The organism is Streptomyces sp. NPDC107521, from assembly GCF_055598485.1.
On the sequence record NZ_JBVKAT010000001.1, the window covers coordinates 672914 to 728827 of the forward strand.

Here is a 55914-nt window from a genome sequence, read left to right on the forward strand (position 1 = left end):
GAGGCGGGGTCGCAGGCGAAGCGGCAGCCGGGCACGACCGCGAGGCGCGGCATCAGCGCGGCCAGCGCCCGTACGGCGGTCGACTTGGCGGTCCCCTTCTCCCCGCGCACCAGGACCCCGCCGACCCGCGGGGAGACCGCGTTCAGCAGCAGGGCCAGCCGCAGGTCGTCCTGGCCGACGACGGCGGTGAACGGATAGGGCGTGCTCACGCGGCGGTCACTCCTTCGAAGGGGGTACGGCGACGGGGCCCGGCACCGTGCGGCGCGGGCCCGGGGGCGGGGCTCACCCGGGTGCCCCGGGCGGAACGAAGGGGAGTCCGGGAGGGGCGCCGGACTCGATGAGGCGCCAGAGCGCGTCGGTGTCCGCGTGCTCCTCGATCAGATCGCCCAGCAGGTCCAGCTGCCGCTCGCGCAGCGCGGCGAACGAGGTGTCCGGGGCGGGGACGAAGCGGCGTCCGGCGGCGGCGGCGACCTCGCGCAGGAACGCCCGCCGGAAGCCGTCCGACTCCAGCGAGCCGTGCCAGTGGGTGCCCCAGGTCTGCCCGGACCGGCAGCCGTCGAGGAAGGGCTCGCCGCCCGTCACCCGCGCGACGCCGTGGTGGATCTCGTACCCCTCGACGCGTTCCCCGAGGGCCTCGCCCACCGGCCGGGCGAGGGTCTTGGCGGGGGCGAAGCGGACCCGCACGGGCAGGACGCCGAGCCCCTGGACCCGGCCCCGGCGGCTCTCCACGTCGTCCTCGATCTCCTCGCCGAGGACCTGGAAGCCCCCGCACACCCCGAGCACCGGGCGGCCCTCGGCGGCCCGGCGGACGAGGGCGCGGGCCAGTCCCCGCTCCCGCAGCCACTCCAGGGCGCGGACGGTGCCCCGGGTGCCGGGCACGACGACGAGGTCGGCGTCCGCCAGCTCCTCCGGACGGTCCACGAACCGCACCACCACGCCGGGTTCGGCGGCCAGCGCGTCCACGTCGGTGAAGTTGGACATCAGCGGCACCGCGCACACCGCGACCCGCAGCACCTCCTCGCCCACCGGCGGGGCGACGGCCGACTCCCGCACGGTGCCGCGCAGGGAGACCCGCAGGCCGTCCTCCTCGTCGATGCCGAGCCCGTGCCGGAAGGGCAGCACGCCGTAGGTCCGGCGGCCGGTCAGGCCGCGCAGCATGCCGAGGCCGGGTTCCAGCAGGCTCACGTCGCCGCGGAACTTGTTGACCAGGAACCCGGCGACGAGCGCCTGGTCCTCGGGGGAGAGCAGGGCCACCGTGCCGAAGAAGGAGGCGAAGACGCCACCGCGGTCGATGTCCCCGACGACCAGGACGGGCAGTCCGGCGCCCCGGGCCACCCCCATGTTGACGATGTCGTTGCGGCGCAGGTTGATCTCCGCGGGGCTGCCGGCGCCCTCGCAGACCACCGCGTCGTGGGTGGCCCGCAGCTCGGCCAGGCAGTCGAGGACGGTGCCGAGCAACTGCCGCTGGCGTCCGCCGTGGTAGCCGCGGGCGCTCATCTCCCCGACCGCCCGGCCGAGCAGGACCACCTGGCTGCTGCGGTCGCCGCCCGGCTTGAGCAGCACCGGGTTCATCAGCGCGGTCGGCTCCAGCCGGCAGGCCTGCGCCTGCATCGCCTGGGCCCGGCCGATCTCGGCCCCCTCGCGGGTCACGAAGGAGTTCAGCGACATGTTCTGCGCCTTGAAGGGGGCCACCTTCACGCCCTGCCGCACCAGCCAGCGGCAGATCCCGGCGGTGACGACGCTCTTGCCCGCGTCGGAGGTGGTGCCGGCGACCAGGAGACCACCGCTCATGACCGGCCCCCCGTCCGGGGCCCGGCGGCGCGGCGGCCCGGAGCGGCCACCCGGTGCGCGAGCAGCCGCGCGCCCGCGCACACGCCCAGTGCCAGCCAGCCCACACGCCGGGAGAGCCGTACGGCCCGGTCGATGTCGCCGGTCCGGACGGGGCGCCCGGCGGCGCCGTTGAGCACGGGCCGGTGCTCCACCCGGCCGGCGTAGGAGAGGGTGCCGCCGAGCCGTACGCCGAGGGCACCGGCGAACGAGGCCTCCACCGGGCCCGCGTTGGGGCTGGGGTGGCGTCCGGCGTCGGCCCGCCAGGCGCGGAGGGCGCCGCGCGGATCGCCGCCGGAGGCGGTCGCGAGGACGGCGGTCAGCCGGGCGCCGGGCCATCCGGCGAGGTCGTCGAGGCGGGCGGAGGCCCAGCCGTACCGCAGATGGCGGGGCGAGCGGTGACCGACCATGGCGTCCAGGGTGTTGGCGGCGCGGAAGCCGAGCAGCCCCGGCACCCCGGCCGCGGCCCCCCACACCAGGGCGCCGACCACCGCGTCCGAGGTGTTCTCGGCGACGGACTCGACGACGGCGCGGGCGATCCCGTCGGCGTCCAGGGCCTCGGGGTCCCGCCCGCACAGGTGCGGCAGCCGGGCCCGGGCGGCGCCGAGGTCCCCGGCCTCCAGGGCGCGGCCGACGGCGCGCGCCTCCCGGGCCAGCGAGGTGCCGCCGACGACGGCCCAGGTGGCGGCGGCGGTCAGGGCGACGGAGGCGGCGGGGGAGCGGCGTACGGCGCGGGCGGCGGCGGTGCCCAGCGCGGCGACGCCCCCGGCGCACACGGCGGTGTGCAGGGCGCCCCAGCCGCGGTGGTCGTGCCACAGCCGGCGTTCCACGGCACCGGCGGCACGGCCGAACAGGGCGACGGGGTGCCCGCGGCGGGGATCGCCGAGGAGCAGGTCACCGAGGAGGCCGGCGGCGGCACCGTACGCGAAGACGCGTTCGGCGCGCACGGCTCAGCCGGTCGCGGGGCGGGGGAGCGGGGTGCCGGGGTACCTGGGGCGTCGGGCGCGCATGGCGGTATGTCCTCACTCAGGGTGTCCACGCCCTGGTTCGACGGAACCGGCGGTGGGAGTTCCTGGCTCCCGGGACCGCGCGCACCGCGTGGCGCGTGCCGTCCCGGTGACAGTGGCGGGACCGCGCCGGAATCGCACCGGCTTCCTCTCCAGCCGCCGTAATGGCACCGGGAAGTCCACCACGGTCCGCGAAGGCCCGTCAACTCGCCGTTGACCTGCGCGGGGTGAGTGTGGGAAGCCCCACACGGCGCGCGGGCCCCGGACGCGGCGCGCACGGCGCGGGACGGGCGGGCCGGGGCGCCGCGGACGCACGGGAGCGGCGCGGGGCGTACGGGGCCGGCGGACGGGCGTGGGGCGCGCGGGGACGGCGGCGCGGGGGAACGGCGGCGCCGGGCGCGCGGGAAGGGCGAAGAGGCGCGGGGGCGTACGACGGTGTCCCGCCGTACGCCCCCGCGCCCCTTCGCCGACGCCGGGTCAGGCGACGATCAGGTAGATCCCGTAGGTCACCGCCGCGGCGCAGGCCGCGAAGCAGGCGTAGGCGGCGGTGACGGCGAGCGTCGCCGGCTCGCCCTGGGCGGCGGCCCGCTCCCGGTGGGAGAGGCCGACGATGCCGAGGGTGAACAGGGCCACGAGGGCCACGGTGACCACGAGGCTGACCCCGAAGACGGAGCCGAGGGCTGCCCAGTCGATCTGCATGGTGGTTCTCTTCCTTCGCTCCCGGGCGGACCCGGACGCGGGCTCAGACGGCGGTGGGTGCCGAGGCGGAGGGGGTCTTGGCCTCGGCGGCGGCCGGGACGGCGGGGGAGGGGGCCGGGATCTCCGCGGCCAGCGCGTCGGCGGCGAGGGCGTCCGCGGCGAGCGCGTCGGCGGTCAGGCACTCGACGGCCGCGTCGGTGGGCGGCGGGGTGACGGCGGCGATGGCCTGGGTGACGACCCCGTTCGGCTCCGGCTCCGGGTGGTGGTGGCCGTGGCCGTGCCCGTCGACGACGTTGGTGTGGTCGATGACCTCGCGCCGGGAGATCCGCCAGATCGCGAAGCTCGCGGCGATCAGGAAGACCGCGACCGCGGCCGTGCCCCAGTCGCCGAGGCGGCAGACCCACTCGGCGATCGCGGCGACCAGGGCCGCGGCCGGGAGGGTGAGCCCCCAGGCGACGAACATGCGGGTGGCCGTGGACCAGCGGACCACGCCGCCCTTGCGGCCGAGGCCGGCGCCCATCACCGCACCGGAGACCGAGTGCGTGGTGGAGAGCGAGAAGCCGAGGTGGGAGGAGGCCAGGATGACCGTCGCGGCGCTGGTCTGGGCGGCGAAGCCCTGCTGCGGCTGGAGGTCGGTCAGGCCCTTGCCCATGGTGCGGATGATGCGCCAGCCGCCGAGGTAGGTGCCGAGCGCGATGGCGAGGCCCGCGGACAGGATGACCCAGACCGGCGGGTCGGAGGCGGGGGCGAGGGCGCCGCCCGCGATCAGCGCGAGGGTGATGATGCCCATGGTCTTCTGGGCGTCGTTGGTGCCGTGGGCCAGCGAGACCAGGCCGGCGGAGGCGATCTGCCCGGCGCGGTAGCCCTTCTCGGCGGCCCGGCCGTCGGCGCGGCGGCCGAGCCGGTAGGTCATCCGGGTGGCGAGCATCGCCGCGACGCCGGCGACGATCGGGGCGGCGACGGCGGGCAGCAGCACCTTGGTGACGAGCACGCCGCCGTGGACCGCGCCGAGGCCGGCCGAGGCGACGGCGGCGCCGATCAGACCGCCCATCAGGGCGTGCGAGGAACTGGACGGCAGGCCGACCAGCCAGGTCAGCAGGTTCCAGAGGATCGCGCCGACCAGGGCGGCGAAGATGACCTCGGGACGGATGCCGGTCTCGTCGACGAGACCTTTGGAGATCGTGTTGGCGACCTCCACCGAGAGGAAGGCGCCGACAAGGTTGAGGACGGCGGACATGGCCACCGCAACCTTGGGCTTGAGCGCACCGGTCGAAATGGTGGTTGCCATCGCGTTCGCGGTGTCGTGGAAACCGTTCGTGAAATCGAACGCGAGTGCGGTTACCACCACAATCGCGAGGATCAGCGAGAAGCTTTCCATTTACCCAGGCAATCGTTCGAGGTCATTGGCGCGACGAACCTAGGTAACCATGGTGAACGGAAGATGAACTGGATAGGGCGTCGTGGTGTCCGAAAACGGGGCCGGGACCTCCGCGGCCGGACGCGCCGCGTGCGCGAGCCGGTGCTCTCCGGAGACGCCGCTGGCAGGATCGCCGCGGGACCGCCCGCCGGGGCGGGCGACGGGGTGCCCGGCGGCACCCGGGAGGAGGCGCGATCGTGACCGAACCGCAGCGTGCGGGAGCGGAACCGGAACCCGGCGCGGGGCCGGAACCGGAACCGGGGGCGGCGGGGGACGCCGAACGGGCGGAGGCGTGGCGGGCCCTGGTCGCCGCCGCCCGCCGCACGGTGGCCGACGGACTGGTGGTCGGCACCTCCGGGAACGTCTCGGTACGGGTCGGGGACACCGTGCTCGTCACGCCGTCGGGGGTGCCCTACGACCGGCTGACGGCCGGGGACGCGACCGGCGTCGACCTGGACGGGCGGCAGGTGCTCGGCACCCTGGTCCCGACCAGCGAACTGCCCATGCACCTCGCCGTGTACCGCGCCACCGACGCCCGCGCCGTCGTCCACACCCACGCCGTCCACGCGACGGCCGTCTCCACCCTCGTCACCGAGCTGCCGCTGGTCCACTACATGGCCGCCGCGCTGGGCGGCGCGGTCCGCGTCGCCCCCTACGCCGCCTTCGGCAGCGAGGAACTCGCCGCGCACACGCTGGACGCCCTGGCGGACCGCACCGGTTGCCTGCTCCGGAACCACGGCACGCTCACCCACGGCGCCACCCTGGACCAGGCGTACGACCGCACCGCGCAGCTGGAGTGGATGTGCCGCCTCTGGCTGACCGCCTCCTCCGTCCCCGGCCGCGCCCCCACCCTGCTCACGGAGGCCGACCTCGCGGAGGTCTCCCGGCGCCTGGCCGCCTACGGGCAACGCCCCTGACGGACCGTCGGGGGGAAGGGAGGGGAGGTAGGGGGAGGGGCTCGCGGCGCCGTGCCGGGGGCGGTTCACCGACGGTCGGGGCGCCGTGGCGGCGGGGTTCCCCGACGGCGGGGTGCCCGGGCGGGGAGGCGGCCACCCGGGCGGCTCGGGTGGTCCGGGTGGTCCGACGGGACGGCGGCCCGGTGCGGAGGTCGGCCGGGTGGTCCGGCGGAGCGACGGCCCCGTGCGGCGGCCGCACGGCTTGCCCGAAGCCGGGGCGGCCGGAGGCAGAAGAGGCAGAAGAGGCCGAGGAGGCCGAGGCCGGAGGGGGCTGCGGAGACCGGAGCCGGGCCGTGGAGGCCCGAGGGACGGAGGTCCAAAGTGCCGCGGAGGCCGGAGGGGTGGAGGCCGGAGAGGCCGGAGGGGCTGGAGGGGACGGGGAAGCCGCCCCGCACCCCGGTCGCGCTCCCGGACCCCCTGCTCCCCACCCGTCACCCCCCTCACCCCGCACCTCCCGTCCCGGGCGTGGAGCGTCGCCCCGGGGGTACCGGAGGGGTGGCCGCCGTCACCCCCCGCCGGGTGTTCCGCTGGCCGGTCGCGGAGTCCACCGGGAGACTGACGCCATGCGCACTGCCACAGCAACGGCCGCCGCCGTCACCGCGGCCCTGGCGGCGGTCGGCGCGGCCGGCGTCGCCGCCGGACGGGTCGCCAGCGACGCCGCGCTCAAGGTGTCCCCCGGCCGCCCCCTGCCGACCGAGCCCCGGCTCACCGTGCACGGCACCGCCCCCGGACGGATCACCCTCACCCGGGACCTGGCCGCCCTGCGCCCGGGCCGCTACGGCCTCGCGGGCGACGGCTCGCACGCGGTCGTCGGCCCGGTGCTGGAGGGGGCCCGGGAGGGCGTCGACACCGTGGTCCGCCGACTGGAACGGGTCACGCACGGCTCCTTCGCGGCGGGCGACCGCGCCTGGCTCACCCCCAACCTCCACGTCGGCACCCCCCGCACCGCCCTCGGCATCGACCACACCGACCTGGAGATCCCGGGCGACCTCGGGCCCCTCCCGGCCTGGTTCCTGCCCGGCGCCCGCCCCACCTGGCTGATCGCGGTGCACGGCCTGGGCACCACCCGCGAGCAGGCCATGAACCTGATGACCCCGCTGTACGAGCGGCGCATGCCGGTGCTCGCGCCCACCCTGCGCGGCGACGTCGGCGCCCCGCCCCCGCCGGACGGGCTCCAGCACTTCGGGGAGACCGAGTGGCACGACGTGGACGCCGCCGTCCGCCACGCCGTCGAGAACGGCGCCCGGCAGGTGGTGCTGCTCGGCTGGTCCACCGGCGCCGCCATGGCCCTGCGCGCGGCGGCCCGGTCCGGTGTCCGCGACCGCATCGCGGGCCTCGTCCTGGACTCCCCGGTGCTGAGCTGGGAGACCACCCTGCGCGCCCTGGCCACCGCCCGGCACGTGCCCGCGCCGCTGCTGCCGCTCGCCGTCCGCGCCGCCCAGGGCAGGGCGGGGCTCCCCGCCGACGACGGCACCGACCCGGACGGCGTCCTCCGCCCGGCCGTGCCGACGCTGGTCTTCCACGGCCCGGACGACGAGGTCGCCCCCTGGTCCCTCTCGCGCCGCCTCGCCGCCGCCTCGCCCCGCACGGTCACCCTGCACCCCGTCACCGGCGCGCCCCACGCGGCCATGTGGAACGCCGACCCCGCGGACTACGAGGAGACCCTGCGCCGCTTCCTGGTCCCCCTGGTCTGACCGGCCGGAGGGCCCGCCGGTCCGATCCGGCCGCGAGGGGGCCGCCCGGGCGGCCCGCCCGTCCCGCCCGGTCACCGGCAGGGGCGGCTTCCGGGACCCCGCCGCCGGACCCGCCGGGGACACCCGCCGCCGGGCCGGAGGGACCGGAGGGGGACACCTCGGCGGGCGGGCGGACGGCCCCTCGGCCGACCCGCCGACGGGTTCCGGACGGCACCCCGCCACTGGCCGGTTCCGGTGCCCGGAGCGCGACGGGAAGCCCCCCGTCCACCGCCCGTGAAGCCCACCGCGGCCTCCCGTTTGGGATTTCGGACCGTCAACCGCAAGACTGCACCCGTGACGTCCCGTATCCCGCGCGACTCCAGGCTTCGAATCGTCCGCCCCCGACCCCTGGCCGCCGCCCCCACAGCGATCAACCAGCAGCGTACGCGCCGCCCCGCGCCACGCCCTCCGGAAGGCACACCGGCCCGCTCGGAGCTGGCCGGAATGGCTCGCTCCGGCCTGTCCGGCGCGGCCCGTGTGGCCCGCTGGGCCGACACCGCCCTGGGTCCGGGCCGCGGCGGCGCGACCGCCGACGGAATGGCCACCCTCTCCGACGCCACCGCCGAGCAGGCGGCCCTCGACCTGGGCCTGACGGCCGTCCGGGTGCGCGCCGACTGGGACACCGCCCGCCTGGCCGGACTCATCGAGGTGCACGGCGGGACCGCCCGCCCCGGCTGGCGCCTGCGCGCCTGGAACCGGGACGACAGCGCCGTACTGCGCGGCTGGGTCGCCCTGTTCGACGCCTGGTCACTGGCCCACCCCGAGCCCGACGGGCACGAGCCCGCCGCCGTCGCCGAGGTCGTCTCCGCGATGCCGCAGGTGCTCTCCTTCCTCCAGCTCTCCGCCGGACCCGTGCCGGTCGTCCAGCTCCTCGACCTGCTGGAGCAGCGGGTCACCGAACTGCGCACCGAGCGCTGCGAGATCACCTACGACCCCCGGCTGGAACCGGGCGCCGCCCAGCAGGCCCCCGACACCGCCGTCGACGCGCCGCTCGCCCCGCTCCTCGACTGGGCCCTGCACGCCCTCGCCGCCGTCGGCGCCCTCACCTGCGGCGACGGCCAGGCCACCCTCACCCCGCTGGGAAGCTGGGCGGTCTGGGTCAAGCTGGAGCAGATCTGCGTCGCCGCGCAGAGCCCCGCCGGGAACATCGAGCAGACCGCCGAGGACATGCTCCGCGGCTGCGGACGGCTGCGCCCCAACGCGGCCCGCGCCGAGTACCGCGCCTGGCTCGCCGCCCGGCCCGTCGGCGCCGCCGTCACCGAACTCGTCGGCGCCGCCCGCGGCGAGGACGCCCTGCTGCGCGGCCTCGCCTTCGAGGCGCTGCGGGTGGTCGGCGCCCCCGCCGAACCGGACGTGCGCGCCGTCCTCGACGAGCCCACGCTGCGGCCGTACGCCCTGCTGTGGCTGGCCGAGCACGACGGTGCCGACCCCGAGGACGCCCACGAGGTGCTCACCCGCGAGGAGGCCACCTGGCTCTGGGTGGACACGGCCGCCGCCGTCGCCGACCACGGGGAGGCCCCGCTGCTGGTGCGGCACCTGGAGTCCGCGGTGCAGCCCACCGTCCCCGCGCTGCTCGACGAGGTCCGGGCGGTCGGGCACCCGCGCACCGTGCAGGTCCTGGTGGCCCTCGCCGCCGCCCACCCCGACCCGGCCCTGGCCAAGGCCGTGCGCCGGGCCGCCTTCCAGGTCCACACGGGCGCGGGCTGATCCCCGCCGGGCCCCGGGCCCGGCCCGCTCCTGCCCGTCCGGCTCGTCCGGGCGGGCGGGCCCCCGATCCGGGCCCCCGATCCGGGCCCCCGACCCGGGTCCCCGGACCGGCCGCTCCCCGGCGGGACCGCCGCGAGGACCCCGCAGAGTGCCCGCACCGGAGACGCCCCGCGGGGCCCGGTCCCCGCCGCCCCCGGAATGTCCGGATCCGCGCCCCTCCGAGGCCCCCCGATGCCCCGCCGGGCCCGCTCGCCCGCCGTGCGCGGCGGCCTGCGGCGCCCGAGGCGGGAAAACAGGTTGCACGTGCCCGTTAGACTGGCCCCCATGGCCATTCTCCTCGCGCATTAGACGGCGGTACTCCGCCCGTCGCCCGCCACCACGCTCGTCATGGTGCGCCGCGCGCGGCAGCGTCCCCGCCGCCCGTCCCGCCAACCACCCGCACAGGAGTCTGTCCGTGATCTCCGCCTCCGGCATCGAGCTGCGCGCCGGTGCCCGCGTCCTCATCGAGAGCGCCACCTTCCGCATCACCAAGGGCGACCGCATCGGACTGGTCGGCCGCAACGGCGCCGGCAAGACCACCCTCACCAAGGTCCTCGCCGGCGAGGGCATCCCCGCCGCGGGCACCGTCGCCCGCTCCGGCGAGGTCGGCTACCTCCCGCAGGACCCGCGCACCGGCGACCTCGACATGCTCGCCCGCGACCGCGTCCTGTCCGCCCGCGGCCTCGACGTCCTGATGCGCAAGATGCGCGAGAACGAGCAGCGCATCGCCAACGGCCAGGGCGCCACCCGGGAGAAGGCGCTGCGGCAGTACGAGCGCCAGGAGACCGAGTTCCTCACCAAGGGCGGATACGCCGCCGAGGCCGAGGCCGCCACCATCGCCGCCGCGCTCAACCTGCCGGACCGGGTGCTCGGCCAGCCCCTGCACACTCTGTCCGGCGGCCAGCGGCGCCGCATCGAGCTGGCCCGCATCCTGTTCTCGGACGCCGACACCCTGCTGCTCGACGAGCCGACCAACCACCTGGACGCCGACTCGATCGTCTGGCTGCGCGACTACCTGAAGACCTACCGCGGCGGCTTCATCGTGATCTCCCACGACGTCGACCTGGTCGAGACGGTCGTCAACAAGGTGTTCTACCTGGACGCCAACCGCTCCCAGATCGACGTCTACAACATGGGCTGGAAGCTCTACCAGCAGCAGCGCGAGGCCGACGAGAAGCGCCGCAAGCGCGAGCGGGCCAACGCCGAGAAGAAGGCCGCCGCCCTCAACGCCCAGGCCGACAAGATGCGCGCCAAGGCCACCAAGACCGTCGCCGCGCAGAACATGGCCCGCCGGGCCGACAAGCTGCTCAGCGGACTGGAGGCGGTCCGCCAGTCCGACAAGGTCGCCAAGCTCCGCTTCCCCGAGCCCGCCGCCTGCGGCCGGACCCCGCTCACCGCCGAGGGCCTGTCCAAGTCGTACGGCTCGCTGGAGATCTTCACCGACGTCGACCTGGCCATCGACAAGGGCTCCCGCGTCGTCATCCTCGGTCTCAACGGCGCCGGCAAGACCACCCTGCTGCGCCTGCTCGGCGGGGTGGAGCAGCCGGACACCGGCGAGGTCCGCGAGGGCCACGGCCTCAAGCTCGGCTACTACGCCCAGGAGCACGAGACGCTCGACCCGGAGCGCACCGTCCTGGAGAACATGCGCTCGGCCGCCCCCGACATGGACCTCGTCGAGGTCCGCAAGGTGCTCGGCTCGTTCCTGTTCTCCGGCGACGACGTGGACAAGCCCGCCCGGGTCCTCTCCGGCGGCGAGAAGACCCGGCTGGCCCTGGCCACCCTCGTGGTCTCCTCGGCCAACGTGCTGCTGCTCGACGAGCCGACCAACAACCTCGACCCGGCCAGCCGCGAGGAGATCCTCGGCGCGCTGCGCACCTACAAGGGCGCCGTCGTCCTGGTCACCCACGACGAGGGCGCCGTCGAGGCGCTCCAGCCGGAGCGGATTATCCTGCTGCCGGACGGGGTCGAGGACCTCTGGGGCTCCGACTACGCGGACCTCGTCGCCCTGGCTTGATCGAATGAATGATCCACTGGGTATGGATCATTCGGCCGAGCCGTGATCCACCATCTGTGTGAGATCTCCTCATCACGAGGTGTGTCCTCTCCGCGCCGCACGGCCGGACCCCCCTTCCCGGGGGTCCGGCCGTCCCGCGTTTCTGACCTGCGACTTCGCCCGGCAACCCGTTCGGACGTACGGACGCGAAGCTCCGGAATTCCATGTTCCGTATGTGGAGACGCGCTCCTGTCGTCACAACCTTGTCTCATCGACCTTGCCGAATGGGTGGCCATGGCGGCCCGGAGGGGTGATCATGAGGAGACCAGAGCGCACTTCCCACGAGGAGGCACGGGTGGCCGAGACTCTGAAGAAGGGCAGCCGGGTGACCGGCGCCGCGCGCGACAAGCTCGCGGCAGACCTGAAGAAGAAGTACGACGCCGGTGCGAGCATCCGGGCGTTGGCCGAGGAGACCGGCCGCTCGTATGGCTTCGTGCACCGCATGCTCAGTGAGTCGGGCGTCACGCTCCGAGGGCGTGGCGGGGCGACCCGGGGCAAGAAGGCCGCTTCGGCCTGACGTCCCGGGCGGCCCCTCGGCTCCGGCGGAAGGTGGTCACCCGGCCGGTCCTCCGGCCGACCGGGTGGTTACTGTGCAGTCACTCAGCCCCGCCGTGCTCCGGTTCGACCACCGGTGTACGGCGCGGACGACGACCGCACCCCCGGAGGCGCCCCATGGCTTCGCCCGCCCACGACCCCGGTCCCGCACTCGACCAGGACGGTGTGCGGCTCACCGTCGACGACGCCGTCGCCACGGTGACGCTGACCGGCCCGGCCCGGCGCAACGCGCAGAGCCCCGCTCTGTGGCGGGCGCTGACCCTGGCCGGGCGGCTGCTGCCGGGCACCGTCCGGGTCGTCGTGCTGCGCGCCGAGGGCAAGTCCTTCTCGGCCGGGCTCGACCGGCAGGGGTTCACCCCGGAGGGCTTCGACGGCGAGCCGTCGTTCCCCGACCTCGCCCGCATGGGCGACGCCGAGCTGGACGCGGTCCTCGCGGGGTACCAGGAGGCGTTCACCTGGTGGCGGCGGCGGGACATCGTCTCGATCGCCGCCGTCCAGGGGCACGCCGTCGGGGCCGGGTTCCAGCTCGCCCTCGCCTGCGACCTCCGGGTCGTCGCGCAGGACGCGCAGTTCGCCATGCGCGAGACCGGCCTCGGGCTGGTGCCCGACCTCACGGGCACCCACCCCCTCGTCTCGCTGGTCGGCTACGCCCGCGCGCTGGAGATCTGCGCCACCGGGCGGTTCGTCATGGCCGAGGAGGCCGTCGCCTGCGGGCTGGCCAACCTCGCCGTCCCCGGCGACCAGCTCGACGGGGCCGCGCGCGATCTGGCGGCGGCGCTCCTCGCGGCGCCCCGTGACGCGCTCATCGAGACCAAGGCGCTGCTCCAGGGAGCGGCGGGCCGGGGCCTCGACTCCCAGCGCGCCGCCGAGCGCGCCGCCCAGGCCCGCAGGCTGCGCGACCTCGCCGGGCTCGGGGAGTAGGGGGCCGGGGCGCCGGCGGGGCCCGTCACGCCCGTGCCGTCCTCCGGCGTCACCCGCACCGCCCTCGCGCCGTCCGCGCTGAGTTCCGTGCCGTCCCCGCGCCACCCGCCCCGTCCCCGGCGGCCCCGCCGAGGGGCTCCGCGACGGGGCCCGGGGCCGGTCCTCAACGGCGCCCAGCCGCGCGGGCACCGCGGGGGCCCGGGCGGTGCCGCCTCGCCGAAGGGCGTGGCGGCGGTGTCCTGGTGGAGGGGGTCGTACACGGTGCTCGGCCGGTGCCTTCCGTACGGCACCCCGCCGACACACCCGGCCGCGCCCCGGGCGTGGCCGCGGGACGGCCCCGGGCGGAGGCCCCGAGGAGAGCCTTCGGGCCGGCCCCGTACCGGTGCTCAGTCGACCGCCGTCACCAGTACCGCCACCGTCGGATGGTCCGGCAGCGCGTCCGCCACCGCGCCGCGCACCCGGCGGGCCACCTCCGCCGCGCAGCGGCCCCCGCGCACCGCCAGCTCCACCCGTACATGGGGGCGCGGCAGGGAGGCGACGGCGCCCGTCGGGTGATGCTCCGCCACCTGTGCGGGCCGCCCCAGCACGGAGGTCAGCCTGCTCACCCCGGGCACCGCCAGCGCGGCGGCCCCGGCCCGGTCCGCCAGGGAATCCGCCGGGTCCCCCACGGGTGCGGGCCGGTGCGTCTCCGGCGCTCCCGTCGCGGGGGCGGGTGTACCGGCGGGGGCCGGTCGCGCCGCCCCGGGGGCGCGGGGTGGGGCGAGAGCGACGGGACCGCCGGATTCACCGGTTCCACCGGTTTCACCGGGACCGGCAGGACCGCCGGACCCGGCGGGAGTCCCGGGGCCGCCCTGTTCACCCCGCTCACCGGATCCGTGGGCCGCGCCGGAGCCCGGCGCCGGGTGGACCTCCAGCAGTCCTACCGCCCGCAGGTCCACCTCCGTCACCTCCAGCCCCAGCCCGTGCGCCGCCCCGGCCAGCGCCGCGCGCAGCCGGTCGGCCGTCGCGGGCAGCGGCCCGTCGGACGCCGCCGCGAAGTCCGCCGTCACCCGCAGCGGGCCCGGCGGCAGGGCGCTCGGCGGCGGCGGGACCGCCGGCCGCAGCTCACCGCCGGAGCCGTCCGGGCCGATGCGCAGCCCCTCCACCCGCGTTCCGGGCACCGCGCGGACCGCCCCGAGCAGCACCTTCCGTGCGGCCCGCTCCGTGATCCACGCGCCGTCCCCCACGCCGCCCAGCGGGAGGAGCCTGCCGAGCCCCACCCGCTCCCGCACCGCCCGGGCCCACCCGTCCGCCGTCGTCATTCCTCCACCCTGCCCCATTCGCGGCGCACGATCGAGCAACCCCGCCTAACGTGGTCCGCAGGACACGGCGAAAGGGACATATCCCCATGAGCGAGATGACGGAACGCCATCAGACGGGGCAGGACGCGGGCGAGGGGTCCGGCGCGGGCCGGGGCACCCGGCGCGGCGGCGGCGCCCCCTCCACCCGGGGCCGGACCACCATCGCCGACGGAGTGGTCGAGAAGATCACCGGCATGGCCGCGCGCGACGTGGTCGGCGTGCACGCCATGGGCAGCGGGTTCTCCCGCACCTTCGGCGCCGTGCGCGACCGGGTGCCCGGCGGCACGAAGTCGGTGACGCGCGGGGTGAAGGCCGAGGTGGGGGAGAAGCAGACGGCGCTCGATCTGGAGATCGTCGTCGAGTACGGCGTGTCGATCTCCGACGTGGCCCGCGAGGTGCGGGAGAACGTGGTGGCGGCGGTGGAGCGGATGACCGGCCTGGAGGTCGTCGAGGTGAACATCGCGGTGAGCGACGTCAAGCTCCCCGACGAGGAGGACGAGGAGCCGGAACCGCGGATCCAGTGATCCCGACCGGCACCGCACGCGGACGCACCGAGGAGAGCGCACCATGAGCATGGCCCTGGCCGGCATGATCGCCGGCATGGCACTGGGCTTCGCCGGGTACTTCGGCGGATTCGGTGCCTTTCTGCTGGTGGCGGCGCTGGGCGCCGTCGGGTTCGTCGCCGGCCGGTTCCTGGCGGGCGATCTGGAACCCGGGGACTTCTTCCGCTCGCGCGACGACCGCCGCCGGTGACCGCGGTGAGCGGCGCGCTCCGTGAGCCGCGCGACTCCCCGGCCGCCGTACCGCCGGGCGAGCGCGGCGCCACCAGGATCGCCGACCGGGTCGTCGCCAAGATCGCCGCCCAGGCGGCGCGCGAGGCGGCCGGGCCCCTGCCGCCGGACGCCGCACGGCCGTACGCCTCGGTCGCCGTGCACCAGGACACCGCCCGGGTCCGCGTCCACGTGGAACTCGGCTACCCGGCCGACATCGGCGCCCGCTGCGGGCGGGTGCGCCACCGGATCGTCCAGCGGGTGCGGACCCTGGCGGGCATGGCCGTGCCGGAGGTCGTCGTCCAGGTGGAACGGCTGCACCCGCCGGCCGAGTACGGCGCGGCCGGGAGGAGGACACGGTGAGCGACCCCCGCCGCGGCGAGGACGGCACCGAGGGGCCCCACCCGGGCACCGCGGAGGGCAGCACCCGGGGCCCCGACCCGGAGAACGGCGGCACGGCCCCCCGGACGTCCGAACCCCCGATGGCCGAGCCCCGGACGCCCGAGCCCCCGGCGGCCGGGGACGGCGGCCGGGCCCGCCGCTTCTGGTCGGCCCGCCGCGTCCCCGCCGTCGTCGTCGCCGTGCCGCTGCTGGTCGTCTCCGGCGCCTTCCTCTACGACGTCGCGGCCGTCCGCGCCGGGCGGGACGCCCTCGGCTGGCGCCGCGAGCTCGCCCGGCAGCTCGACCAGCGCCCGCTCGACGACATCTGGGTGCGGGTGGGGGCGGCCGTCGCGGCCGCGCTGGGGCTGTGGCTGCTGCTGACCGCGCTCACCCCCGGGCTGCGGCGGCTGCTGCCGATGCGCCGCGGCCACGCCGACGTCCGCGCCGGACTCGACCGGGACGCCGCCGCCCTGGTGCTGCGCGACCGGGCCATGGAGATCGCCGGGGTGCAGTCGGCGCGGGTGCGGGTGCGCCGCCGCACGGCCCGGGTCCGCGCGCGGTCGCACTTCCGGGAGCTGGACGAGGTCCGCGCCGATCTGGGCGAGGTGCTCGACGACGCGGTGCGCGGGCTGGGACTGGCCCGGCCGCCCGCCGTGTCCCTGCGGGTCAAGCGGCCCGGACGGAAGGGGTGAGGACGGTGCGCGGAGGCGTCAACCGTGTCCTGCTGGGGCTGGTGGGACTGGTCCTGCTCGCCGTCGGCGGCTCGGTGCTGGCCGTCGGACTGGGCGCCGCCCCGCCCTCCTGGTGGGTCCACCAGGGCCCGCACGACGTGCTGCTGAGCACGGCCGAGCGGACCCGGTGGCGGAACGAGGGATGGTGGTGGCCGGTGGTCCTCGCGGCGCTGGCGCTCCTGCTGCTGGGCTCCCTCTGGTGGCTGGTCGCGGCGGTGCGCCGGCGCCGGCTGGCCGAGGTCCTGGTGGACACCGGTGACGGGGAGGGCGCCGTGCTGCGCGGCCGGGCGCTGGAGGAGGCACTCGCCCGGGAGGCGGGCCGGGCCGACGGCGTCGAGGGGGTCAGGGTCCGGCTGAACGGGCGGCGCACCGCCCCGCGCACCCGGGTCCGCCTGACCCTGGCCCCGCAGGTGGACCCCGGGACGGCGCTGGCCGGTCTCACCACCGGGGCCCTCGGACACGCCCGTGCCTCGGCGGGGCTCGACGCGCTCCCGGCGGAGGTCCGCCTCCGGGGCGTCAAGCACCGGGCCGAGCGGGTGACCTGAGCCGGCCGGGCCGAGGTCCGCCCCCCAGGGCCGAGCGGGGAACCACGTCGCCCGGCCGCGTCGCCCGGACGGCGGACGGCGACCCCGGCCCATCCCGACCCGTCCCCGCCCGGCCGGTCCCTCCCAGGGCCTGCCGTCCCCTCCCGGCCCGCCCGGCGCGGCCGTCCGGCACCGGCCGTGCCCGGCACCGGCCGTGCCCGGCACCGGCCGCGTGCCGCCGCCCTGAGCCTTGCGGCCCTCGCGCCGTGCCGCCCTCGCGCCGTGCCGCCCCCGAGCCGTGCGGACCCCGAGCCGTCCGGGCCGCCGTCAGAAGCCGTGCCGGAGGCCGCCGTCGACGGGGAGCATGACGCCGGTGACGTAGGAGGCGGCCGGGGAGAGCAGGAAGGCCGCCGCCCGGCCGAACTCCTGCGGGGTGCCGTAGCGGCGCAGCGGGACACGGGACTCCGAGGCGGCCCGGGTCGCCGCCGGGTCGGCGGACATCTCGTCGAGTTCGCGCACCCGGTCGGTGTCGATGCGGCCGGGCAGCACGCCCACGACGCGGATGCCGCGCGGGCCCAGCTCGTCCGCGAGGGACTTGGCGAAGCCCGCGAGCCCCGGGCGCAGCCCGTTGGAGACGGTCAGCCCCGCGATCGGCTCGTGCACCGAACCGGAGAGCACGAAGCCGATGACCCCGCCGTCCTCCAGTTCCGCCGCCGCCGTCCGGGCCAGCCGCACGGCGCCCAGGAAGACCGACTCGAAGGCGGTCCGCCACTGCTCGTCGGTGATGTCCGCGACGAACCCGGGCGGCGGCCCGCCCACGCTGATCAGCACCCCGTCGAAGCGGCCGAAGCGCTCCCGCGCGGTGGCGGCCAGCCGGGCGGCGGTCCCGGGGTCGGCGTTGTCGGCGGCCACCCCGACCGCGTCCGGGCCCAGTTCGGCGGCGGCCCGCTCCGCGCTCTCCGCGCTCCGCCCCGTCACCACCAGCTTGGCGCCGTCGGCGGCCAGTTCGCGCGCGGCGGCGTTGCCCAGGCCGCGGGTGGCTCCGGTGACGACGTACACACGGTCCTTCAGTCCAAGATCCATGGACCCATCCTGCCCCGTCGCCCCCGGGCGGCGTCCAGGGCGCCTCCACCGCGCACCGCCGGGTCCGGGGGCGGTGTCCCGGCCCGTCGGCCCGGACGATCCGCGCACCGCGGAACGAGCCCGGCGGAACCCCTACAGGGCCGCGGGCTCGGGATCGGGCTCCGCGCTGTCGGGGGCGGCGTCCGGCGCGGCGGCCCGGTCGCGGACCTCGCGGCGCACCAGGAACCACCAGCCGACGGGCACGGCCGCGGCGAACAGCCACCACTGGACGGCGTAGGCGAAGTTCAGCGCGGAGTCCTCGTCGCCGGGCCTGCCGATGAGCTGGGGACCGCCCGCGGCCGGCTTCGGCTCGGCCAGGACGACGTATCCGCCGAGCACCTCGGCGTCCAGCCGGGCGGCCTCCCGCTCGCTGCCGATGAGCATGATCTGCCGGTCGGGCAGGCCCTCCAGGTCCTTGATGCCGCTCGCGGCGGTCGTCTCGTCGGGCATCAGCCGCCCGGTGACGGTGATCTCGCCCCGGGGCGGGGCGGGGATCCTCGGGAACGCCGTCTGGCTGGGGCCGTCGGCGGGGATCCAGCCCCGGTTGACGAGCAGGACCCTGCCGTCGGTGAGGACGAACGGGGTCAGCACGTGGTAGCCGATCGCGTCGTCGGCGTTGGTGCGGCGGCGGACGACGACCTCTCGGTCGGTGTCGAAGCGGCCCTCGGCGGTCACGGTGCGGTACCGCTCCTCGCCGCCGATCCTCCGGCCGGGCGCGGTCAGCCGCTCCACCGGCACCGGATCGGCGTCGAGCGCCCGCGCGACCAGGTCGTTGCGGGCGGTGCGCTCCTCGTAGCGGTGCATCTGCCAGAAGCCCAGCCGGATCATCGTGGGGATGAGCAGCAGGGCCAGCAGCGTGAGGATCACCCACTGGCGGGACAGGAGGAAGCGGTACACGCGTCGACGGTACCTTGCCCGGACACGGCCCCTCAGGGAGGGTCCCGTGCCCCGGGGGCCCGCCGGAATCCCGCCGCGGCCCGTGCCCCGGGGGCCTCGCGCGACGGGGCGGCGCCACGGGTACGGGGTGCGGCCCGGGCCGGGTCACCCGCCCGGCGGCGGTCGGCGGCGCGGACTTCCGGCGGACTCGCCGACGGCGGCCGGGGAAGGCGGCGGACGGCGGGCGGAACCCGGCGCCGGGTGCGCGCGGCTGCGGCCGGGCACGGGCCGGGCACGGGCCGGGCGGCGTGGGCGTGCCGTCGGTGCGCGGTCCCGCCGGAGCGCGGTGCCGAGGACCGGGAGTGCCCGCTTCATCCGGCTTGCGGGGGTTTCGGGTGCCGCACAGAATGCGGTTCATGACACGTTGCGAAGTGTGCGGAAACGACTACGAACTGGCGTTCACCGTCGAGACGCGGGACGGCGCGCGGCACGTCTTCGATTCGTTCGCGTGCGCGATCCACCGCATGGCCCCGCTCTGCGAGCACTGCCGGGTGCAGATCATCGGCCAGGGCGTCGAGGCGGACGGCCAGTGGTACTGCGGCGCCCACTGCGCCCGCGCGGAGGGCAAGGCGGGCATCGTGGACAAGGTCGGCTCCGCCGCCTGACCGGCCGTCCGCTCCCCGGCCGCACCGGCGGCCGCCCCTTCCCCTCCGGCCGCCCGGCGGGGCCCGCCGCGCCGCCCGGCGCCGGTGCGGGACGAACCCGGCGTCCTCCGCCGGGCGCCGAGCGGGGCGGGCCCGCGCGAGGCTGCCACGGCAACTCCTCCCGCCGCCGTGCCTCCCGACGTCCCGCCCTCCGTACGCCGGGCCAAGTCGGCCCGGCCCTGCTCCGGCCACACCGGCCCTGCTCCGGCCACACCGCCCGGCCCCGGGCGCGGCCTCCGCCCCCGGGCCGTACCGTCCCCGGCCGCCCGCCGCCCCGCTCGTGCCGACGGACGTCGCCGCCCGCCCGGCCCCCTGGGCGTCCGCCCTCGGCCGTCCGGACGCTCCCGGCTCAGCCGCCCGCCGCCGGTTCCACGTCGCGCAGGAGCTGCCCGAAGGCCGCCTCGTCCACCACCGGGGTGCCGTACTGCCGGGCCCGTACCACCTTGGAGGTGCCCGAGTCCGGGTCGTTGGTCACCAGCAGGCTGGTCAGCCGGGACAGGCTGGTCGCGACGTGCAGCCCGGCCTCCGTGGCGCGGTCCTCCAGCAGATCGCGCTCCACGGAGGTGTCGCCCGAGAAGGCCACCCGCATCCCCTGCCTGAGCCGCCCGCCCTCCTGGTACCGGCCGGGGTTGGGATGGGGGCAGGCGGGCCGCTTGCGGGAGGGGCGCCAGCCGGTCGGCCCCCGGCCCCCGTGGCCGCCCTGCGCGCCGATCCGGGGCGGCGGCGCGTCCGACCACTCCGTCAGCGGAAGGCACTCGTGCAGCGGCAGCCGCACCCCGCCCGCCGCCGCGGCGGTCAGGCTCGGCCGGAAGGCCTCCGCCAGCACCCTCGCGTCGTCCAGCGCGTGGTGCGCCCGCCGCTGGACGACGCCGAAGTGGGCGGCCAGCGTCTCCAGTTTGTGGTTGGGCAGCGGCAGCCCCAGCTCCTTGGAGAGGGCGATGGTGCACAGCCGCTGCCGCACCGGGGCGCGCCCCTGCGCGCGGGCGTACTCGCGGGCGATCATCTGCCAGTCGAAGACGGCGTTGTGGGCGACGAGCACCCGCCCGTCGAGCCGCTCCGCGAACTCCCCGGCCACCTCCCGGAAGAGGGGCGCCCCTTCGAGCGCGTCGCTGGTCAGACCGTGTATCCACACCGGGCCCGGATCCCGCTCGGGGTTGACCAGCGTGTACCAGTGGTCCTCGACCTCGCCGCGGGCGTCCAGCCGGTAGACGGCCGCCGAGATGATGCGGTCGTGGCGGGCCAGGCCGGTGGTCTCCACGTCGACGACGGCATACCCCTGGGGGTACGCGGTCGGCCACGCCGTGGCGGACGGCGCTGCGGTCGTACGGTCTGCGAACATGGTCCATGAGGATACGGGCCCCCGGCGACAGCGCCGCCCCACAGGTGCCCGCCACGCCCGCCGGGCCGGTCGCACCGTCAAGTTCCGGACGGGTTCGGCCGGTTGCCGGACGGTCGGCGCCCGGGGCGGCGGTGGAGCGTCGGTGCGGGACGCGCGGGCGCCGCGGTGGCATTCTCCCGGGTGTGACGGAACCCACGAGCGAAGAGGCCCGCGGCGGTGCCCTCGGCACCCGGCTCAACTGGCTGCGGGCGGCGGTGCTCGGTGCCAACGACGGCATCGTCTCGACCGCCGGGCTGGTGGTCGGCGTGGCCGGGGCGACCGGCGACCGGTCCGCCCTGCTGACCGCGGGACTGGCCGGGCTGCTGGCCGGTTCCCTGTCCATGGCGGCGGGGGAGTACGTGTCGGTCTCCACCCAGCGGGACGCCGAACGGGCCGCCCTCGCCGTGGAGCGCCGGGAGCTGAGCGAGCAGCCGGAGGCCGAGCTGGCGGAACTGGTGGGCCTGCTGACGGACCGGGGCCTGAGCCGGGAGGTGGCGCGGGAGGCGGCCGTGCAGCTCACCCGGAGGGACGCGCTGCGGGCGCACGCCAGCGTGGAGCTCGGCATCGACCCCGACGCGCTGACCAACCCCTGGCACGCGGCGTGGGCGAGCTTCCTGGCGTTCACCGTCGGCGCGCTGCTTCCCCTGCTGGCGATGGTGCTGCCGCCCGCCGGGGCGCGGCTCGGCGTCACCGTCGGCTGTGTGCTGGTCGCCCTCGTCCTGACCGGGTGGAGCAGCGCGCGGCTCGGCCAGGCGCCGCCGGGCCGCGCGGTGCTGCGCAACGTCATGGGGGGCGCGCTGGCGATGGCGGTCACCTACGGGGCCGGGACGCTGCTGGGCGTCGCGGGGGTGTAGCGGGGGTGCGGCGGGGGCGGCCGGTGGCGTCACGGGTGCCGGGCGCGCGCGTCACCAGCGGATCGGTACCGGAACGGCCGTCAGGAGGCCCGACACGGCGACCACCAGGCCCAGGACGACGACCTCCACGCGCGCCGGGGCGCAGGCGGCCAGCGGGTCGGCGGCCCGGCCCAGCCTGATCCGCGCCCACAGGGCGAGGGCGCCGACGGCCGCCATCAGGAGCACCTTCGCCAGCAGCACCCGCCCGTACGCGGTGTCCGTCACCTGTTCCACGACCGTGTCCACGGGCATCCGGCGCAGCGTGCTGCACAGCCCCGTGGCGGTGAGGGCGGCGAGCAGGCCGGCCGCCACCCGCGCGAAGCGGCCCAGCAGGGCGGGGCCCGCCTCGGCGGTCCGCCAGAGCCGCAGGATCCGCAGCGCGTACAGCAGTCCGCCGACCCAGAGGGACGCGCAGGTCAGATGGACGAGGGTCAGCCCGGAGCCGAGCAGGGGGCTGTACTCGGTCGTGGGGTGCGCGCGCAGGGCCTCGGCGACGATCACCACGGCCGGCGGCCAGACCCGGGCGACCGGCCGCCGCGACCCGGCGCACAGGCCGGCGGCGAGGAAGCCGTTGACCTCCAGCAGGGCGAGCTTGCCGTCCCGGGACTCGTAGAGGCCGCCCACGTCGATCTCGGCGACACCGCCCGGCACGAGGTTGCCGGTGGCCACGACCGACGCGAGCCCCAGGGCGGCGAGGAAACCCGCGACGGCGGCCGGCCGCGCCCAGGAGGAGGGCCGCACGGCGGGGGCGCCGGGGAGGGTGCGGGCCAGCCGGAGCACGAACAGCTCCCCCAGGGGGACGGCCAGCGCCGCGAAGAGCACCGCGCGCAGCAGGGCGATGCCGCCGGTGCCCGGTGCCTCGGCCTCCCCGGTGCCGTGCAGGGCGGGGGAGGGGCCGAGCACGGGGATCAGCGCGCCCAGGGCCACGAGGACCAGGACGGCCACGGCCCGGCCGGTGCCGGAGGGCCGCGCGTGCCGCCCGGAGCCGGTGGACCGGGACGAGGGGGGTATCGAGGTCACCGCAGGATCTTCACCAGCCCGCCCGGAACCGGGCAAGTTCCCGAGGGGAAAACGGGGGGCGAGTCGGTGCATAACATCCCATTGCGACCTCCTGGAAGGTCACCATCCGGCAGTCCGGTGCCGGACCCGGGCGGGCCGGGGGCGCGGACGCGGACGCGGGACGGTCCGGGGTGGTCGCCCCGGGCCGTCCCGTGCGCGTGGGCGGCGCCGCCCGGCCGGTCAGTGGGCCGGCAGGCGGGTCAGCGGGTCACGGCGTCCAGGGCGTCGGCCATGCCCCGGCCGTAGAAGCCGTTGCGGTTCTTCGGGCCCTCGCACACCGCGTCGATCCGGCCGTCGCCGTTGATGTCGTACGGGTCGGTGCAGGCGAGAGCGTCGGCCTGGGCGAACAGCTTCGCCTTCACCATGGCGGCGGGCGCGTGCGGGTAGCGGGACTTGATCAGCGCGGCCACGCCCGCGACGTGCGGCGCCGCCATCGACGTACCGGCCATGTAGCCCCACTGGCCGCCGGGCAGCGTGCCCAGGATCAGACCGCTGGTCGCGGGCGGCGCCGGGGTCTGGTAAACCGTCGAGTCGCCGCCGGGCGCGGTGATGTCGATGACGCCCCGGCCGTAGTTGGAGTACGACGACTTGACGCCCTTGGCACCGGTCGCCGAGACCGTCACCACGCCCGGGAGCTGGGTCGGGATGTCGAAGCACCGGGACAGGTCGACCACCCGGTCGCCGGGGGTGGAGTCGTTCGGGGAGGTGGAGTCGGTGAGCGTGCGGGAGGCGAAGTCGAGGTTCTCGTTGCCGGCCGCGGCGACGTTGACCGCGCCCTTGCGCTCCGCGTACCGCGAGGCCCGGGAGACGGCCTCGACCAGGGCCTTCTGGTCGGGGTCGTCGTCGCAGTTGAAGTACCAGGGGTCGGTGTAATAGCTGTTGTTGGTCACGTCGACCTCGTGCTCGGCGGCCCACATGAAGCCGCACACCACGGCCTCGGTGTAGAAGTAGCCGTCCGGGTTGGACACCTTGATGCCGGACACCTTCACCCCGGGGGCCACACCGGTCATGCCGATGCCGTTCTTGGCGGCGGCGATCTCCCCGGCGACGTGCGTGCCGTGGGGGCTCTCGGACGCGCCCGGCCGCCAGGCGCCGTCGGTGGTGTCGGGCTTGCCGGTCACGCAGTTCACCGATGCCGCGCGGTCGAAGTTGGGCGCGATGTCCGGGTGGGTGTCGTCGACGCCCGTGTCGATCACGGCGACGGTCACCCGGCTGCTGCCCAGCGACTTCCGGTGCGCCTTGTCGGCCTTGATGGCCGGCAGGTCCCACTGGAGCGGCTCCAGCGGGTCCTGGTCCCCGGTGGCCCCGGCCTTCGCCGCCTCCCCGGCGGTGAGCACCCGGGGCGCGCCCATGTCGGTCGTCGCGGCCGAGGGCAGCGGGGCGGTGCGGGTGGCGCCCGCCGACTCCACACCGCGCACCGCGCGGACGGCGGCGGCGAAGCCGGGGGCGGCCGAGCGGACGACCACGACGCCGATCCGGTCGTACGACGTCACGATCGTGCCCCCGGCCCGGGCTATCCCCCGCTCGATCTCGGCCGAAGGGGCCTTGGCCGTACGGAGGTTGACGACGTAGCTGAACGGGGCCGCCGTGGTCCCGGGGGCGGCCGGGGCCCCGGCGGCGGACGCCTGGACGCCGGGCAGCACCGCCAGGGCCGTGGCCGTCACCATGCCGAGCGGGAGGGCGAGGGCACGGCGGTGGCGTGAGAGGAGCGCAGTCATGTACGGAATCTCCGGTTCGGTCGGGAAAGGGGCGGGGAACGGTGGTCCGGGGGCCGGACGTCGGGACCGGCCGGGCCCGGAGCACCGGGACGTCGGGTCCGGCCGGGAACGGCCGGACGGGGGGGGGAGAGGAAGCGGGGAGAGGAGCCGGGGCGGCGGCCGGGAGGAACGGGTGACCGCCGCGTCCGGAGGGGAGAAGAGGGCGGAGACGGAGGGTGAGGGAGAAAAGGGGAGCCGGGCGGCCGGCCTGTCCGGGGCCCGCCGCGGGCGGGCCGCCCGGCGCCCGGTGGTCACCGCGCCACGGGTGCGGGGCGGTGCGCGCGGGTCACCTCACCGCGCGCAGGGCGTCGACGATCCCGGCGCCGTAGAAGCCGTTGGCCCCCCGGCCGCCCTCGCACCGCGCGTCCGGCACGCCGTCGCCGTCCTGGTCGTACAGGGCGGGGCAGGCCGTCCGGTCCGCCCGGGCCCCGAGCAGCGCCCGGACCTGGGCCGGGGTGGCGTGCGGGTACCGCGACCTGATCAGCGCGGCGACGCCCGCGGCGTGCGGCGAGGCCATCGAGGTGCCCTGGAGGAAGCCGTACCCGCCGCCCGGCATGGTGGACAGGATCCGCCCGTCCGCGGACGGGGTGTCCGGGATCTGGTACCGCCGGTCGCCGCCCGGGGCCGCGACGTCCACGACGCCCCTGCCGTACGAGGAGTAGTACGACTTCTCGGACTTCGCGCCCGTCGCGCTGACCGTGACGACGCCGGGAAGCTGGGTCGGCACGTCGTAGCACAGGTGCGGGTCGACGGTGCGGGGCACCGGGGTCGAGTCGTTGGGGCTGGAGGTGTCGGTGAGGGCGCGGGAGGCCAGGTCGTGGGCGGAGTTGCCGGCCGAGGCGAGGTGCAGGACGCCCCGGCGCCCGGCGTAGGACTGGGCCCGGTTCACCGCGTCGACGACGGCCCGCTGGTCCGGATCGTCCATGCAGTTGTAGAGCCAGGGGTCCACGTAGTAGCTGTTGTTGGTGATCTCCACGCCGTGGTCGGCGGCGAACACGAAGGCGCAGACCACGTTCTCGGGGAGGAACAGTCCGCTGTCCGGCTCGCTCACCTTGATGGAGGCGATCCGCACGCCCGGCGCGACCCCGGCCACGCCGGTCCCGTTGCGGGCGGCGGCTATCTCCCCGGCGACATGGGTGCCGTGGTAGGCGGCGGGCGTGTAGGGGCGCCAGGCGTCCTCGCGGGTGTCCGCCGTGCCGCCGGCGCAGCTCGCGGACTGGGCGGGGGAGAAGTTCGGGGCGAGGTCGGGATGGGTGTCGTCCACCCCGGTGTCGATCACGGCGACGGTGACGTCGCGGCTGCCGGGGTTGATCCGGGCCGCCCGGTCGGCGCCGATCGCGCGCAGGTCCCACTGGTCGGCCTCCAGCGGCTCGCCCGCGCCCGCGGCCCGCGAAGCCGCCGCCGTCCGCGCGGCCTCCGCCGCGGTGAGCACCCGGGCCTCGCCCTCGCCGGTCGTCGCGGCGGGCGCCAGCGGCGCGGTGCGGGTGGCGCCCGCCGACGCCACCCCGCGGGTGGCGCGCAGCGCCGCGCCGAAGCCGGGGGCGGCGGAGTGGGCGACGAGGACGCCGATGGTGTCGTAGGAGGCGATCAGGGTGCCGCCCGCCGCGGTGACCGCCCGCTTCACCGAGGCGACCGTGGCGCGGTCGGTGGCCGTGTTGACGACGTACGACAGGGTCCCGGCGCCCTCCGCCGCGCCCTCGGTCCCACGTCCGGCGATGCCCTCCGCCATGCCCTCGGACCCGCTTCCGGCGGCGGCCCGGGCCGCCGGGGCGGCCGACGCGGCGGTGGCCGGAAGGAGGCCGAGCGACGCGGTCAGCGACAGGACGACCGGCACGGCGAGGGCGAGCCGCCGTCTGGAACGCAGAGGAAGCATGGGGTCTCCACATCATCCGAAGCGACACCGGCCCGCCGCACGGTTCGTGCTCGGGCAGGTACATGACGTCACTGTGCAGGGTGAAGCTATCTTCCCCACTCGCCGGCCAGCAATGACCCGCCACGGGTGACTTCGGAAAGTGCGGGGGGAGTTGAACCGGTCCCCGGGCAGCGCCGTGTCGTTGGACAGGGAGCCGAGAGCGACCGGCTCCCGCAGGAAGACCGAGGTCCCAGCTGTCATGTCCGTCGTACGAGGAGACTCCGTGGCCACCGACGCACCGCCCCCCTCGCAAGAGCATCACCGACTGCCCGCCGCCGAGGAGTTCTCCGAAGTGCAGCGGAGCGAGGAGTTCGGCGAACTGCGCCGCTCCTTCCGTTCCTTCTCCTTCCCGCTGACGATCGCGTTCGTCCTCTGGTACCTGCTCTACGTGATGCTGTCCAACTACGCGGGCGGCTTCATGGGCACCAAGGTCTTCGGCAACATCAACGTCGCCCTCGTGTTCGGCCTGGCCCAGTTCGTCACCACGTTCCTCATCGCCTGGTGGTACTCGCGGCACGCCGCCGCGAAGCTCGACCCCAAGGCCGACGCCATCAAGTCCCGGATGGAGGGCGGCGCATGAGCACCGCGCAGCACACCTTTCTCGCCGTCGACCTCGCCGCCAACAAGGCGAGCGAGCACCGGCCGCTGATCATCACCCTGTTCGCGCTGTTCGTCCTCGCGACCCTCGTCATCACCGTGTGGGCGGGCCGCCAGACCAAGGACGCGGCCGACTTCTACGCGGGCGGACGGCAGTTCAGCGCCTTCCAGAACGGACTCGCCGTCTCCGGCGACTACATGTCCGCGGCGTCCTTCCTCGGCATCGCGGGCGCCATCGCCCTGTTCGGCTACGACGGCTTCCTCTACTCCATCGGCTTCCTCGTCGCCTGGCTGGTCGCCCTGCTGCTGGTCGCCGAGCCGCTGCGCAACTCCGGCCGCTACACCATGGGCGACGTCCTCGCCTACCGGATGCGCCAGCGGCCCGTGCGCACCGCCGCCGGCACCTCGACCATCGTCGTGTCGATCTTCTACCTGCTCGCCCAGATGGCCGGCGCGGGCGTCCTCGTCTCCCTGCTGCTCGGCATCACCTCCGACGCGGGCAAGGTCCTCATCGTCGCCCTGGTCGGCGTCCTGATGATCGTCTACGTCACCATCGGCGGCATGAAGGGCACCACCTGGGTCCAGATGGTCAAGGCCGTGCTGCTGATCGGCGGCACCCTCCTGATCACCTTCCTGGTGCTGCTGAAGTTCGACTTCAACATCTCCGACCTGCTCGGCACGGCCGCCGAGAACAGCGGCAAGGGCGCCGCCTTCCTGGAGCCCGGCCTCCAGTACGGCGCCACCGGGACCTCCAAGCTGGACTTCATCTCCCTCGGCGTCGCCCTGGTCCTCGGCACCGCCGGACTGCCGCACATCCTGATCCGCTTCTACACCGTGCCCAACGCCAAGGCCGCCCGTAAGTCCGTGAACTGGGCCATCGGCATCATCGGCGCCTTCTACCTGATGACCATCGCGCTCGGCTTCGGCGCCGCCGCGCTCATCGGGCCCGAGGAGATCACCGCCTCCAACCCCTCCGGCAACACGGCGGCCCCGCTGCTCGCCCTGCACGTCGGCGGCGTCGACTCCACCTGGGGCGCGGTCCTGCTCGCCAGCATCTCGGCGGTGGCCTTCGCCACCATCCTCGCCGTGGTCGCGGGCCTGACCCTCGCCTCCTCCTCGTCCTTCGCGCACGACATCTACGCCAACGTCATCCGCAAGGGCCAGGCCACCGGCTCCGAGGAGGTCCGCGCCGCCCGCTGGGCGACGGTGTTCATCGGCATCGTCTCCATCGCGCTCGGCGCCCTCGCCCGCGACCTCAACGTGGCCGGCCTGGTCGCCCTCGCCTTCGCGGTCGCCGCCTCCGCCAACCTGCCCACCCTCCTCTACAGCCTGTTCTGGAAGAGGTTCACCACCCAGGGCGCCCTCTGGTCGATCTACGGCGGCCTGATCGTCGCCGTCGGCCTGGTGCTGTTCTCGCCCGTCGTCTCCGGCGACCCCAAGGCGATGTTCCCCGGCGTGGACTTCGCCTGGTTCCCGCTGAAGAACCCGGGCATCATCTCCATCCCGTTCGGCTTCCTGATGGGCTGGCTCGGCACCGTCCTGTCCAAGGAGAAGCCCGACGAGGCCAAGTACGCGGAGCTGGAGGTCCGGTCCCTGACCGGCACCGGCGCCCACTGAGCCACCTCTCCACGGGGGCGCGCGGCCGGGTCGCGGAGCATTCCGCGGCCCGCCCGCGTCCCGGGCCGGGAGCCCGGCCCCCTGCCGTTGTCGGTCCCCTCGCGTAGGCTCGAAGACGTCGGGGGGAGACCGTGCGCTCCACCGAACCGCGTAGAGGAGGGGGCCCCGTGCTCATCGACACCCACGGCCGCGTCGCGACGGACCTCCGGGTCTCGCTGACCGACCGCTGCAATCTGCGCTGCACCTACTGCATGCCCGAGGAGGGGCTGCGGTGGCTGACCAGACCGGAGCTGCTCACCGACGACGAGATCGTCCGCCTCATCGGCATCGCGGTCACCACCCTCGGCGTCGAGGAGGTCCGCTTCACCGGCGGCGAGCCGCTGCTGCGCCCCGGGCTGACCGGCATCGTCGCCCGCGTCGCCGCCCTCGCCCCCCGCCCCCGGATGTCCCTGACCACCAACGGCATCGGCCTGGGGCGCACCGCCGCCGCCCTGCGCGAGGCGGGTCTGGACCGGGTCAACGTCTCCCTGGACACGCTGCGCCCCGGCGTCTTCAGGACCCTCACCCGACGGGACCGCCACCAGGACGTCCTCGACGGACTCGCCGCCGCCCGCGCCGCCGGACTGACCCCGGTCAAGGTCAACGCGGTCCTGATGCCCGGGCTCAACGCCGACGAGGCCCCCGACCTGCTGGCCTGGGCCGTGGAGCAGGGCTACGAGCTGCGCTTCATCGAGCAGATGCCGCTGGACGCCCAGCACGGCTGGAAGCGCGAGGGCATGGTCACCGCGGGCGACATCCTGGCCGCGCTGCGCACCCGCTTCGAGCTGACCCCCGAGGACTCGGGGGAGCGCGGCTCCGCCCCCGCGGAGCGCTGGACGGTCGACGGCGGCCCCCACCGGGTCGGCGTCATCGCCTCCGTCACCCGCCCGTTCTGCGCCGCCTGCGACCGGACCCGGCTGACCGCCGACGGCCAGGTGCGCACCTGCCTGTTCGCCCGGGAGGAGACGGATCTGCGCGGCGCCCTGCGCTCCGGCGCCGCCGACGAGGAGATCGCCGCGCTGTGGCGCGGGGCCATGTGGGGCAAGAAGGCGGGGGCGGGCCTGGACGACCCGTCCTTCGTCCAGCCGGACCGCCCGATGTCCTCGATCGGGGGCTGACGGTGCGACCGGTGCGGAGGCGGGGGTGCAGGGTGGTCCCCGGCGGGCGCCCGCCCGGACATCCGTCCGTGCGCGGACACCCCGCCGCCGGGGGCCGCGGGGCGGTCCTCAGACGCCGGGCGCGGCGTCCCCGGACTCCCAGTCCGCCAGGGTGACCACGTCCTTGAGGAAGCCGCGCACCCCGAGGAACGAGGACAGGTGCTCCCGGTGCTCCTCGCAGGCCAGCCAGGTCTTGCGGCGCTCGGGGGTGTGGATCTTCGGGTTGTTCCACGCCAGCACCCACACGGCGGCCGTCCGGCAGCCCTTGGCCGAGCAGATGGGGGAGGTCTCGTCACTCACAGGTTCGTCTCGCAACTGAGGGAAAACGCCCGGGGAAAAAGGCGACGCCGGGCAGCCACGGGGGGAGCTGCCCGGCGTCGGTCCGTCGCTCCGACGGGGGATGCGGAGCGCGTACGAAGTATGTCACGGGTCACCCGCCGCCCGGCACTGGAACTGCCCGATTGATTTGAGCTGTTCCTGAGCATGGCGCGGAACCGACGCCCGCCCCGGGCCGTTCCGGGCACCCTCAGACCCCGTTCCCGGGCTCGCTCCGCGCGCCCGGCACCGGCCCCTGCGCACCCTGTGCGCCGGCCGCGCCGGACGGTCCGCCGTCGCCCTCCGGCCCCGTGATCATGGGCGGCGGCGGGGCCGTCACGAACGTCGTCGGCAGCCCCGGGGTGTTCTCCCGGCCCGCGTTGGCGACCACCACCGCGATGTACGGGAGCACCGCGCCCAGCACCAGGGCCACGAGCGCGACATGCCGTTCCACGCCCCAGAGGCAGGCGGCGAGGATGACCGAAACCGTGCGGACGGACATCGACACCACGTACCGGCGCTGGCGTTTGCGCACGTCCTCCTGGAGGCCCGTGCGCGCCCCGGTGATCCGGAACACCTCGGCGTTCCGGCCCTCACTCCGCTTCCGCATCACGTCCACCAACCGCCCGCATCGCTCTCTCCCCGCCCCGCTTCCGTCCGCGCCGCTCGGGGACGCCGGGCCCGGACGGCACCACGGTACGCCGCCGCCGGGCACCCCACGAGACCGGGGCCGGGCGCGGCGGCCCGCGGCGGGTGCGGGGGCGCGCCGGGGTACTCCGTCCGGGCGCGGCCGGGGTGCGCCGTTCGCATGACGGCCGGACAGTGGTCCGTACCGCTCGCGCAGCGGGCGAGCCGTACGCCGTACGTCGCGAAGGAGGCAGCACATGGGCTGGTTGTGGGCGATCATCGTCGGGTTCGTGCTGGGGATCATCGCCAAGGCGATCATCCCGGGCAAGCAGCACAGCCCGCTGTGGCTGACCACCATCTTCGGCATGCTCGGCGCCGTCGTCGGCAACGCGGTCGCGCGTGGCTTCGGCGTCGCGGCGACCTCCGGCATCGACTGGTGGCGCCACCTCTTCCAGCTGGTGGCCGCGATCATCATCGTGGCGGTCGGCGACGCCGCCTACGTGGCCGTGCGGGGCAACAGGCGGCGCGAGCGGGCCTGACCGGCCGACGACACCGGCCCGCCGTCACGGCGGGGGCGGCCGGGAGGCACCCTCCGGTGCTCCCCGGCCGCCCCCGCCGCCGTGCGCGGACCCGCCGTGCGCCGCCCGCGGTCCGGGCGGTCCGGGCGGCCCGGGCGGCCCGTGCGGTCAGGGCGCTCAGCCGCCCGTGACCTCCACCGCGGCCAGGTTCTTCTTCCCGCGCCGCAGCACCAGCCAGCGGCCGTGCAGCAGGTCCCCGGCGGCGGGGACGGCGTCCTCGGCGGTGACCTTGGCGTTGTTCACGTAGGCGCCGCCCTCCTTGACCGTGCGGCGCGCGGCGGACTTGCTGGCGACCAGCCCGACCTCGCTGAACAGGTCGACGACCGGACCCGGCTCGGCGACCCGGATGTGCGGCAGCTCGGAGAGCGCCGCCGCCAGCGTCCGCTCGTCCAGCTCCGCGAGGTCGCCCTGCCCGAACAGCGCCCGGGAGGCGGCGATCACCGCGGCCGTCTGGTCCGCGCCGTGCACCAGCGTGGTCAGCTCCTCGGCCAGCGCGCGCTGCGCCGCGCGGGCCTGCGGGCGCTCGGCCGTCCGCAGCTCCAGCTCCTCCAGTTCGGCACGCGGGCGGAAGGACAGGATCCGCGAGTAGCCCGAGATGTCCCGGTCGTCCACGTTCAGCCAGAACTGGTAGAAGGCGTACGGCGTCGTCATCTCCGGGTCGAGCCAGACGGCGCCGCCCTCGGTCTTGCCGAACTTGGTGCCGTCCGCCTTCGTCATCAGCGGCGTCGCGTAGGCGTGGACGGTGGCCGCCGGCTCCAGCCGGTGCAGCAGGTCCAGGCCCGCGGTGAGGTTGCCCCACTGGTCGCTGCCGCCCTGCTGGAGGGTGCAGCCGTAGCGGCGGTAGAGCTGGAGGAAGTCCATCGCCTGGAGGAGCTGGTAGCTGAACTCCGTGTAGCTGATGCCCTCGGAGGACTCCAGCCGCCGGGCGACCGAGTCCTTGGTCAGCATCTTGTTGACGCGGAAGTGCTTGCCGATGTCCCGCAGGAACTCGATCGCGGACAGCCCCGCCGTCCAGTCCAGGTTGTTGACCATCACGGCCGCGTTCTCGCCCTCGAAGGACAGGAACGGCTCGATCTGGCCGCGCAGCCGGTCCACCCAGCCCGCCACGGTCTCCGGCGGGTTCAGGGTGCGCTCCGCCGTCGGCCGGGGGTCACCGATCTGCCCGGTGGCCCCGCCGACCAGCGCCAGCGGCCGGTGACCGGCCCGCTGGAGCCGGCGCACCGTGAGCACCTGCACCAGATGCCCCACGTGCAGCGACGGCGCGGTCGGGTCGAAGCCGCAATAGAAGGTGACCGGACCGTCCGCGAGCGCCTTGCGCAGGGCGTCCTCGTCGGTGGACTGGGCGAACAGCCCGCGCCACTTCAGCTCGTCGACGATGTCCGTCACGGTTCTCTTGTCTCCTCGGTGGTCTTCGGTTCGATGGCTCCCGCCGCCCCCTGGGCACTGCTGCCCGGGGCGGCGGTCCGGCGGTGTCCGGGGCGGCCCCGGGGGATCGCCCCGGCGGCGCCCGGCGGCCGGAGCGGCGCGGGACCCCCGCGCGACCGGCCCGCCGGACCGCCTACGAGGTTATACGCCCTGGCTGACGGAGCTCATGTTGAATTCCGGGACCCGCAGCGCGGGCATCGCCGCCCGGGTGAAGTAGTCGGCCCACTCCCGGGGCAGCGTCCGCTCGGTGCGCCCCGCCTCGGTGGCCCGGCCCAGCACGTCCACCGGGGACTCGTTGAACCGGAAGTTGTTCACCTCGCCGGTCACCTCGCCGTTCTCGACCAGGTACACCCCGTCCCGGGTCAGCCCCGTCAGCAGCAGGGTCGCCGGGTCCACCTCGCGGATGTACCAGAGGCAGGTCAGCAGCAGCCCCCGCTCCGTGGCGGCCACCATCTCCCCGGTCGAGCGGTCGCCGCCGCCGTCCAGGATCAGGTTCCCGGCGGCCGGGGCCACCGGCAGCCCGGTCAGCCCGGCGCTGTGCCGGGTGGTGGTCAGCCGGTTCAGCTCGCCCCGGGAGATCCAGTCCGTCGCCGTCACCGGCAGCCCGTTGTCGAACACCGACTCGTCCCCGCCGGAGGAGTGCGCCACCACGAAGGGCGCGCACTCCAGCCCCGGTTCGTCCGGATCGCTGCGCAGGGTCAGCGGCAGCCCGGCCAGGCGCTCGCCCAGGCGGGTGCCGCCGCCCGGCCGGGAGAAGACCGTGCGGCCCTCCGCCGCGTCCCGGCCCGAGGCCGACCAGGACTGGTAGATCAGCAGGTCCGCCACGGCCGTCGGCGGCAGCAGCGTCTCGTACCGGCCCGCCGGCAGGTCCACCCGCCGCGCGGCCCAGCCCAGCCGCACGGCCAGCTCGGCGTCGAGCGCCACCGGGTCCACGTCGGTGAAGTCCCGGGTGGAGCGCCCCGCCCAGGCCGAGCGGGTGCGGTCCGGCGACTTGGCGTTCAGCTGCAGCGTCCCGGTCGGCTGGTCGTGCCGCAGCCGCAGCCCGGTCGACGTGCCCAGGTACGTCGAGGTCAGCTGGTGGTGGGCGAAGCCGTACAGCTCCCGGCCGCCCGCCCGGGCACGGGCGAACGCCTCCCCGAGGGCGGGCGCGAAGCGGTCGAACACCGCCGGGGAGGTCTCGGCGGGCGGCCCCGTGAAACCGGGCGACACCGGCACGTCCGCGACCAGCGGCCGCGCGTCCTCAGCCGGACCGGCGCCCCGCGCGGCGGCCTCGGCGGCCCGCACCAGCGGCTCCAGCTCGTCCCGGGTCACCGCCGACCGCGACACGACCCCGGACGCGGTGCCCTCCCGGCCGCCGACGGTCGCGACGACCGTCAGCCCGCGCCCCCGGGTGACCCCGTTGGTGGTCAGCGTGTTCCCCGCCCAGCGCAGATTGACGCCGGAGTGCTCCTCCGCGATCACGACGCAGCCGTCCGCCCGGGACAGCTCCAGCGCCCGCTCGACGGTCTCGTGCGGCGCGTCGGCCGCGCCGGCCCTGGACGTCCGCCTGCTCATCGGCCCGCCTCCTGCGTGGTGTGGGAACTGTGCCGCTCCGGGCGGCGGCGGCCGCCGGGCACCCGTCCGGTCGAGGGGCGCGCGCTCATCGTCCCGCCTCCCGCGTGGTGTTCAGGACGCCGACGCCCCGGAAGAGGGCGGACGGGCAGCCGTGGGACACGGCCGCGACCTGTCCGGGCTGGGCCTTGCCGCAGTTGAAGGCGCCGCCCAGGACATAGGTGCGCGGGCCCCCGACGGCCGCCATGGAACCCCAGAAGTCCGTGGTCGTCGCCTGGTAGGCCACGTCCCGGAGCTGGCCGGCCAGCCGCCCGTTCTCGATCCGGAAGAACCGCTGGCCGGTGAACTGGAAGTTGTGGCGCTGCATGTCGATGGACCACGAGCGGTCCCCGACCACGTAGATCCCCCGGTCCACGCCGCCGATCAGGTCCTCCGTCGACAGCCCGCCCGGATCGGGCCGCAGCGACACGTTCGCCATCCGCTGCACCGGCACATGGGCGGGGGAGTCGGCGTAGGCGCACCCGTTGGACCGCCCCAGCCCGGTGAGCCGGGCGATCCGCCGGTCCGTCTGGTAGCCGACCAGGGTGCCGTCCCGCACCAGGTCCCAGGACTGCGCCGCGACGCCCTCGTCGTCGTACCCGACGGTCGCGAGCCCGTGCTCGGCGGTCCGGTCGCCGGTGACGTTCATCAGCTCCGAGCCGTACCGCAGGGTGCCCAGCCGGTCGAAGGTGGCGAAGGACGTGCCCGCGTAGGCGGCCTCGTAGCCGAGGGCGCGGTCCAGCTCGGTGGCGTGGCCGACGGACTCGTGGATGGTCAGCCACAGGTTCGACGGGTCCACCACCAGGTCGTACGGGCCCGGCTCGACGCTCGGCGCGCGCATCTTCTCCGCCAGCAGCTCCGGCATCACGGCCAGCTCCGCGTCCCAGTCCCAGCCGGTGCCGGTCAGGTACTCCCAGCCCCGCCCGGCCGGCGGCGCCAGCGTCCGCATGGAGTCGAACTCGCCGCTGGAGCCGTCCACCGACATCGCGGTCAGCGCCGGGTGCACCCGCACCCGCTGCTGCGTGGTCGAGGTCCCGGCGGTGTCGGCATAGAACTTGTTCTCGCGCACGGCCATCAGGGAGGCGTCCACGTGGTCGACCCCGTCGGCCGCCAGCAGGCGCGCGCTCCGGTCGGCCAGCAGCGCCGACTTCTCCGCGTCGGGCACGGCGAACGGGTCGGTCACGTAGGACGAGACCCACGTCCGGTCGGCGTGCACCGGCTCGTCGGCCAGCTCCACCCGCTCCCGGGACCCGGCGGCCCGGATCACCCCGGCCGACAGCCGGGCCATCGCCACCGCCTGCGAGGCCACCCGTGCGGCGGCGTCCGGGGTGAGGTCCACGCCCGAGGCGAAGCCCCAGGCCCCGCCGTGCACCACGCGCACCGCGTAGCCCAGGTCGGTGGTGTCCGAGGAGCCGGCGGGCCGGGCGTCCCGCAGCCGCCAGGAGGCGCTGCGCACCCGCTCCAGGCGGAAGTCGGCGTGCTCGGCCCCGAGCGCCCGCGCCCGGGCGAGCGCGGCGTCGGCGAGGTGGCGCAGGGGCAGTGCCGTGAAGGCTTCGTCGATGGGGTGGGGCACCAGCGTCTCTTTCTGTCGACGTGACCGGTCGGGTACGGGGCTGTCGGATACGGGACCGGCGGATACCGGGGCTGTCGGGGACGGAGCGGTGGGTGCGCGGGGCCGCCGCGTGCGGGGTCCGCCTGACGTGGAGCCGCCGGACGGGTGGAGCTGTCGGGTTCGGGGACGTCGGTCACCGCGCCGTGGTGCGCGCGGCCCGCCGGGCACCGCCCGGCGCGGCGGCCTCCGGCGCGGTGAGGACCGGCCGGACCGCATCATGTCGCGTCCGCGCCCCCGCGGCCACGGGGCCGGCCGCGCCGGCGGGGGCGTCCGCGCACCCGGGGCCGCGTTTCTGTAGGGACCCGACAGCGTGTTCCGTGCGCCACTGTCGGCGCCCGATTCTCCGGGCGCGGGCCGGGACCGATAGGTTTCCGGGGAAGCCGCCTGCCAATCGCCGCCGGTCAACCGGTGTTCGGGCGGAGTACCACACGCTATCGAAAGGGTGATCCGTTGAGCCGCTCGGTTCTCGTCACTGGAGGCAACCGGGGCATCGGCCTCGCCATCGCCCGCGCGTTCGCCGACGCCGGCGACAAGGTCGCGATCACGTACCGCTCGGGCGAGCCGCCCGAGGGCTTCCTCGCCGTCAGGTGCGACATCACCGACAGCGAGCAGGTGGAACAGGCCTACAAGGAGATCGAGGAGAAGCACGGTCCCGTCGAGGTCCTGGTCGCCAACGCCGGCATCACCCGGGACCAGCTCCTGATGCGCATGACCGAGGAGGACTTCACCTCGGTCGTCGACACCAACCTCACCGGAGCCTTCCGCGTCGTCAAGCGCGCCAACCGCGGCATGCTCCGCGCCAAGAAGGGCCGTGTCGTCCTCGTCTCCTCGGTCGTCGGGCTGCTCGGCTCCGCGGGGCAGGCCAACTACGCCGCCTCCAAGGCCGGTCTGGTCGGCTTCGCCCGCTCCCTCGCCCGTGAGCTGGGATCGCGCAACATCACCTTCAACGTCGTCGCGCCCGGCTTCGTCGACACCGACATGACCAAGGTGCTCACCGACGAACAGCGGGCGGGCATCGTCTCGCAGGTGCCGCTCGGGCGGTACGCGCAGCCGGACGAGGTCGCCGCCGCGGTGCGCTTCCTCGCCTCCGACGACGCCTCGTACATCACTGGAGCCGTCATTCCCGTTGACGGCGGACTGGGAATGGGTCACTGATCACCATGAGCGGAATCCTCGAGGGCAAGCGCGTCCTGATCACCGGCGTGCTGACCGAGTCCTCCATCGCCTTCCACACGGCCCGGCTGGCCCAGGAGCAGGGCGCGGAGATCATCCTCACCGCCTTCCCGCGGCCCACGCTGACCGAGCGCATCGCGAAGAAGCTGCCCGCGCCCACCAAGGTCATCGAGCTGGACGTCACCAACGACGAGCACCTCGGGCGGCTGGCCGACATCGTCGGCGGGGAGCTGGGCGGCCTCGACGGCGTCGTGCACTCCATCGGCTTCGCGCCGCAGGACGCGCTCGGCGGCAACTTCCTGAACACGCCGTTCGAGTCGGTCGCCACGGCCATGCACGTCTCGGCGTTCTCGCTGAAGTCGCTGACCACGGCCTGCCTGCCGCTGATGCGGGACGGCGGCTCGGTCGTCGGCCTCACCTTCGACGCCCAGTACGCCTGGCCGCAGTACGACTGGATGGGCCCGGCCAAGGCCGCCCTGGAGGCCACCAGCCGCTACCTCGCCCGTGACCTGGGCAAGCAGAACATCCGCTGCAACCTGATCTCCGCCGGTCCGCTCGGCTCCATGGCCGCCAAGTCCATCCCGGGCTTCTCCGAGCTGGCCACCGTGTGGGACAACCGCTCCCCGCTGGCCTGGGACCTGAACGACCCCGAGCCGGCCGGCCGCGGTGTCGTCGCGCTGCTGAGCGACTGGTTCCCGAAGACCACGGGCGAGATCGTCCACGTCGACGGGGGACTGCACGCCATCGGCGCGTGACCCCCGGCCGGGCGCCGAGCCCGGCGTTCAGGGCCCGCTTCCCCCGGGGGAGGCGGGCCCCCGGCGCGCCCCGGGACGGAACCCGCCGGGAGCCGGGGCCCAAGGGGCACCCCCGCGCGCCCGGCGGGGCGCCCGCGCGGCTCACCCGTTCGGCTCATCCGGCCGGGCGGGGCGGCCGGGCGGGCCGCAGGCTGAAGTACGGGCTCGGCCGCCCGAGTTCGCGAGCCGCGTCGCCCTCCCCAGCACCCCCGCACGGCCGAGGAGGTTCCCCTTGTGCGCCCTTCCCGCCGTTCCGCCCCGGCGGCCCCCGTCGTCCTCCTGACCCTCCTGTGCGTGCTCCTCCCGCCGCACGGGGCCGCCTCCCGGCCGCGCGCGGCGCCGGCGCCCGAGCCGTTCGGCGCCTCCTGCCGGATCCGGACCGACGGTTCCGAGGTGACGGCCGACTGCCGCAACCCCTACCCGGAGCCCGACCTGCTCGCCCTGCACGTCGAGTGCCTGCGCTGGTGGGACCCTGACGCCGACGGCGTCCCGGTGGAGGCCGGACCGGCCGGACACGTCCGGCTGACCGGCCGCTGCTGGCACGAGGTCCACCACGCCTGGGTCAGCCACGGGCGGACGGGCTGAGCCGCCCCGGACGGCACTGGAACGGGTAGCCCGCCGCCTCCGTCCCCGCCGTCTCCGCGTCCCCGGCGCGGATCGCGGCGACCAGCCGCGCGTGGTCCATGTGCGTCTCCGGCGTCAGCTCCGGTCCCAGGTCGCCGCGCAGCGACTCCCGCATCACCTCGCCCAGATCCGCGTAGAGCGCGGTCAGCACGTCGTTGTGCGAGGCCGCCACCACGGCCAGGTGGAAGGTCGCGTCCGCCGCCACGAACGCCTCCGTGTCGCCGGACTCCCAGGCCCCGTCCCGGCGCGCCAGCAGGGCCTCGATCTGCCCGAGGTCCTTCTCCGTGCGCCGCTCGGCGGCCAGCCGGGCGGCGGCCGACTCCAGGGTGGAGCGCAGCTCCGCGATGTGCCGGGGGTCGGCGTCCGCGAACCGGCGGTGCATCACCCCGGCCAGCTCACTGGTGGCCGCGACATAGGTGCCGGACCCCTGGCGGATGTCGAGCAGGCCGTTGTGGGCCAGGGCGCGCACCGCCTCGCGGACCGTGTTCCGGGCGACCCCGAGCTGCTCGACCAGCTCCGGCTCGGTCGGGATGCGCGCGCCGACCGGCCACTCGCCCGAGGCGATCTGCTGCCGCAGCGTCGCGATGACCTGCTCGGACAGGGCCGCACGACGGGGATGGATCAGGGGCATGGCTCACCTTCGTACGCGGTACCCGCCGGCCGTCGGACGGCGCGCCCGACGGCCGGGGCGCGGCGGGGTCGATGGAGGGGGATTCAGGGGAGGGACGGTGATGTGGCCGACATCGGTGTGCTGGGCATCCGGTTCATTGGACAACCAATCATCCCATGATTCTATGATGGTGCTCATGGCCAGTGAGGAAACCCGGACACTGAACTCCCCGACCGGCGGTGGTCCGACCGCGCACCCGTCCCCGGACCCCGGGGGCGCGGGGAGATCCGGGACGCCCGCCGGGCGCGCCTGGACGGTGTGGGCCGCCCGGCTGCTGCCGGTCGGCATCGTCCTGGCCGCCGTCAACCTCCGCCCCGCCATCACCAGCCTCGGCGCGCTCATGGAGGAGGTCCGCGACGGGCTCGGCATGAGCGGCGGCGTGGCCGGGCTGCTCACCTCCGTGCCCTCCCTCTGCTTCGCCGTCTTCGGCGTCACCGCCCCCCGGCTGGCCCGCCGGTACGGTCCCGGGGCCGTGGTCTGCGTCGGCATGGCCGCCATCACCGCCGGCCTGCTGATACGGCCCTACGCGGGCGGCACCGCCGGGTTCCTGGCGGCCAGCGCCCTCGCGCTCATGGGCATCGCGGTCAGCAACGTGCTGATGCCGGTCATCGTCAAGCGCTACTTCCCCGACCGGGTCGGGACCATGACCGGCCTGTACTCCATGGCCCTCGCCCTCGGCACCTCCCTCGCCGCAGCCGCGACCGTGCCGGTGACCAGGGCGCTGGGCGGCGGCTGGCAGCCGGGGCTCGCCGTCTGGGGACTGCTGGCGGCGACGGCCGTGCTGCCGTGGCTGCCGTTCGTCCGGCAGCGCGGGGCGTCGGGCGCCACCGGCGCGGGCGACGGCGCCGGTGGCGCGCCGTCCGCGGCGGGCGGCGCCCCGGGCGCGGGTTCCGCGGACGCCGGTGCCGGGAGCGCCGGTGCCGGGACGGCGCGGGCCGGCCGGGCGGCGGGTCCGGAGGGCCGGGCCGGAGCGGGGCGGGAGCGCGCGGCGGAGGGCGCCGGGCAGGCCCCGGCGCTGCGCATCACCCGCAGCCCCACCGCCTGGGCGCTCGCCGTCTTCTTCGGGCTCCAGGCCACCGCCGCCTACATCACGATGGGGTGGATGGCGCAGATCTTCCGGGACGCGGGCGTCTCCGCCGGCACCGCCGGACTGCTGCTCGCCGTGATCATGATGATGGGCGTGCCGCTGGCCTTCGTCATCCCCCGGGTGGCCACGCGGCTGCCCCGCCAGGGTCCGATGGTCGTCGCCCTGGGCCTGTGCGGGCTCGCCGGGTACGCCGGTCTCTACTTCGCCCCGGTCACCGGGGCCTGGGCGTGGGCCCTGCTGCTCGGCGTCTCCAACTGCGCCTTCCCGCTCGCCCTGACCATGGTGGGGATGAGGGCCCGGACCAGCGGCGGGGTCGCCCAGCTCTCCGCCTTCGCGCAGAGCACCGGGTACCTGATCTCCATCCCCGGGCCGATCCTGGTCGGCCTGCTCTACCAGCACAGCGGCGGCTGGGGGCTGCCGATCCTGCTGATGAGCCTGCTGATGGTGCCGCAGATGGTGGTCGGCGTCCTGGCCGGGCGCGACCGCACGGTGGAGGACGAGGTGGCGGCCCGCTGACGTGGCCGTCGGCCGGGCGGCCCGGCGGTTCCTCCGCCGGGCGGTCCGGTGGCCGGTGCGTCCAGTGGTTCGACGGTTCGTCCGCCGGGCGGTCCGGTGGCCGGTGCGTCCGGTGGTTCGACGGTTCGTCCGCCGGGCGGTCCGGTGGCCGGTCAGTCCGGCGGGTCCGGTCGCACAGGCCCGGGGTCCGACGCGGTGCCGTCGCCGGGGCGGCCCCGGGGTGGTGACCAGCGACCGGGGGCGGGCCCGGCGGCGGGGGCGGGACCGGAGCGGCCGGGGCGTGGCCCGGTGGAGGGGACTGGTGGCGGGGCCGGAGAGGAAGCCGGCGGCTGGGCCGGAACCAGAGCCGGTGGCCGGGGGCCCTGCGGGGCGGACTCCGGCGGAGGGCCGCCGACCGGGCGGGAAGCGGGGGGTGCGAGACTTGGCCCCATGCCCCTCGACCCGAATCCGCAGCACGGCCAGAAGAAGATGCTGATCGTCTTCGGCTCCTTTCTCGCCATCTTCGTGATCATCGGCATCATCGCGACGATCGCCGCTCCCTGAGCGTGGCCCCGGGCCGGGGTCTCCCGAGCCGGAACGCCCCAGGAACCGGCCCGCTCCGGGGCCCGGCAGAGCCCGGCCCGGCCTGCCACCGGGATCCGGCCGTTCCGGCCCGCGCTGCCGCCTCGGTCCCTCCGCTCCGTGTTCGGTCTGCCGCCTCGGTCCGGCCGTTCCGCGTCCGGCCTCCCGCCGGCCCGGTGCGCACGGCGCTCGGCCGTCTCCTGAGCTGGGGCACCTTCGGATGCGCCCGGCGCCTGCTGGAACCGGTCGCCTCCCGGAACCCGGGGGTCCTGGAACCCGACGTCACCCTGGCCGTTCCCCGGAACCCGGCCGCTTCCGAGCCCGGTGTCACCTTGAGCGGCCGCCGCCCGGAACCGGCCGCCCTTGAGCCCGGTGTCTCCTCGGGCGGGAGCCCTCTGGAACCGGACACCTCTGAGCCCGGGGCTGGGCGCCCGGCGTCTCCTCGGGCGGGTGCCCCTGGAAACCGCCGCCTCTGAACCCGCGGCTTCCCGGCCCGGGCGTCCACGCGTGGCGTTCCTCCCCCTGCTACCCGGGCCCGGTCCCCGATTCGGGGCCCGTTCCCCGGCGCGGAGCCTTCCCCCCCCCGGGGGCGGAGCCGTTCCTCCCGGCGCGGAGCGGTTCCCCGCACCGGGGCGGTCGCGGACCTGACACGATCCCCGTCCGGAACGCCGGGTCGCCGGGCACGGCCCCACGGCCCCGGGCGCCCGGCACGTCCGGGCACAGCGCCCATCCGCTTCCCGCCCCTCCCCCCGGCGACGGCGTTCCGGGCGCGGCGCGCTCCGCGTGGTCCCCGGCAGGCTCCTTCGGCCAGGGCATCCGCGTCGGCCCCCGCCGTCGGACGGGACCGGTCCCGGGGCCCGCGCCGTACTCCCGTCCCGAGCCCCGCGCACCCGGGAACCGCGGTCGGACGCGCCCGCCCTTTCCGGCCACCGCGGGCACGGCCCGACGCGCACGACACCCGGGCACGGCCCGCACGCACGGTGTTCCGGTGGTCACGCCGTAGGCCGAGTCCGCCGCACCGCCCGCCCGCACCCGGGCACGGTGCTCGGGTGTGGGCGCACAGGGGCACGGCGCTCGCGGCAAGGCACTCCGCACGATCCCCGCCGGCCCTCGCCCCGCGCCGACCCTCGCCCCGAGCGCGGCGGCGCGGCCGCACGGCAGCCCCCGGCCGCCATCCGCGGGGCCGCCCACCCGCACGGCTCCGCCGCCCGTCCGACCGCGTCGGGCGGCCCCTGGTGGGGTTAACCCCCGCGTCCCCTAGGGGGTGAGGGTCAGGGTTGAGTGGGTGGAGTCCCGGATGGGCCCGGCACCCCGGTTTCCGTACTGTCGTGATGTGCCCGCGGAAGGCGGATCGCGGGGCACGGACAGGGACGCGCGAAGACCAGCGGAGGCACACATGTCGGCCCCTACGCACACCAGGCCCCACCCGGCGCCGAGCCCCGGCGGCGTCGACTCCCGGCTGCCCTGGTGGGCCGTGGCCCTGCCCGCCCTCGCCTTCGTCGCCCTGTTCCTGCTGATACTCGACCCGTCGGAAGCCGGAGCGGCCACCGGCGAGCCCGCGCTCACCCACCTCGTGCAGCGGTTCCAGGAGTGGTCCGCGCGCTGAGGGGGCCCGCAGCCGTCCCGCACCGCCCTGTCAACTCCCTGCGCTCCATGGCCTGTTTCATGCGAAGCTGGGTGTCATGAGCCTCGCAGAACCCCGCAGGATCGTCCTTTTCCGGCACGCGAAAGCCGACTGGCCCCAGGTGAGCGACCATGAGCGGCCGCTCGCCGACCGGGGCCGTACGGACGCCGCCGAGGCCGGCCGCCGCCTGACCGACACCGGAATCCCCTTCGACCAGGCACTCTGCTCCACCGCCCTGCGGACCAGGGAGACCTGGAAGCTCGCCGTCCAGGAGTTCCCGCAGCGGCCGAGGACGGTCTACGAGGAGCGGGTCTACGAGGCGTCGCCCGGCGAGCTGATCGCCGTGCTCAACGAGACCCCGGACGACCTGCGCAACGTCCTGGTGATCGGCCACAACCCGGGCATGGAGGGGCTGGCCGAGATCCTCGCGGGCGAGGCCGAGGCGGAGGCGCGCGGCCGGATGAGCCGCCGGGGCTTCCCGACGGCCGCCTTCGCCGTGCTGTCCTTCACCGGTTCCTGGAAGGACGTGGAGCCCGGAGTGGCCTCCCTCGTCGACTACTGGGCGCCCACCGACTGATCCGCCCCGCGACGCGACGGGGCCCGGCCTCCCGGAGGGGAGACGGGCCCCGTCGCGATCGAGGAGTCCGCCCGGACCGGCGGCGGGGCCGCGGGCGGCCGGGGGCCACCGGGCGGGGTGCCGCGGCGGGAGGTCAGTGAAGGTCGTCGCCGGGGCGCTGGTCCAGCGTGTCGGCCGCCTCGACCTCTTCGCGGGTGATGCCCAGCAGATAGAGCACGGTGTCCAGGAAGGGCACGTTCACCGCCGTGTGCGCCGCCTCGCGCACCACCGGCTTCGCGTTGAAGGCGACCCCGAGGCCGGCCGCGTTCAGCATGTCCAGGTCGTTGGCGCCGTCGCCGATCGCCACCGTCTGGGTGAGCGGCACCCCCGCCTCGGCCGCGAAGCGGCGCAGCAGCCGCGCCTTGCCCGCGCGGTCCACGATCTCGCCGGTGACCCGGCCGGTGAGCTTCCCGTCGACGATCTCCAGGGTGTTGGCCTGGGCGAAGTCCAGCCCCAGCCGCTCCTTGAGGTCGTCGGTGACCTGGGTGAAGCCGCCGGAGACGACCCCCACCTGGTAGCCGAGCCGCTTCAGGGTGCGGATCAGGGTGCGGGCGCCCGGCGTCAGCCGCACCTCGCTGCGGACCTTGTCCACCACCGAGGCGTCCAGCCCCTTCAGCAGCTCCACCCGCGCGTGCAGGGACTGCTCGAAGTCCAGCTCACCGCGCATCGCGGCGGCCGTCACCTCGGCGACGCGGTCCTCGCAGCCGGCGTGCGCGGCGAAGAGCTCGATCACCTCGTCCTGGATCAGTGTGGAGTCCACGTCCATGACGACCAGGCGCTGCGCCCGCCGGTGCAGCCCGGCCGAGACCACGGCGATGTCCACGCCGAGCGCCGCGGCCTCGGTGGCCAGCGCGGTGCGCAGCGGTTCCGTCGCCACACCGGAGACCGCGAACTCCACGGCGGTCACCGGGTACTTGGCCAGCCGGAAGATGCGGTCGATGTTGCTGCCGGACTCGGTGATCCGCGCCGCTATGGCGGCGGTGGCCTCCGCGGTGAGCGGGTGCCCGAGCACCGTGACCAGGGAGCGGCCCAGACCGCGCGGACGGTTGTCGCCGATACCGGAGATGATCTCCGCCTGCAGCTTCATCGACTCGGCCCAGCTGTGTATGGTCGCCCGCAGATCGCCCTCCCGGCCGCCCGGCGGCTCGGTCACCAGCGCGCACAGCACGATCCGGCCACGGGTCACGACCTGCTCGATGTCGACCACGTCGAGGGAGTAGGCGGCGAGGGTGTCGAAGAGGCCCGCCGTGATGCCGGGCCGGTCCTTCCCGAAGATCTTGACGAGAAGAGTGGGAACGTCAGAGGTCTGCGTCTGCGTAGCGCTCATGGTGTTCCCACCGTATCCGGCGCCGGCCCGCCGCCGCCCCCGAGGTCCGCCCACCGGACAGCCTCCGCGCCCGCCCCCGGGGCCGTCTCCGGGTGCCCTCCCGCCGGTCCCGCCGAGGGGCGCGGGCCGCCGGCCCCGCGCACCACCGGGGCACCGCCACGCCCCGTGTCCACCGCCGTTCCACGCCGTGACCGGGTTGCCCCGTGTACGGTCCCCGGCGAGGGGAGCCCGGCGGGATTTCGCAAGGCCCGGGTTTCGGTCAGGGCGCCGGGCCTGGAATAGTGCCCCCCGATGTTCGACATCCCTGGGCCGCCCGCTACGGGGGCACACATCGGGGGACAACTCAGTGGGGCATGGAGTGCCGGAACTCGTACTGGAATGCAATGGACGGACCTGGACGCTCGACCCGTCCCGGTCATACGTACTCGGACGCGATCCGCAGGGGGAGGTCGTCTTCGACGACGCCAGGGTCTCCTGGCGGCACGCCACGATCAGCTTCAACGGCCGCGGCTGGGTCATCGAGGACCACGGCAGCACCAACGGCACGTTCGCGCAGGGGCGGCGCGTGCAGGGGCTGGAGCTGGCCGACGGCACGGTCGTCCACCTGGGCAACGCCACCGACGGTCCGCGCCTGGCCCTGAGCGGGGCCCAGGCCGCCGTCGGCGCCCCGCACGCCTCGCAGCAGCCCTACGCCCCGCAGGGCGCGCACGCCGGCTGGGCCCCCCAGGCCCCGGCGCAGGAGCCGCCGCACGCCGCGCCGCACCAGCAGCCCGGCTGGCAGCAGCCGCAGCAGCCGTACCAGGGCGGGCAGCCCGCGCAGCACGCGGCCGCGCCGTACGGCGACGGGCAGCACGGGGCCGCGCAGCACGGAGCCGCGCCCGTCCCCCAGCAGCAGATGCCCGGGGCGGGTCCCGGACAGCAGGTGCCCGGCGGCGCGGCGGGGGCGCCACCGGTGCACGGCGACCGCAGCCCGACCTCGTTCCACCAGTTCTCGCTCGACCGCGTCATGCGCATCGGCCGCGCCCTGGAGAACGACCTGGTCGTCTCCGACCTCCAGGTCTCCCGCAACCACGCGGAGTTCCACGCGACGCCCGACGGCCGCCTGGAGATCCGCGACCTCGGCTCGCACAACGGCACGTACGTCAACGGCCAGCCGATACCCAAGGGCGGCTCGCAGCAGCTCGGCCCGACCGACGTCATCGGCGTCGGCCACTCGACGTTCCGGATCGTCGGGGACCGGCTGGAGGAGTTCGTCGACACCGGTGAGGTGTCCTTCTCCGCCCGCCACCTCACCGTCACCGTCGACGGCGGCAAGCAGATCCTGCGGGACGTCTCCTTCGGCGCCCCCGAGAAGTCGCTGATCGCGGTCATCGGTCCGTCCGGTTCCGGCAAGTCGACGCTGCTGAAGGCGCTCACCGGCTACCGGCCCGCCGACCGGGGCGAGGTCCTCTACGACAACCGGAACCTGTACAAGCAGTTCGCCGAGCTGCGCCAGCGCATCGGTCTGGTCCCGCAGGACGACATCCTGCACAAGGAGCTGACCGTCAAGAAGGCCCTGAAGTACGCGGCCAAGCTGCGCTTCCCGGCCGACACCACCGGTGCCGAGCGCGACGCCCGGATCGACGAGGTGCTCCGCGAGCTGAAGCTCGACATCCACAAGGACAAGAAGGTCACCTCCCTCTCCGGCGGCCAGCGCAAGCGCGTGTCCGTCGCCCTGGAGCTGCTGACCAAGCCGTCGCTGATCTTCCTGGACGAGCCGACCTCCGGTCTCGACCCGGGCATGGACCGCGATGTGATGCAACTGCTGCGCGGCCTCGCGGACGACGGCCGCACCGTCCTCGTGGTCACCCACTCGGTGGCCGAGCTGGCGATCTGCGACAAGCTGCTGGTGATGGCGCCGGGCGGCTCGGTGGCCTACTTCGGCCCGCCCGAGGAGGCGCTGAACTTCTTCGGCTACGAGACCTGGGCCGACGTCTTCTCCGCCTTCGAGAACTACCGCGACTACGACTGGGCGGGCCGCTGGAAGGGTTCGCAGCACTACCAGATGTACGCCGCGGACCTCGACGCCGTCGCGCCGCAGTCCGTGCAGGTCCCGCCGATGCAGGCGATGCGCCCGCCGAAGACGCAGGGCTGGCTGTCGCAGTTCGCCACGCTGGTCCGCCGCTACTGCTCGGTGATCGTCTCCGACAAGGGCTTCCTCGCCCTGATGGTGATCCTGCCGGCGGTGCTCGGCGCGGTGAGCCTGCTCATCAACTCCGACAAGGGCCTGCTGCCCAACCCGGTGCACCCGAGCGGCCGGATCGCCCCGAACGGCACCGCCACCACGGTGCTGCTGATCCTCGCGGTCGGAGCCTGCTTCGCGGGTGCCGCCAACTCGGTCCGCGAGCTGATCAAGGAACGGGTGATCTACGAGCGGGAGCGGGCGACCGGGCTGTCCCGGTCCGCGTACCTGATGTCCAAGGTGTTCGTGCTCGGCATGATCACCGTCTTCCAGGGCCTGCTGGTCGGTGTGATCGGCTTCTCCAGCCGGGAGATCCCCGAGAGGGGACTGGTGCTCGGCGGGTTCACCCTGCTGGAGCTGTCCCTGCCGATCATGGCGCTGGGCTTCACCTCGATGATGTTCGGCCTGATCATCTCCTCGCTGGTGAAGACCGCCGAGAAGACCATGCCGCTGCTGGTGATGTTCGCGATCATCCAGGTGGTGTTCACGGGCTGCCTCTTCGCCCTGAACGGCACGGTCGGCGTCAACCAGGTCTCGTACCTGATGCCGTCCCGCTGGGCGGTCGCGGCGGCCGGTGCCACGCTGGACTTCAACCGGATCAGCCCGCCCGAGAGCGGTGCCGACACCGACCCGCTGTGGGAGCACACCGTCGGCGCCTGGACCCTGGACATGCTGGCCCTGATCGCCCTCGGCGCGATCTGCGGCTTCTTCGTGGCCCGCTTCCTGCGCCGCCACGAGCCCGAGGTCATGCGCAAGTAACCGGGTCCGGCCCGTCGGCCGCCCGTCCGCTCCGGCACGTCCGAAGGGCGGCACCCCCCGGTCGGGGAGGTGCCGCCCTTCGGCGTCCGGCGGACGTGTCCGCGTCGAGAGGTCCGCGCCGACCTCAGTACGCGCTGTCGACGTTGTCCATGGTGCCGTAGCGGTCGGCCGCGTAGTTGCAGGCGGCGGCGATGTTGGCGACCGGGTCGTAGATGTTCCAGGACGTGCCGGGCACGTGGTAGGCCTTGAACGTCGGCGGGATCACCTGGAGCAGGCCCTTGGAGGGGATGCCGTTGATGGCGTTGATGTCCCACTTGTTGATGGCCGTCGGGTTGCCCGAGGACTCCCGGATGATGTTGCGGTGGATGCCGCTGTAGCTACCGGGTATGTCGTGCTTGTCCATGATGTCCATGGCCTCGCGGATCCAGCCGTCGAGGTTGTTGGTGTAGGACTTCGCGGCCCGGGGGCGCTCGGCGGACCGGGTGGCCTTCTTCGCCTCGCGCTTCGAGACGGCCTCGGAGGCGGCCTGCTTCTTCGCGGCGGCCTTCTCGGCGGCCGGGGTGTCGCCGGCGGCGGGCTGCTGGGTGCCCACGCCCTGCTGCGCCTCGATCGCGGCGACCTTCTGGCCGGCGCCGGCGAGCTGGTCGGTGATCGACGCCTGGACGCTCTTCACCGGAGCGGAGCTGCTGTACTCCACCTTGGCCGCCGGAGCGGCCTCGGCCGTGGTCGTCGTCTGACCGCTGGCGGGGAACGCGGCGAGGGTGACGGCGGTGATGCCGAGCGTGCCGACGCCGGCGAACGCGAGCCGGTGGGTGCGGTTCAGGGAGCGGAGATAAGCACGGCTGAGGATGTTCTTCGACATGGCGGGATGACCTCTCGGTTGGCGCGGAGGTCGCTCTCGTCCGGCGGGGACAGGGTGCTTCCGGCACAAACGCCGCGGTGGATGAACCCACGGCACTGAGCGACGAGAGCCATTCTTAGCGAGCGCAAAATCCGATGGCAAAGGTGTGACGTACGATCCCGGGTAGTGGATCAGGGTCGGGCGAAACTGGACGAAATGGACCATCTGCCCCGATCAAAATGGGCGAGTCGTCCTCCTATCCCGCTTCGTACGTGACCTGCACCCTATGCGCGGGCTCACACGCACCCCCCTCCCATCTCACGCAATGTTGCTGGAGCAATGCATTGGGTGAGGAGGTTTCCGGGGTGCCGCCCGGCAGCCCCCGGCGCGCTCCCGGCGGCGTCACCTCCTTCCCGCGCGGGCCCGTACGCGCACGCGCGGGAAGAGGAGGAGAAGCGGCGGGAGGGAGAGGGCGGGAAGAGGACGTGAGGGGAGAGAAGGGGAGAGAGGAGAAGCCGGAGAGAAGGGGGAAGGGAGGAGGGGAGAGGAGAGGGAGGAGGGGAGGGGGAGGGGGAGAGGAGAGAGCAGACGGGGACGCGCGGGCCGGGGCGGACGCAAGCCGCGCCCGCGGGAGACCGTCCGCCCCGGGAGACCCCGTCCCGGAAGACCCCGCCCCGGGGCCTGCCCGCTCCGGGGCCTGCCCGCTCCGGGGCCTGCCCGCTCCGGGACCTCGCCCCCGCACCCCGTCCGTCCCGGAGGCCCGTCCGCCCAGGGAGACCCGCCCCGGACCCGTCCGTCCCGGGAGGCCGCGGGACCGGGAAGGCCCCGCCCTCCGTCCCCCGGCCTAGGTCCCGGGCCCCGGCCGGGGGGCGTCGGAGGTCCGATCCCGCCGCCGGCACCCGCCGGTACCGTGGGGGCATGAGCCACCGCCCCCGGTCCGGCCTCGCCGCGGTGAGTTCCGCGCTGCTGGCCATGAGCAGGCACCTGGAGGTGAGCGACGTCCTCAAGACGATCGTCGCCTCCGCCCGCGAACTGCTCGACGCCCAGTACGCGGCCCTCGGTGTCCCCGACGACCACGGCGGCTTCGCCCAGTTCGTCGTCGACGGGGTCAGCGAGGAGCAGTGGAAGGCCATCGGCCCCCTGCCCCGCCAGCACGGCATCCTCGCGGCGATGCTCCGCGAGGCCAGGCCCGAGCGCCTCGCCGACGTCCGCGAGGACCCCCGCTTCGAGGGCTGGCCCGCCGCCCACCCCGATCTGGTCGACTTCCTCGGCCTGCCCATCCGCGACGGCGACGAGGTCATCGGCGCGCTCTTCCTCGCCAACAAGAACTGCCCCAAGCCGGACGGCGGCTGCGGCTTCACCGCCGACGACGAGGAACTCCTCGGCATCCTCGCCCAGCACGCCGCCATCGCCCTGACCAACGCCCGGCTCTACGAGCGCAGCCGCGAGCTGACCATCGCCGAGGAGCGCTCCCGCCTCGCCCACGAGCTGCACGACGCGGTCAGCCAGAAGCTGTTCTCCCTGCGCCTGACCGCCCAGGCCGCCGCCACCCTGGTCGACCGCGACCCGGACCGCGCCAAGGGCGAGCTGCAGCAGGTCGCCGCCCTCGCCGCGGAGGCCGCCGACGAGCTGCGCGCCGCCGTCGTCGAGCTGCGCCCCGCCGCCCTGGACGAGGACGGCCTCCTCGCCACCCTGCGCACCCAGGTCCAGGTCCTCGACCGCGCCCACAGCGCCCGGGTGACCTTCGACTCCCAGGGGATCAGGGCCCTGCCCGCCGCCCAGGAGGAGGCCGTCCTGCGGGTCGCCCAGGAGGCGCTGCACAACGCCCTGCGCCACTCCGGGGCCGGCCTGGTCGAGGTGACCCTGGGGCGGCGCGGTGCCGGGGCCGTCCTGCGGGTCGGCGACGACGGCGGCGGCTTCGACCCCCGGGCGGTCCGCCGCGCCGGGCGCCACCTGGGCCTGGTCTCCATGCGGGACCGGGCGGCGGGGGTCGGGGGCACCCTGTCCGTGGACTCGGAGCCCGGCAGGGGCACCACGATCGAGATGGAGGTTCCCGGTGGCTGACACCATCAAGGTGCTGCTCGTCGACGACCACCAGGTGGTCCGCCGGGGGCTGCGCACCTTCCTCGAGGTGCAGGACGACATCGAGGTGGTCGGTGAGGCCGCCGACGGCGCCGAGGGCGTCGAGCGCGCCGGGGAACTCGGCCCCGACGTGATCCTCATGGACATCCGGATGCCCGGCATGGACGGCGTGGACGCCCTGCGCAGGCTCCGCGAGCTGGACCACCCCGCGCGGGTGCTGATCGTCACCAGCTTCACCGAGCTGCGCACCGTCGTCCCGGCCCTGCGGGCGGGCGCGGCCGGATACGTCTACAAGGACGTCGACCCCGACGCGCTCGCCGCCGCCATCCGCTCCGTCCACGCCGGACACGTACTGCTCCAGCCCGAGGTGGCCGGGGCCCTGCTCTCCCAGGACACCGGCGGGACGGGCCAGGGCCGGGCGGGGGCGCTCACGGAGCGCGAGCGCGAGGTGCTCGGGCTGATAGCGGACGGCCGCTCCAACCGGGAGATCGCCCGCGCGCTGGTGCTGTCCGAGAAGACGGTGAAGACCCATGTCTCGAACATCCTGATGAAGCTCGACCTGGCGGACCGCACCCAGGCCGCCCTGTGGGCCGTGCGGCACGGGGTGGCCGGCTGACCGTGTACGCCCCGGCCGGCCGGGGGGTTCCCGTGCGGTCTGAGATTCATACCGTCGTGGGAATGTCCCCCGGACGGCGTATCCCCCGTGGGGGTCCGGCGTTCTCCAGGGCGGACCGCGGTGATCGCCGCGGCAGTCACCCAGGGAGGGCTCACTCGTGAAGAACCTGAAGAAGGCAGCGGCCGTGACGATGGTGGCCGGCGGGCTGCTCGCGGCCGGCACCGGCATGGCCTCCGCTACCACGGGCGGCGCCGCCGCCGACGGGGTGGCCGTCGCCTCCCCGGGCGTCGTCTCCGGCAACCTGGTCCAGGCGCCGGTGCACGTCCCGGTCAACGTGGTCGGCAACAGCGTCAACGTGATCGGCGTGCTCAACCCGGCCTTCGGCAACCTGGGTCTCAACGGCTGACCCACGGTCCGTCCCGGCCGCCGGGGCCCCTCCCCGGGGGAGGGGCCCCGGCCGCGCCGGCCCCCACCGGCCGCCGCGCCCTTCACGCCCGCGCGCACCCCGGCCCGCGCACCGCCGACCACCGACCGCGCGGGCCGCGCCGTCACCCCCGCCCCGCACCACCGCCCGCGTGCGCCGGGCCCGTCGGCCCGCCGCCCCGCACCACCGCCCGCCCCGGCGTCACCGCCCCCCGTACCCCTCCACCACGGAGTTGTACGCCGCGACCTGCGCCCGCCGGGCCGTCCGCTCCACCGGCCGCAGCGTCGCGCCCCGGGCCGCCATCTCCGACGCGCTCACCGCGCCGCCGTGCCCGGTCCCGTACGCCGCCGCCACCAGCGCGCCCACCCGCCGCGCCAGCTCCAGCACCCGCACCGCCCGCTGCGGATACCCCGGCGCCAGCACCTCGCCGTCCGCCTCGGTCCGCGCCCGGTACGCGGCCACCGCCGCCTCGGACACCGGCCCCGATCCCGCCACGTCCAGCCGCGTCAGCGTCTCCGTCGCCTCCCGCAGCGCCTCCGCCAGCTCCCGCTCGGCCTCCCCGAGCGAGGGCACGTCGGCCGGCGGCGCCTCCCGCACCGGCAGGCAGTGCCACACGACCTCCACCCGCACATCGCCCGCCGGACCCACCCCGGACACCTCCGGCACCAGCCCCAGCGCCGCGCCCCGGCACACCACGGCCTCCTCCGCCTCCAGCGCCCGCGCGTTGAACTCCGGCGGACCGCTCAGCCCCAGCGGATGCCCCGGCACCGGCAGCGCCACCCGCAGCCCGTCCACCCCGAGCGCCCGCAGCCGCCCCAGCGCCAGCGTCAGCCCCACCGGGCCCGGTTCACCCGGCACCCCCGCCACCCGGTGCACCGTGTCGTCACCGACCACCGCGAGCACCGCGTCGTCCGGCGAGACAAGTCCGGCAAGAAGGGCATTTCCCCAGGCGGCGAGGCGCCCTGCGCGAGGTTCCGAAAGCATCCCCCCACCCTAAGGACAGGACCGAGGGAACGGCCCGCCCGGCCGGTGGCGTAGATTTCTAGAGGGCTGCGCCCACCGGCGCCGCCGCCCGAGCCACAGGCGTACGCGACGGCCGAGACCGGCCACACTGCTGCAAGGGGAGACACTGCGCTCATGAGCGATGTTCTGGATCTTCAGGACGTATCCGTGGTCCGCGAGGGCCGGGCTCTGGTCGACCAGGTCTCCTGGTCGGTCAAGGAGGGCGAGCGCTGGGTCATCCTCGGCCCCAACGGAGCGGGCAAGACCACGCTCCTCAACGTCGCGTCGAGCTACGTCCATCCCAGCAGGGGCACCGCCACCATCCTCGGCGAGACCCTCGGCACCCCGGGCACCGACGTCTTCGAGCTGCGCCCGCGCATCGGCATGGCCGGCGTCGCCATGGCCGACAAGCTGCCCAAGCGCCAGACCGTCCTGCAGACGGTGCTCACCGCCGCCTACGGGATGACCGCGGGCTGGCAGGAGGAGTACGAGGACGTCGACGAGCAGCGCGCCCGCGCCTTCCTCGACCGCCTGGGCATGACGGACTACCTCGAACGCCGCTTCGGCACCCTCTCCGAGGGCGAGCGCAAGCGCACCCTGATCGCCCGCGCCCTGATGACCGACCCCGAGCTGCTGCTCCTGGACGAGCCCGCCGCCGGTCTCGACCTCGGCGGCCGGGAGGACCTGGTGCGCCGCCTCGGCCGCCTCGCCCGCGATCCCATCGCGCCCTCCATGATCATGGTCACCCACCACGTCGAGGAGATCGCGCCCGGCTTCACCCACGTCCTGATGATCCGTCAGGGCAAGGTCCTCGCCGCCGGCCCCCTGGAACTCGAACTGACCTCCCGCAACCTCTCCCTCTGCTTCGGCCTGCCCCTCGTGGTCGAGCAGGTCGGCGACCGCTGGACCGCCCAGGGGCTCCCCCTGTCCTGAGCCGCCCCCCGTGCGCCCTGTCCCCGGCAGGGCCGCGCACCTACCATGACCGTGTGAACGACATCGACGCGTGGGTGTGGTGGCTCGTTGCCGCGGCGGCGCTGGGGATCCCCCTGGTCGTGACCGCGATGCCTGAGTTCGGGATGTTCGCCGTTGGCGCGGTCGCCGCCGCCATCGCCTCGGGGGCGGGCGGCGGCCTCGTCGTCCAGGTCCTCGTCTTCGTCCTCGTCTCGGTCGCGCTCATCGCGGTCGTGCGCCCCGTCGCGGCCCGGCACCGCTCCCAACGGCCCCAGTTCGCCAGCGGGGTGGACGCCCTCAAGGGCAGACAGGCCGTCGTGCTCGAACGCGTCGACGGCTCCGGCGGGCGCGTCAAGCTCGCCGGCGAGGTCTGGTCGGCCCGCGCCCTCGACACCGCCCGCTCCTACGAACCGGGCCAGGAGGTGGACGTCGTCGACATCGAGGGCGCGACCGCGATCGTGATGTGAGCCCGCCCGGCCCGAGTGGCCCGAACTCCCCCCGGGCCGGACGCCGTTCTGTCAGACTCGACCAGCAAGATCTTCAACAGCCGTAGAATCAGCAGTCATCGCAGCACGCGCGGCCGGTCCCACGGCCACCGCCGTGCGTCACGAGGTTCTGCCCGAGCGCCGAGGCGGAGAAGGGTACGGGGAACAGATGGGCCCGATCATCATCGTCCTGATCATCCTGGTGGTGTTGGTCTTCATCGCCCTGATCAAGACGATCCAGGTCATTCCACAGGCGAGCGCCGCCATCGTGGAGCGCTTCGGACGCTACACACGGACACTGAACGCGGGCCTCAACATCGTCGTCCCGTTCATCGACACCATCCGCAACCGCATCGACCTGCGCGAGCAGGTCGTGCCCTTCCCGCCGCAGCCGGTGATCACCCAGGACAACCTGGTCGTCAACATCGACACCGTCATCTACTACCAGGTGACCGACGCGCGGGCCGCCACCTACGAGGTCGCCAGCTACATCCAGGCGATCGAGCAGCTCACCGTCACCACGCTGCGCAACATCATCGGCGGCATGGACCTGGAGCGGACCCTGACCTCCCGCGAGGAGATCAACGCGGCCCTGCGCGGCGTCCTCGACGAGGCCACCGGCAAGTGGGGCATCCGCGTCAACCGCGTCGAACTGAAGGCCATCGAGCCGCCCACCTCCATCCAGGACTCGATGGAGAAGCAGATGCGCGCCGACCGCGACAAGCGCGCCGCGATCCTCCAGGCCGAGGGCGTCCGGCAGTCCGAGATCCTGCGCGCCGAGGGCGAGAAGCAGTCCCAGATCCTGCGCGCCGAGGGCGAGGCCAAGGCCGCCGCCCTGCGCGCCGAGGGCGAGGCCCAGGCCATCCGCACGGTCTTCGAGTCCATCCACGCCGGCGACCCGGACCAGAAGCTGCTCTCCTACCAGTACCTCCAGATGCTCCCGAAGATCGCCGAGGGCGACGCCAACAAGCTCTGGATCGTCCCCAGCGAGATCGGCGACGCCCTGAAGGGCCTCTCCGGGGCCTTCGGCAACCTCGGCTCCCTGGGCGGCGCCCCGAGCCCCGCGCCGGGCGCCGGCGTCCCCTCCCAGGACCGCCGCGAGAAGCCCTCGATCGACTGACGGCCCCGCCGGACAGCGGGACGCCCCCGTGCCCTCAGGGGCGCGGGGGCGTCGTCCCTCACGGCAGGCGGTGTCCACGGCCTCCGGTGGATCCCCGGGGCGCGCTCAGGCCGCGCTCAGCAGCAGCCAGTCCGGCAGCGCCTCCAGGTCCTCCCTGGCCAGGGTGAGCAGCATCGCGTCGGCGGGCGTCGGCTCGAAGGGCTGCCGCAGCAACGGCATGCCCGCCTGCTCCGGCGTCCGGTTCGCCTTGCGGTGGTTGTCCTCCGCGCACGAGGCCACGGTGTTGAGCCAGGTGTCCTGCCCGCCGTGGGACCTCGGCACCACGTGGTCCACCGTCGTCGCCCGCCTCCCGCAGTACGCGCACCGGTGCCGGTCCCTGACCAGCACCCCCCTCCTCGACCACGGAGCGCGTCTTCGGAAGGGCACCCGCACGTACTGGCAGAGCCTGATCACCCGGGGCGCCGGTATGTCGAGCGCGGCTCCCCGCATCCGCAGCGAGGGGT

53 protein-coding genes and 1 riboswitch (2 of these 54 only partly in view) are annotated in these 55914 nt (G+C 75.2%); of the genes, 31 read left to right on the forward strand and 22 right to left on the reverse strand.

What is annotated here, in order from left to right; genetic code table 11:
* The 5 genes from ACZ7LB_RS02830 to ACZ7LB_RS02850 form a co-directional block, all read right to left on the reverse strand.
* Nucleotides 1-209, reverse strand: partial view of a putative cobaltochelatase gene (locus ACZ7LB_RS02830; RefSeq protein WP_471465042.1) — the 5' portion only. The gene continues 1879 nt to the left of window position 1, outside the view; the window shows 209 of its 2088 coding nt (coding positions 1-209); its start codon is at nt 207-209; its stop codon lies off the left edge, out of view.
* 73 nt (nt 210-282) lie between these two features.
* Nucleotides 283-1791: a cobyric acid synthase gene (locus ACZ7LB_RS02835; RefSeq protein WP_471465043.1), complete on the reverse strand. Its 1509-nt coding sequence runs from the start codon at nt 1789-1791 to the stop codon at nt 283-285.
* Nucleotides 1788-2774 (reverse strand): cobalamin biosynthesis protein, encoded by a 987-nt coding sequence (locus ACZ7LB_RS02840; RefSeq protein ID WP_471465044.1) that lies wholly within the window; start codon nt 2772-2774, stop codon nt 1788-1790. The genes ACZ7LB_RS02835 and ACZ7LB_RS02840 overlap by 4 nt, the downstream gene beginning before the upstream one ends.
* Before the next feature lie 100 nt (nt 2775-2874).
* Nucleotides 2875-3033: riboswitch (cobalamin riboswitch) on the reverse strand.
* Between the two features lie 278 nt (nt 3034-3311).
* A complete protein-coding gene (locus ACZ7LB_RS02845) occupies nt 3312-3533 on the reverse strand; it encodes a hypothetical protein (protein WP_471465045.1) in 222 nt (73 codons plus the stop codon).
* A 43-nt stretch (nt 3534-3576) separates the two neighbouring features.
* Entirely contained in the window at nt 3577-4911 is a 1335-nt protein-coding gene (locus ACZ7LB_RS02850) for an inorganic phosphate transporter (protein WP_471465046.1), read from the reverse strand.
* A gap of 236 nt (nt 4912-5147) precedes the next feature.
* Here ACZ7LB_RS02850 and ACZ7LB_RS02855 point away from each other — a divergent pair, with 236 nt between their 5' ends.
* From ACZ7LB_RS02855 to ACZ7LB_RS02880, 6 genes are all read left to right on the forward strand, one after another.
* Complete coding sequence (locus ACZ7LB_RS02855) at nt 5148-5867, forward strand: class II aldolase/adducin family protein (RefSeq protein ID WP_471465047.1); 720 nt, start codon at nt 5148-5150, stop codon at nt 5865-5867.
* A gap of 602 nt (nt 5868-6469) precedes the next feature.
* Nucleotides 6470-7600, forward strand: coding sequence for an alpha/beta hydrolase (locus tag ACZ7LB_RS02860; RefSeq protein WP_471465048.1), 1131 nt, complete (start codon nt 6470-6472; stop codon nt 7598-7600).
* A 483-nt stretch (nt 7601-8083) separates the two neighbouring features.
* Nucleotides 8084-9346 carry a hypothetical protein gene (locus ACZ7LB_RS02865; protein ID WP_471465049.1) on the forward strand — a complete coding sequence of 421 codons (1263 nt, stop codon included), beginning with the start codon at nt 8084-8086 and terminating at the stop codon, nt 9344-9346.
* 454 nt (nt 9347-9800) lie between these two features.
* On the forward strand, nt 9801-11399 hold the full coding sequence (locus tag ACZ7LB_RS02870; RefSeq protein WP_265291646.1) for an ABC-F family ATP-binding cassette domain-containing protein: 1599 nt from the start codon (nt 9801-9803) through the stop codon (nt 11397-11399).
* Nucleotides 11400-11733: 334 nt separating this feature from the next.
* The gene (locus ACZ7LB_RS02875; protein ID WP_018567695.1) at nt 11734-11955 is read left to right on the forward strand and encodes a helix-turn-helix domain-containing protein; all 222 of its coding nucleotides are present in this window, start codon (nt 11734-11736) and stop codon (nt 11953-11955) included.
* Between the two features lie 155 nt (nt 11956-12110).
* Entirely contained in the window at nt 12111-12914 is an 804-nt protein-coding gene (locus tag ACZ7LB_RS02880; RefSeq protein ID WP_471465050.1) for an enoyl-CoA hydratase/isomerase family protein, read from the forward strand.
* A 386-nt stretch (nt 12915-13300) separates the two neighbouring features.
* Here ACZ7LB_RS02880 and ACZ7LB_RS02885 read toward each other — a convergent pair whose 3' ends face one another.
* Nucleotides 13301-14215 (reverse strand): hypothetical protein, encoded by a 915-nt coding sequence (locus ACZ7LB_RS02885; protein WP_471465051.1) that lies wholly within the window; start codon nt 14213-14215, stop codon nt 13301-13303.
* A gap of 86 nt (nt 14216-14301) precedes the next feature.
* Between ACZ7LB_RS02885 and ACZ7LB_RS02890 the strand changes: the two genes are divergently transcribed.
* The 5 genes from ACZ7LB_RS02890 to amaP all read left to right on the forward strand — a co-directional run bounded on the left by ACZ7LB_RS02890 (nt 14302) and on the right by amaP (nt 16681).
* Complete coding sequence (locus tag ACZ7LB_RS02890; RefSeq protein ID WP_471465052.1) at nt 14302-14778, forward strand: Asp23/Gls24 family envelope stress response protein; 477 nt, start codon at nt 14302-14304, stop codon at nt 14776-14778.
* A gap of 43 nt (nt 14779-14821) precedes the next feature.
* Nucleotides 14822-15007: a hypothetical protein gene (locus tag ACZ7LB_RS02895; RefSeq protein WP_471465053.1), complete on the forward strand. Its 186-nt coding sequence runs from the start codon at nt 14822-14824 to the stop codon at nt 15005-15007.
* On the forward strand, nt 15004-15387 hold the full coding sequence (locus ACZ7LB_RS02900) for an Asp23/Gls24 family envelope stress response protein (RefSeq protein WP_471465054.1): 384 nt from the start codon (nt 15004-15006) through the stop codon (nt 15385-15387). Before ACZ7LB_RS02895 ends, ACZ7LB_RS02900 begins: the two co-directional genes overlap by 4 nt.
* Nucleotides 15388-15506: 119 nt before the next feature.
* A complete protein-coding gene (locus ACZ7LB_RS02905; protein ID WP_471465121.1) occupies nt 15507-16097 on the forward strand; it encodes a DUF6286 domain-containing protein in 591 nt (196 codons plus the stop codon).
* Nucleotides 16094-16681 (forward strand): alkaline shock response membrane anchor protein AmaP, encoded by a 588-nt coding sequence (gene amaP / locus ACZ7LB_RS02910; protein WP_471465055.1) that lies wholly within the window; start codon nt 16094-16096, stop codon nt 16679-16681. The genes ACZ7LB_RS02905 and amaP overlap by 4 nt, the downstream gene beginning before the upstream one ends.
* A 306-nt stretch (nt 16682-16987) precedes the next feature.
* Here the strand turns inward: amaP and ACZ7LB_RS02915 are convergent, their stop codons facing one another.
* On the reverse strand, nt 16988-17743 hold the full coding sequence (locus ACZ7LB_RS02915; RefSeq protein WP_471465056.1) for an SDR family oxidoreductase: 756 nt from the start codon (nt 17741-17743) through the stop codon (nt 16988-16990).
* Nucleotides 17744-17875: 132 nt separating this feature from the next.
* Entirely contained in the window at nt 17876-18679 is an 804-nt protein-coding gene (locus tag ACZ7LB_RS02920; protein WP_471465057.1) for an SURF1 family cytochrome oxidase biogenesis protein, read from the reverse strand.
* Nucleotides 18680-19074: 395 nt separating this feature from the next.
* Between ACZ7LB_RS02920 and ACZ7LB_RS02925 the strand changes: the two genes are divergently transcribed.
* Complete coding sequence (locus ACZ7LB_RS02925; RefSeq protein WP_471465058.1) at nt 19075-19323, forward strand: hypothetical protein; 249 nt, start codon at nt 19075-19077, stop codon at nt 19321-19323.
* A 388-nt stretch (nt 19324-19711) separates the two neighbouring features.
* Here ACZ7LB_RS02925 and ACZ7LB_RS02930 read toward each other — a convergent pair whose 3' ends face one another.
* Nucleotides 19712-20701, reverse strand: a complete 990-nt coding sequence (locus tag ACZ7LB_RS02930; RefSeq protein WP_471465059.1) for a DEDDh family exonuclease — start codon at nt 20699-20701, stop codon at nt 19712-19714.
* 182 nt (nt 20702-20883) lie between these two features.
* On the opposite strand from ACZ7LB_RS02930, the gene ACZ7LB_RS02935 reads away from it, so the two are divergent.
* Nucleotides 20884-21594 (forward strand): VIT1/CCC1 transporter family protein, encoded by a 711-nt coding sequence (locus ACZ7LB_RS02935; RefSeq protein ID WP_471465060.1) that lies wholly within the window; start codon nt 20884-20886, stop codon nt 21592-21594.
* A 51-nt stretch (nt 21595-21645) separates the two neighbouring features.
* Here the strand turns inward: ACZ7LB_RS02935 and ACZ7LB_RS02940 are convergent, their stop codons facing one another.
* The 3 genes from ACZ7LB_RS02940 to ACZ7LB_RS02950 all read right to left on the reverse strand — a co-directional run bounded on the left by ACZ7LB_RS02940 (nt 21646) and on the right by ACZ7LB_RS02950 (nt 26322).
* A complete protein-coding gene (locus tag ACZ7LB_RS02940) occupies nt 21646-22653 on the reverse strand; it encodes a CopD family protein (protein ID WP_471465061.1) in 1008 nt (335 codons plus the stop codon).
* Between the two features lie 239 nt (nt 22654-22892).
* Complete coding sequence (locus ACZ7LB_RS02945; RefSeq protein ID WP_471465062.1) at nt 22893-24410, reverse strand: S8 family peptidase; 1518 nt, start codon at nt 24408-24410, stop codon at nt 22893-22895.
* Nucleotides 24411-24735: 325 nt separating this feature from the next.
* Nucleotides 24736-26322: a S8 family serine peptidase gene (locus tag ACZ7LB_RS02950; protein ID WP_471465063.1), complete on the reverse strand. Its 1587-nt coding sequence runs from the start codon at nt 26320-26322 to the stop codon at nt 24736-24738.
* 262 nt (nt 26323-26584) lie between these two features.
* Here ACZ7LB_RS02950 and ACZ7LB_RS02955 point away from each other — a divergent pair, with 262 nt between their 5' ends.
* From ACZ7LB_RS02955 to moaA, 3 genes are all read left to right on the forward strand, one after another.
* Nucleotides 26585-26941 carry a DUF485 domain-containing protein gene (locus tag ACZ7LB_RS02955; RefSeq protein ID WP_471465064.1) on the forward strand — a complete coding sequence of 119 codons (357 nt, stop codon included), beginning with the start codon at nt 26585-26587 and terminating at the stop codon, nt 26939-26941.
* On the forward strand, nt 26938-28575 hold the full coding sequence (locus ACZ7LB_RS02960) for a solute symporter family protein (protein WP_471465065.1): 1638 nt from the start codon (nt 26938-26940) through the stop codon (nt 28573-28575). Before ACZ7LB_RS02955 ends, ACZ7LB_RS02960 begins: the two co-directional genes overlap by 4 nt.
* A 167-nt stretch (nt 28576-28742) precedes the next feature.
* Nucleotides 28743-29732 carry a GTP 3',8-cyclase MoaA gene (moaA, locus tag ACZ7LB_RS02965; protein ID WP_471465066.1) on the forward strand — a complete coding sequence of 330 codons (990 nt, stop codon included), beginning with the start codon at nt 28743-28745 and terminating at the stop codon, nt 29730-29732.
* A gap of 108 nt (nt 29733-29840) precedes the next feature.
* On the opposite strand, the gene ACZ7LB_RS02970 is transcribed toward moaA, so the two are convergent.
* The gene (locus ACZ7LB_RS02970) at nt 29841-30071 is read right to left on the reverse strand and encodes a hypothetical protein (protein WP_471465067.1); all 231 of its coding nucleotides are present in this window, start codon (nt 30069-30071) and stop codon (nt 29841-29843) included.
* A 226-nt stretch (nt 30072-30297) separates the two neighbouring features.
* Nucleotides 30298-30696, reverse strand: coding sequence for a DUF3099 domain-containing protein (locus ACZ7LB_RS02975; protein ID WP_471465068.1), 399 nt, complete (start codon nt 30694-30696; stop codon nt 30298-30300).
* A 274-nt stretch (nt 30697-30970) separates the two neighbouring features.
* Here ACZ7LB_RS02975 and ACZ7LB_RS02980 point away from each other — a divergent pair, with 274 nt between their 5' ends.
* Entirely contained in the window at nt 30971-31252 is a 282-nt protein-coding gene (locus tag ACZ7LB_RS02980) for a GlsB/YeaQ/YmgE family stress response membrane protein (RefSeq protein WP_161225350.1), read from the forward strand.
* Between the two features lie 156 nt (nt 31253-31408).
* On the opposite strand, the gene tyrS is transcribed toward ACZ7LB_RS02980, so the two are convergent.
* From tyrS to ACZ7LB_RS02995, 3 genes are all read right to left on the reverse strand, one after another.
* The gene (gene tyrS, locus ACZ7LB_RS02985) at nt 31409-32677 is read right to left on the reverse strand and encodes a tyrosine--tRNA ligase (RefSeq protein ID WP_471465069.1); all 1269 of its coding nucleotides are present in this window, start codon (nt 32675-32677) and stop codon (nt 31409-31411) included.
* Nucleotides 32678-32857: 180 nt separating this feature from the next.
* Nucleotides 32858-34270, reverse strand: coding sequence for a metallopeptidase TldD-related protein (locus ACZ7LB_RS02990; protein ID WP_471465070.1), 1413 nt, complete (start codon nt 34268-34270; stop codon nt 32858-32860).
* Nucleotides 34271-34355: 85 nt separating this feature from the next.
* The gene (locus ACZ7LB_RS02995; RefSeq protein ID WP_471465071.1) at nt 34356-35879 is read right to left on the reverse strand and encodes a TldD/PmbA family protein; all 1524 of its coding nucleotides are present in this window, start codon (nt 35877-35879) and stop codon (nt 34356-34358) included.
* A 489-nt stretch (nt 35880-36368) separates the two neighbouring features.
* Between ACZ7LB_RS02995 and fabG the strand changes: the two genes are divergently transcribed.
* The 3 genes from fabG to ACZ7LB_RS03010 all read left to right on the forward strand — a co-directional run bounded on the left by fabG (nt 36369) and on the right by ACZ7LB_RS03010 (nt 38470).
* The gene (gene fabG / locus ACZ7LB_RS03000; protein ID WP_265291661.1) at nt 36369-37073 is read left to right on the forward strand and encodes a 3-oxoacyl-[acyl-carrier-protein] reductase; all 705 of its coding nucleotides are present in this window, start codon (nt 36369-36371) and stop codon (nt 37071-37073) included.
* Between the two features lie 5 nt (nt 37074-37078).
* Nucleotides 37079-37846: an enoyl-ACP reductase FabI gene (gene fabI, locus ACZ7LB_RS03005; RefSeq protein ID WP_471465072.1), complete on the forward strand. Its 768-nt coding sequence runs from the start codon at nt 37079-37081 to the stop codon at nt 37844-37846.
* Nucleotides 37847-38119: 273 nt separating this feature from the next.
* Nucleotides 38120-38470 (forward strand): hypothetical protein, encoded by a 351-nt coding sequence (locus ACZ7LB_RS03010; protein ID WP_471465073.1) that lies wholly within the window; start codon nt 38120-38122, stop codon nt 38468-38470.
* Here the strand turns inward: ACZ7LB_RS03010 and ACZ7LB_RS03015 are convergent.
* Nucleotides 38448-39140 (reverse strand): FadR/GntR family transcriptional regulator, encoded by a 693-nt coding sequence (locus tag ACZ7LB_RS03015; protein WP_471465074.1) that lies wholly within the window; start codon nt 39138-39140, stop codon nt 38448-38450. The two genes, ACZ7LB_RS03010 and ACZ7LB_RS03015, sit on opposite strands and share 23 nt — an antisense overlap.
* Nucleotides 39141-39315: 175 nt before the next feature.
* Between ACZ7LB_RS03015 and ACZ7LB_RS03020 the strand changes: the two genes are divergently transcribed.
* From ACZ7LB_RS03020 to ACZ7LB_RS03035, 4 genes are all read left to right on the forward strand, one after another.
* A complete protein-coding gene (locus tag ACZ7LB_RS03020) occupies nt 39316-40782 on the forward strand; it encodes a CynX/NimT family MFS transporter (protein ID WP_471465075.1) in 1467 nt (488 codons plus the stop codon).
* Nucleotides 40783-41211: 429 nt separating this feature from the next.
* Nucleotides 41212-41325: an SGM_5486 family transporter-associated protein gene (locus ACZ7LB_RS03025; RefSeq protein ID WP_265291665.1), complete on the forward strand. Its 114-nt coding sequence runs from the start codon at nt 41212-41214 to the stop codon at nt 41323-41325.
* Nucleotides 41326-42739: 1414 nt separating this feature from the next.
* A complete protein-coding gene (locus ACZ7LB_RS03030) occupies nt 42740-42949 on the forward strand; it encodes a hypothetical protein (RefSeq protein WP_471465076.1) in 210 nt (69 codons plus the stop codon).
* A gap of 76 nt (nt 42950-43025) precedes the next feature.
* On the forward strand, nt 43026-43544 hold the full coding sequence (locus ACZ7LB_RS03035) for a SixA phosphatase family protein (RefSeq protein ID WP_471465077.1): 519 nt from the start codon (nt 43026-43028) through the stop codon (nt 43542-43544).
* A 133-nt stretch (nt 43545-43677) separates the two neighbouring features.
* On the opposite strand, the gene serB is transcribed toward ACZ7LB_RS03035, so the two are convergent.
* The gene (gene serB, locus ACZ7LB_RS03040) at nt 43678-44910 is read right to left on the reverse strand and encodes a phosphoserine phosphatase SerB (protein ID WP_471465078.1); all 1233 of its coding nucleotides are present in this window, start codon (nt 44908-44910) and stop codon (nt 43678-43680) included.
* 358 nt (nt 44911-45268) lie between these two features.
* Between serB and ACZ7LB_RS03045 the strand changes: the two genes are divergently transcribed.
* A complete protein-coding gene (locus tag ACZ7LB_RS03045; protein WP_471465079.1) occupies nt 45269-47890 on the forward strand; it encodes an ABC transporter ATP-binding protein/permease in 2622 nt (873 codons plus the stop codon).
* Between the two features lie 124 nt (nt 47891-48014).
* On the opposite strand, the gene ACZ7LB_RS03050 is transcribed toward ACZ7LB_RS03045, so the two are convergent.
* Nucleotides 48015-48752 (reverse strand): transglycosylase SLT domain-containing protein, encoded by a 738-nt coding sequence (locus tag ACZ7LB_RS03050; RefSeq protein WP_471465080.1) that lies wholly within the window; start codon nt 48750-48752, stop codon nt 48015-48017.
* A gap of 897 nt (nt 48753-49649) precedes the next feature.
* Here ACZ7LB_RS03050 and ACZ7LB_RS03055 point away from each other — a divergent pair.
* The 3 genes from ACZ7LB_RS03055 (at nt 49650) to chpE (ending at nt 51835) form a co-directional block, all read left to right on the forward strand.
* Complete coding sequence (locus tag ACZ7LB_RS03055) at nt 49650-50795, forward strand: GAF domain-containing sensor histidine kinase (protein ID WP_471465081.1); 1146 nt, start codon at nt 49650-49652, stop codon at nt 50793-50795.
* Nucleotides 50788-51429 (forward strand): response regulator, encoded by a 642-nt coding sequence (locus ACZ7LB_RS03060; protein ID WP_471465082.1) that lies wholly within the window; start codon nt 50788-50790, stop codon nt 51427-51429. The genes ACZ7LB_RS03055 and ACZ7LB_RS03060 overlap by 8 nt, the downstream gene beginning before the upstream one ends.
* Nucleotides 51430-51586: 157 nt before the next feature.
* The gene (gene chpE, locus ACZ7LB_RS03065) at nt 51587-51835 is read left to right on the forward strand and encodes a chaplin ChpE (RefSeq protein WP_471465083.1); all 249 of its coding nucleotides are present in this window, start codon (nt 51587-51589) and stop codon (nt 51833-51835) included.
* A 219-nt stretch (nt 51836-52054) separates the two neighbouring features.
* Here chpE and ACZ7LB_RS03070 read toward each other — a convergent pair whose 3' ends face one another.
* Nucleotides 52055-52837 carry a hypothetical protein gene (locus tag ACZ7LB_RS03070; protein WP_471465084.1) on the reverse strand — a complete coding sequence of 261 codons (783 nt, stop codon included), beginning with the start codon at nt 52835-52837 and terminating at the stop codon, nt 52055-52057.
* Nucleotides 52838-52990: 153 nt separating this feature from the next.
* On the opposite strand from ACZ7LB_RS03070, the gene ACZ7LB_RS03075 reads away from it, so the two are divergent.
* From ACZ7LB_RS03075 to ACZ7LB_RS03085, 3 genes are all read left to right on the forward strand, one after another.
* Entirely contained in the window at nt 52991-53788 is a 798-nt protein-coding gene (locus ACZ7LB_RS03075) for an ABC transporter ATP-binding protein (protein ID WP_471465085.1), read from the forward strand.
* Between the two features lie 53 nt (nt 53789-53841).
* Nucleotides 53842-54273, forward strand: coding sequence for an NfeD family protein (locus ACZ7LB_RS03080; protein WP_161225368.1), 432 nt, complete (start codon nt 53842-53844; stop codon nt 54271-54273).
* 187 nt (nt 54274-54460) lie between these two features.
* Nucleotides 54461-55411: an SPFH domain-containing protein gene (locus ACZ7LB_RS03085; protein ID WP_471465086.1), complete on the forward strand. Its 951-nt coding sequence runs from the start codon at nt 54461-54463 to the stop codon at nt 55409-55411.
* 105 nt (nt 55412-55516) lie between these two features.
* Here the strand turns inward: ACZ7LB_RS03085 and ACZ7LB_RS03090 are convergent, their stop codons facing one another.
* A protein-coding gene (locus ACZ7LB_RS03090; RefSeq protein WP_471465087.1) for an HNH endonuclease crosses the window boundary here: on the reverse strand, nt 55517-55914 show its 3' portion. Its footprint extends 109 nt past the window's final position; only the last 398 of its 507 coding nucleotides appear in the window; the start codon falls outside the window, past its right edge; its stop codon occupies nt 55517-55519.

Bases quoted from the DNA above. Each gene is read 5' to 3' on its own strand.
- ACZ7LB_RS02945 (WP_471465062.1), bottom strand. From the start codon at position 24,410: ATGACTGCGCTCCTCTCACGCCACCGCCGTGCCCTCGCCCTCCCGCTC.
- ACZ7LB_RS03055 (WP_471465081.1), top strand. From the start codon at position 49,650: ATGAGCCACCGCCCCCGGTCCGGCCTCGCCGCGGTGAGTTCCGCGCTG.
- ACZ7LB_RS03050 (WP_471465080.1), bottom strand. From the start codon at position 48,752: ATGTCGAAGAACATCCTCAGCCGTGCTTATCTCCGCTCCCTGAACCGC.
- ACZ7LB_RS02835 (WP_471465043.1), bottom strand. From the start codon at position 1,791: ATGAGCGGTGGTCTCCTGGTCGCCGGCACCACCTCCGACGCGGGCAAG.
- ACZ7LB_RS03075 (WP_471465085.1), top strand. From the start codon at position 52,991: ATGAGCGATGTTCTGGATCTTCAGGACGTATCCGTGGTCCGCGAGGGC.
- ACZ7LB_RS03025 (WP_265291665.1), top strand. From the start codon at position 41,212: ATGCCCCTCGACCCGAATCCGCAGCACGGCCAGAAGAAGATGCTGATC.
- ACZ7LB_RS02915 (WP_471465056.1), bottom strand. From the start codon at position 17,743: ATGGATCTTGGACTGAAGGACCGTGTGTACGTCGTCACCGGAGCCACC.
- ACZ7LB_RS02990 (WP_471465070.1), bottom strand. From the start codon at position 34,270: ATGAGCAGGCGGACGTCCAGGGCCGGCGCGGCCGACGCGCCGCACGAG.
- fabI (WP_471465072.1), top strand. From the start codon at position 37,079: ATGAGCGGAATCCTCGAGGGCAAGCGCGTCCTGATCACCGGCGTGCTG.
- ACZ7LB_RS02895 (WP_471465053.1), top strand. From the start codon at position 14,822: ATGAGCATGGCCCTGGCCGGCATGATCGCCGGCATGGCACTGGGCTTC.
- ACZ7LB_RS02880 (WP_471465050.1), top strand. From the start codon at position 12,111: ATGGCTTCGCCCGCCCACGACCCCGGTCCCGCACTCGACCAGGACGGT.
- ACZ7LB_RS02905 (WP_471465121.1), top strand. From the start codon at position 15,507: ATGGCCGAGCCCCGGACGCCCGAGCCCCCGGCGGCCGGGGACGGCGGC.
- ACZ7LB_RS02950 (WP_471465063.1), bottom strand. From the start codon at position 26,322: ATGCTTCCTCTGCGTTCCAGACGGCGGCTCGCCCTCGCCGTGCCGGTC.
- ACZ7LB_RS02925 (WP_471465058.1), top strand. From the start codon at position 19,075: ATGACACGTTGCGAAGTGTGCGGAAACGACTACGAACTGGCGTTCACC.
- ACZ7LB_RS02890 (WP_471465052.1), top strand. From the start codon at position 14,302: ATGAGCGAGATGACGGAACGCCATCAGACGGGGCAGGACGCGGGCGAG.
- ACZ7LB_RS03070 (WP_471465084.1), bottom strand. From the start codon at position 52,837: ATGCTTTCGGAACCTCGCGCAGGGCGCCTCGCCGCCTGGGGAAATGCC.
- ACZ7LB_RS02885 (WP_471465051.1), bottom strand. From the start codon at position 14,215: ATGACGACGGCGGACGGGTGGGCCCGGGCGGTGCGGGAGCGGGTGGGG.
- ACZ7LB_RS02860 (WP_471465048.1), top strand. From the start codon at position 6,470: ATGCGCACTGCCACAGCAACGGCCGCCGCCGTCACCGCGGCCCTGGCG.
- ACZ7LB_RS02980 (WP_161225350.1), top strand. From the start codon at position 30,971: ATGGGCTGGTTGTGGGCGATCATCGTCGGGTTCGTGCTGGGGATCATC.
- ACZ7LB_RS02845 (WP_471465045.1), bottom strand. From the start codon at position 3,533: ATGCAGATCGACTGGGCAGCCCTCGGCTCCGTCTTCGGGGTCAGCCTC.
- ACZ7LB_RS03085 (WP_471465086.1), top strand. From the start codon at position 54,461: ATGGGCCCGATCATCATCGTCCTGATCATCCTGGTGGTGTTGGTCTTC.
- ACZ7LB_RS03030 (WP_471465076.1), top strand. From the start codon at position 42,740: ATGTCGGCCCCTACGCACACCAGGCCCCACCCGGCGCCGAGCCCCGGC.
- serB (WP_471465078.1), bottom strand. From the start codon at position 44,910: ATGAGCGCTACGCAGACGCAGACCTCTGACGTTCCCACTCTTCTCGTC.
- ACZ7LB_RS03035 (WP_471465077.1), top strand. From the start codon at position 43,026: ATGAGCCTCGCAGAACCCCGCAGGATCGTCCTTTTCCGGCACGCGAAA.
- ACZ7LB_RS02960 (WP_471465065.1), top strand. From the start codon at position 26,938: ATGAGCACCGCGCAGCACACCTTTCTCGCCGTCGACCTCGCCGCCAAC.
- ACZ7LB_RS03020 (WP_471465075.1), top strand. From the start codon at position 39,316: ATGGCCAGTGAGGAAACCCGGACACTGAACTCCCCGACCGGCGGTGGT.
- ACZ7LB_RS02865 (WP_471465049.1), top strand. From the start codon at position 8,084: ATGGCTCGCTCCGGCCTGTCCGGCGCGGCCCGTGTGGCCCGCTGGGCC.
- ACZ7LB_RS02975 (WP_471465068.1), bottom strand. From the start codon at position 30,696: ATGCGGAAGCGGAGTGAGGGCCGGAACGCCGAGGTGTTCCGGATCACC.
- ACZ7LB_RS02850 (WP_471465046.1), bottom strand. From the start codon at position 4,911: ATGGAAAGCTTCTCGCTGATCCTCGCGATTGTGGTGGTAACCGCACTC.
- ACZ7LB_RS02930 (WP_471465059.1), bottom strand. From the start codon at position 20,701: ATGTTCGCAGACCGTACGACCGCAGCGCCGTCCGCCACGGCGTGGCCG.
- ACZ7LB_RS03015 (WP_471465074.1), bottom strand. From the start codon at position 39,140: ATGCCCCTGATCCATCCCCGTCGTGCGGCCCTGTCCGAGCAGGTCATC.